We start from the raw sequence: 44,170 nt of genomic DNA on the forward strand, positions 1-44,170 counted from the left end.
TCAGTTGTGAGCGGATCTGTTTTGGGGCATAGGTATCAATAAACGGTCGTGCAGTGGTAATCCTGGAAAATGTTTCCCGGAAAAAAGCGTTGTGAGGATTTTTGAGGGGGTTATACTTTGGGGTATCCATGAAGTTAATATAATTCAGGTAAAAGGGGAGGGTGGGGAAGTCTTGGGGCTGCCGGTTTAGTCGTTAAAAAAGACATGGATACTCCTTTAGGCTGTAAGCGCTAATGTCTGGTACAGGATGACCAATAAAATTCTGCAGATACGATTTTTTTAACCCAATTCATTCTCTGCTTTTAAAAACAAGGAGTAATTTTCAAAAACACCTCTTAGTTTAAAGCCGGTTTTTTCGGCAACTTTTAAAGCTCTGTTATTGCTGTGTTTTATCCTGGCTCTAAATCTTTTTATACCATAATATTCAACCATATGGTTACAAATCAAACTTATGGCTTCAGAGCCGATTCCCAAACTCCAATTATTAGGGTTGGCAATTACAATGTCCACCTCGCACTCAGTTCTGTTTTCATTAAAAGCGAATAATTCCAGTTGTCCTAAATAAGAGTTGTCTTCCCTGCCTGCAATAACAAGACGGATTCTGTTGAGATCAATTTCTAAAGAGCTTTTCAGAAAACCTAAAGTTTCTTCTTCTGTGTGATAGTGTTCAAAGATGTCAGAATCCATTAGATCTTTTGTAACTGCTTTATCATTTACCCATAAACGGATGCAATTAAAATCATTCATATCAAATTGTCTTAACTGAATTGTATCACCCATTATGTTACAATGCATGTTTTTGTTTTTCTGCACGGTTATTCCTCCACCGTTTCGGAAAAGGTTCTTATAAGGGTTGGCAATACGAGTGTGCTAAGAGACGTCGAAGCATGGATGACCATAGAACACTGTCCCGTCTTCGGGGTGGCCTGAAGGGCCAACTCCGATGGGTTTGCATGACCGAACTAGCCAAGTGTCAACTTTCTGTCTTACACTATTTTTCTGACAATAAAAAAGAGATTAGAAAAAACATTCTCACGATTCTGCTATAGATATTTTGGGCCACATAGGATGATAACGAACGGTAACTTCGCCACCTCTTTTGAATTCATCAGCTTGTTTTTGTGCATCTTTTTGTGAGTACCAGATCTGTTCTGAAAAAGAGATTCGTCTTCCTGTATAGGTATCCATTCCCACCTCATATTCATATTTAACAGCGACTTTATATCTTATGGGTGGCGTAGTATCTGCAGGCAAAAACGATGAACATGCCGAACAGAATACACCAGAACGCGTTCGTACCACCTCAACAACTTTGGGCTGGGTTATGATTTTACCCTCCGTGACGGGCCATCTATGGTAGGTACAAGTAAACCAGAGGAAGGTGATCTTATCAAAGAATTCAACTCCAACTACAACAAACAACGTGAGGAAAAATGCCTGGTTTCTAAACCCTTTCATTGCGAAAAACAAACCTATTAAAACAGCTGCCGCAATAATTATGAATTTTATGAGAGCGTTTTTTCTGTCAATGCTCTCTTGAATAGAAAGCCTCTCAAGCTCTTCACCCAAATCTCTTAAATATTTAATCTCCTGGTCCTTTTTCATGGTTTTCACCTGTATGTGATAGGGTTATGGTTTTTTGTTGTTAACAAAAAGAATATAGTATCAAAGCTTTTTGGGAATCAAGCTAACAGAGCGAAAAAAGGTAGAGAAAGGAAAAAGGCCAACAGAGAAAGCCGGCTTTTCAGGCCAGTTGAAGTGACAAATCACATTTCCGAGAAAGACAAACTCTTCACGCTTGCACGTGGCAAGCACGTTTCCTGGCGCCCCCGTGAGGAACATTTCACTTGCCACCAGGCCTTGCTGGGGGGTGGCCACCTTCGCCTCGGGCGACCCGTAATCAGAATTCATAAAGATGAGAACAGGGATATCAAATTAAAAATGGAAGTCATTTCTATTTTCTGCTCAAAGAAGCTGGTTCACAGCTACCAAGAAGTGGCAATGAATGACAACGCTTTATAACGCTGAAAAGGAAAGAAAGAATCCAGAACAGAGCATTATTTGGTATCTTAGTACTGAGTTTTTTCATAAATCACCCCTATACGGATTAACCGGGGAATCGTTGCGGATCCCCGGTTATTATAGCCAAATTAAGGTGGTGTACAAAAGCCTGATCAAGATAGAAAAATCTGATTAGGAGGTCTGTAAAACCCTTCATTTTCCGGAGAAGTGCTATGAGTTTCCCAAGAGTATCGGTGTTCATCTCCCTGGTCGGTATAATAACAGCTGCATTTGCGGATGAATTCAAATGGGGTACAGTGACCATGGGAGGCGGAGGCTTTGTTTCTGCAATAATCACCTGCAAAACAGAACCAAATAACATCTGGGCCCGTACCGATGTGGGAGGTGCATACCGCTGGAACGAAGAGAATCAGCTTTGGGTACCGGTAACAGACTGGATAGGACCCGAAAACATGGGCCTTTTTGGGATCGATGCCTTGGCCATAGATCCACAGAACCCCAACAGAATCTATATGTTTGCAGGAACAGATTACTGGAATGAAGGGCTGACTATGATTTTGCGCTCAGATGATTATGGAGAAACATTTGATACTATAGATGTAACGTCTCAGTTTAAAACTCACGGCAATGGCTATGGTCGCCAGAATGGGGAGCGTTTGGCCGTGGACCCCAATAACTCAGATATCCTTTTTGTCGGAACAAGAGATGATGGGCTTTGGCGAAGTATTGACAGGGGAAATACATGGAGTCAGGTACCGGGGGTGGATGCGCTTTCAAACGGTTTGGGAATAGGAGTTGTGTTGTTTGACCCAAACAGCGAATCAGGTGGAATTACCCAGAGGATTTTTATCGGTAAGTCCACCACAGGGGAGAATTTGTTTGTATCTGAGGATGGAGGCGAGAACTGGGAGCATATAGCTATGCCCGATCTCTCAAGAGATGTTATGCCCCAAAGAGCGGTGCTCACTCCCGGTGGAAGATACCTCTACCTGGCAACCGCAAATGGTGCAGGACCCGGCTTTGGTACCGGGGCAACGATCAACCGGGGTGCAGTGCTCAGGTACGATACGTATGATAAGGAGTGGGAGAATATTTCACCTGAAAACTGGCTCGATGATCCGCCTCACCCGGAGTATCCCGGACAGACAGTGTGGGATGCGCACTTTGGGGGCTTTGGCGGGATAACCATGAACCCGGCGGATTCAAATCACATAATCGTTTCATCGATCAATTCCTGGAATCCTCAGCTGTGGGATAACTCATCAAGTGTGGGGTGGGGGGATAAGATCTTTGTTACTCTTGACGGCGGCGATAACTGGACAAATGTGTTTGGCGATTTCGATGATGAAGAGGTGGGAAGTGTTGGTGACGATGAAGCGATCGCTGTGCTGCAAAAAAATGGCTATAACTGGATTGAGGGGGAAAGTATACACTGGGCCGGAAGTATAGAATTTGATCCATTCAATCCTGAACGGGTGTTTGTAACAAGTGGTAATGGCATTTACATGGCCAGAAATTTTGCCCCGGATGAACGATTTAATTTCTATTTCACCGTAAGGGGGCTTGAAGAAACGGTACCTATGGATATTGTCAGTATCCCCGGAGGACCGGTTATTACGGTGATTTTGGATTACGATGGCTTTGTTCATGATGATATCACGGAGCCGGTATCCGAAAGTCGTCACTATCCACAGGTGGGGTCAACCAGTGGGCTCGATTTCGCTAAACAAAGTCCTAACGTAGTAGTGCGCGTGGGTGGTTATGATACTCCCGAAACCGATGACAACTATGTGTTTCCGCTCTACTATTCCCTTGATACCGCAAGAACCTGGGAACCTTTTGCTACCCACCCTGAACCAGGGCAAAACTATGGCGGTAAGATTGCAGTGTCAAGCGATGGTGAAGTGGTACTGTGGGCACCATCTGGGAGAAACCGGATCTACCGAACCGATGATTGGGGTGAAACGTGGAGTGTTGCAGATGGGATAAGCAGTCAAAACTCCATGCCAAAAGCAGACCCGGTAAACCCGGGGGTGTTTTATGCCTTTGGGGGTGAAGTTTATAGAAGTGAGGACGCGGGGGTTACATTTAACGCGGTCAGTGATCGCAACTTCTCCTGGACCAATGATATGCAGCTTACACCCGGTAAAGAGGGACATGTATGGGTAGTGGGGTATGCCTGGGATGGAATAAACGGAGGCTTTTTGGCACGCTCTACAGATGGAGGAGAGACCTTTATAAATGTTGATCCTCAGCAGGATTCTTCCTACACCCAACGCGTTCAGCATGCTGAAGCCGTTGGGTTTGGAAAAGCCGCTTTGGGGGCAGAGTATCCCGCGATCTATATGTATGGTACCATTGACGGAGTTAAGGGAGTCTGGCAATCGATAGATGAAGCAAGGAGCTGGGAGAGAATCGATGATGAGATGCATCAGTACGGGGCACTTGCAAACGGCAATTTTGTAAGGGGTGATGCCAATACGTTTGGGGTGGTTTACAGAAGTACCGCGGGGCGTGGTGTTGCGGTAAGAATGCCATCTGAGTGGTCAGAGCAGAAGGGTACTTCGGTAGCGTTTACAAAGCGTTCGTCTCATTCAGGTAATGTTGTGGTGAGAGGCAATATGATGCATCTGAACCTGCCTTCAGAGGAGCAGTTTAGGTTGCGGGTGTTTGATTTGCGGGGAAGAACAGTGTACAGCAGGGTGTTTGACCGATCAACAGCTCTGTCGCTTAATTCACTGGTAAATGCACGGGGAACATTTGTGGCTTCCGTTCATAACAGCAGAAACGAACCCCTGTTTTCCAGAATGTTTCGAGTGGTAAGATAGAAAGTATATAGATCGGTTGCGGCCCGGAAGCGATTACAGGTATCTCCGGGCTTTTTACATCGTAATAATACTATTTATAGCTGCCGGGGTACTGACATCGTAACAGCTGATGTAACCGTATCGTTGTTTTAGATAACTAACAACTTTTTTTATTTAATATACTGGTCAGAATACAACTCACCCACTACCATCATACCGTTTTCAGGAAACTATACCTACCTTTTTTGATAACCCTTTTTATTCGGTCTATCCTTAAAAAAAGTTTGACACACTTATATCTGTGTTATACCATATAACATTATCGCTTTGAGTTTTGGCAAGTCCCTTCTGCGGCTCCGGAAGTGACAGGTGCTTACGCGGTACTATCGGGGCCTTTTATCTGTTTAAAAGGAGGGTAGAGTGTTTGGTGTACGATCTTTTTTTATTGCTATCAATGCTGTAAGTTGTTTGGCAGCAGGGGTTTGTGCGGAAACAAAAGAGGAGCACTCTTTTCCGGAGATAAACATTCACGGAAATATTCAGATTCAGGCCAGAAAGGAACTCTACGATAATGGGGCCACCGACAATCTCGACCAGTTCTGGGGGCGGGCCAATCTGGGTGTTACCGTGCGTGGTGAGGCACTGAGTGGGCGGATAAATATCCGGGCATTCCCGGCCGGGTTTGGCTTTGAAGTCCTTACCGGTGCGACCTTTGATACAACCGGTCAGGGCTCAGTAACAGGAGAAAAAACTGGTATTCCAAATTTTCAGATCGAAAATGCCTGGATACAGCACACCAGAGGGAACCTAAGTACAAGGGTGGGGCGGTTTAGCCATACCACTTCCCAAACGCTTCACTTTGGTAATTATCTTTATCAGGATCCCGGCGGAAGATTTATGGCCCGGATCGCTTATTTCAATGCACTGGAGCTATCGGCCCAAACCGGTCCGCTCCTATCAAGTGTGATCTTTGCTGCAGGAGACAGAAATCTTAATACGGGCTCTTTAAGGATTTTTGAGAAACTTACAATAGCCGAAAACCTGAACATCGGTGTGGGATATTTCGCTAACATCTTTGACCTGGTGCATAACAGTGATGCTGAGATAATCAACCGGTTTACGCTAACCGGTGATTACACACTAACTAATGGATTGATGCCCTATTTGGAGGTGGGTATTATTGAAAATGGTGGCGATAATAGTTGGGATGTGCCGCTTACCATTGGGTGCAAAATACCTGCAGGAACAGTTGTGGACTTTTTAGCTCTTGAGATGGAGTATTCACCTGAAACAATAAGGGAAGACAATCCGGTAGGAGTTAATCTCGCTTTGGTGAAACGTTTTAACAACCATGCAAGCTTTAACGTTGGTATCTCTTCAAGCACATATGCGGAGTCATTTGGTGATTTGGCGTTTGGTGTACGTTATACCGGGTCTCTGTAGACGTATAAATTATAGGGTGCACAAGAATGACGCTTCCATAATGCTCAAAATTATTATTTAAGGAGAGGCGTTGAGTGTACAGGAACAGTTTAAAAAATGGTTTCAGGGGTAAAGGAACAGAAAAAAGATCGTAAGTACAGGCAATGATTTCACCTGAATTATGCAAATTGGATTTAGGTTTTACGGTAGTACCAGGATAGAGGGAATTTAAAAAGGGAAGGTCGAAAGTGTTTAAATTTAACGACATGAGTATCGGAAAAAAACTGGTCGCAGGAAATTGTTTTTTAATGTTTGTTTTAGCTTTGGGGGTAGGACTTTTGTCTATTAGGCAAACAACCAGGGCTTTGCAGGGGCAGGTGGAGGAGCTTATTCCGAGAATGGCAGGTGATAATGCATTGATAATTAGAAATGTGCTCGATAAATATCTCCTTACCATGGAAGTTATGGCTTCAAACCCTGATATACGATCCATGAACTGGAGCAGGCAGCGTGAGGTTCTGGAAGAGCAGACCGTTATGGGTGATTTTATGGGTATGGGAATAATTTTTCCTGATGGTACTGCAAGATACCCCGATGGAACAACTGCGCAGTTGGGAGATCGGGATTATTTCAAAAAAGCGATGGATGGGGAAATAAACTTTTCCAACGTGATTATTTCGCGTGTGACAAATTCGGCGGTAATGATGGCTGCCGCACCGGTAAGAGATATGAACCAGGATATTGCTGCAGTGCTTATTGCAAGGCTTGACGCTGGGTGGTTAAGTGAAACAACCGATAATCTTGGATATGGTGAAAATGGGTATGCCTATATAATCGATGGCAGCGGTGCTTTGATCGCTCATGAGGACAGGGACTTTGTCATGGAGCAGAGAAACTTTCTTGAGGAAGGAAAGGCGAACCGTGAATACGAAAACCTTTCAGCTATGTTTCAACGGATGGTGCGGGGTGAAACTGGTTTTGATGAGTATCCGTTCTTAGGCTCGGATAGATTCTTTGGTTATGCACCGATACCGGGAACTGGATGGTCTATTGCTATTGGTGCTCACAGAGCAGACGTTTTTCATCAGTTGTCAGTAGCCCGTAACATGATTATCACTCTTGTTATTATTCTTATGGCAGTAGGCTTTGTGGCAGTATTTGCCATGGCCCGAACCATCGTGCGACCAATACAGCAAACCACCTTGATGCTTAAGGACATTTCCGAAGGTGAAGGTGATCTTACCAAAAGATTAGATGTAGATAGTAAAGATGAAATAGGTGAAATGGCACTCTTTTTTAACCGGTTCGTTGAAAAGCTACAAAGTATCATCTCTACTGTCACAAACAATGCAGATACTGTAGCATCTTCTGCCACTGAGCTTTCAACGGTTTCAACCCAGATCGCCAGTAATGCTGAAGAGATGAGTACGCAGGTATCTTCGGTGGCCTCTTCTACCGAGCAGGCAACAACAAACATAAACTCCATCTCTTCAGCTGCAGAAGAGATGTCGGCATCTGCAAATTCTGTCGCCACTTCCATTGAGGAGATGAGTGCTTCTCTTAATGAAGTGTCAAGCAGCTGCGAAAAAGAGTTGAAAATTGCCGCAGAGGCAAATACACATGCTAAAAACAGCAAAGAGGTAATGGATAAACTTGGTGTAGCAGCTAAGTCAATTGGAAAAGTGGTGGAAGTGATCAATGATATTGCAGATCAAACCAATCTTCTCGCTCTTAATGCAACAATCGAGGCTGCATCAGCCGGAGATGCGGGAAAAGGGTTTGCTGTTGTTGCAAATGAAGTAAAGGAGCTTGCAAAGCAAACTGCCAGTGCGACTAAGGAGATAGAAAAGCAGATCGATGAGATGCAGAGCAATACCGAGTCTGCGGTGAACGCCATTGGTTCTGTATCTGAGGTTATTGAACAGGTAAACACCATCTCTCAGACTATTGTCAGTGCTGTTGAAGAGCAAAGTGCAACGGTTAATGATATTGTGCAAAGTATAACTGGTGTAAGCACAGGGTCACAGGAAGTATCCAAAAACGTTACCGAATCAGCAACCGGGCTTTCTGAGATCTCTTCAACCATTACGGATGTAAATGGCGCGGTAGGTGATACCGCCAAGGGAATTGTTCAGGTGAAATCGAGTTCAGAGGAGCTGGCTAAGCTGTCTGAAAATCTAAAGTCACTTTTAGGACAATTTAAGGTGTAATGGTTTTCTTCTTTCGTGAAGGCTGTTTTTAGCTTTTCAAAGCGGCGGACCTGACCGTAAACAGGTCAAAATTCTTTAGCCCGTGGCAATCACCACGGGCGCTTCTTTGGAAACTGTAAGTAAACTTTTTGAATCAGCTTCTTTCTTTCCACAGGTACATTTTTTATATTCGGTTTTCACATTCAATACATCCTGTTAGCTTTAAGGTGATGTGCTTTGACCGAGCACTGAAACAGTAACGCTTAAAGCCGGTGCGCAGTGTTTTAATTATCATGGAGGAGCTTCAGGAGTGGATGATATGGATGTTACAAAATATCCCACTATGAGCAGGTTACTTTCATTATGAGATTGAAATTGAAAGTGAATGGCCAGTAAACCCCGAAAACAATGCGAAGTAGCCTCATTTTGCTGTGACTGTGGCTTTGCTCGGGAGGAAAACGTTATGTGTTTAGATTCGTCCCACCCCGGGCATTAAAATTGCTACTTTCCCCAGTATATCTGAGTGTTGTGTTACCGAAAAAAAGGGGTGTTAAAAATGATACTTATTACTGATGTAAGCAGCAGAATGGGGTCTCACTTAGCGATGGATTTTCTAAAATCGGGGCAGAAAGTCAGAGGAATCGATGAATCCCGGGGGCAAATGGCCAGACTTATAAGTGAGGGGCTGGATGCTGCAACAGGGCAGATCGATGATCCTGTCTTTCTCTCAAGCACCTTCGAACAGGTAGAATCGGTCTTCTTTATAATCCCTCTGCACGCAAACAGGGAAGACAGTTACCGGCACTATTTTATAAATCTCGCAAACACAATGACTAAGGTGGTACGGGAGTCTGCGGTAAGAAACATCTTCCTTATCTCAAGCATGGGTGCGGATGAAAAAGAGGAGGCTGGTTTTCTAAGTGCGTATGGTGAAGTAGAAGAGATCCTTGATACTCTGGAGCTTGAAACGATCACCCTTATTCGTCCCGGCTACTTTATGGATCATCTGTTGCCTAAAATCTCTATGATCCGTACAAAAGACATGATTGGTGATGTAATCAATGGTGATACTCCGCTCTATTTTACCAGTATAAAAGATGTGGCTTCCACGATTACCACAATGTATCAGGAGAACAGTTTTTTTGGACGTTCGAAGGTGGAACTGTACAGTGATAAAATGTCCCTCAGAAGAGCAGTGAAGATAATCGGGGAATATATCGATATCCCTGAGCTGCCCTTTGTTCAAATGGGGGATCAGGAATACAGAAACCATCTGCTGGAAGAAGGGGCTTCTATATCTTTTGCCAACATGTACACCGAGATGGCTCATGCCATAAGCAGGGGGGCTATGGTTCCGGCTCTTATCGATCCACAAACCCCTAATCTCCCCACACGGGTCGAAGAGTTCATAGAGAATGTGTTTGTTCCTGCGTATAAAAGCGGCTCAGAAGAACTATAATAACCTTTATAAGGAGAAAAAGTATGAAACTCAACGTTCCTGCGATGGCTGCGACCTGCAGTGTTGTTTGTGGATTTGGCATGGGAATATTAACCTGGGTTATGATGTTGTTTGAACGAAAAATGAAGAAAAAAACGGTTCTGAAATACATGTACAAGGGGAACAAAATCACGGCAAAAAAGAGTGCCATTGGGGTTGCAGGGGCTCTTATCGATGGATTTGTGGGTGGCGCGGGGTTCTCTTTTGTGTATAATAAATTTGTGTCCCTTTTTTCTAAAGATGAAGATGCCTGAAAAAGGAATGCTGTTAAGGAAAAATCCAGTCATAATGGAGAGTCTATATGGCACTTGAAAGTGAAAAGATAAAAGAGGATGTTGTAAATCACCTTCTATGGGATAGTCGCTTAAGGTCTGAGAAGATTGATGTTTCTGTTACCGGAAATACTGTAGTGCTTTCAGGAAGTGTGCCTTCGTTCAGGGAAAGAATGGTGGCTGAGGCAGATACATGGGCTGTGCCGGGAATCGCTTCAGTTGAAAACAGAGTTCAGATTGGAGACTTCTCCCGAGTTTCAGACAAGCAGTTGATGGAAAATGCTGTGACTGTTTTACATCTCAATGAGGTAACAGAGGATCAAAAAATTGCCGTAAACGTAGAAGATGGGAAGTTTGTGCTCAGTGGCAGCGTGGATGAATACTGGAAAAAGACCTACACAGTGGATCTTTTAGCTCATGTAAAAGGAGTAATCGACATAATAGATAACATGGCTGTTGTTCCGGGCAATCAGATTGCAGATGAGTCGGTGGCTGAAGATATTTTGGAGGCGCTGAAACGACAGGGAAAAATCGATGTTTCGACTATAACGCTTGAGGTTAGTGGGGGCAAAGCTGTTATAAGGGGCAGAGTCCCTGACTGGCAGAGCTTTTCAGATTCTTACAGCATACTGAAGAATACAAAGGGAGTTGCTGAGATCAGAAACGAACTTACCATTGTACCTGAAGGGGTAGAGTAAAAGGAAAAAGGGCCACTAAGCGTAAGGCCCTTTTTTTAGTTGATTACTAATCCGATTGTTTCATGGGTAATTCGGCAGGGGAATGGGGTTGTGTTGACTCTGTGCGTTCAGCAATCTCTATGCTCGTTTTATACCTGTTTCCCTCTCTTACAAATATCACTTCAACTGTTTCACCTGGTCTAAAAGCGGCAACAATGTTATTCAGATCATTTGCATTTTCAATCTCCTTATCATTTATTCTTGTGATTATGTCATTTGCACGTAAGCCAGCTCTTTGGGCTGGTTGGTTATCCTGGACCTGGCTTATCAGTGCTCCCCTGGTGAGATCAACACCTAACTCCTCTCTCTTTTCGGGAGTTATATCCTTCACTGCCACACCAATAAAGCCCCTGATCACACGCCCTTCATACACCAGATCCTCCATTACCCGTTTTGCCAGATTTATGGGAATCGCTAGACCGATACCCATAAATCCTCCCGTAGTGGAAAAGATAAGAGTGTTGATTCCTATCACCGCTCCATCAAGATTAACCAAAGCCCCGCCTGAATTACCCGGGTTTATGGCTGCATCAGTTTGAATAAAATTCTGATAGGCGAGCTCAAGACCCACTCTTCTTTGCAGCGCCGAGACGATGCCGGAGGTTATGGAAGAGGTGAGGCCAAAAGGGCTTCCTATTGCTGCGACCATATCACCGGACTGAAGCTCATCGGAGTCTCCAAGATATGCCACGGGAAGATCGTTTGGGATATCGTCGGTTATCTGTAAAAGCGCTACATCGGTTAAAGAATCGCTTCCGATAATTTTGGCGCTTAAGACTGTTTTGTCCAGAAGGTGAATAGTCAGCTCCTCGGAATTGGCAACAACATGGTAGTTGGTGAGTATATGGCCTTCTGAGGAGACTATTATTCCCGAACCAAGCCCCTGCTGTTGCTGTTGCTTATTTGACTGGGGTATAGAAGGCGGAAGCTCACCGGCTGGTACAACTGCCACTACTGATGGTGCAACTTCTCTTGCAATGTTTATAAATGAATTTCTGTACTGCTCGTCGTCACGGGGGGGCCATTGTATTGGCGGAGCATCTGCTCCAAACTCAATACTTCCCCTGGGTGGACGCCCTGAAGATGCCTGCCCATTTAAAGCGGCTAAAATTAAAAATAAAGGTATGAGATTCTTAAGCATAGTTATCTCCTCTCTCATTGTATCCCAAACTGATCTCATAACCCAACCACAGTGCAATCACTATACCTGAGAAGATGTGCAGAATTGAAAAAAGTAATGCGGTACAGTATCTGCTATCTGTTAAAGGGAAAAACTGCTGAATAACTCAGGACATTGCTTATGAAAACATCATCACAACCTTTTTGGGAAAAAGTACGGGAGCTATGGCATGTTATAGACGATTCAGAGCGAAACAGAGTAACCCATTTTGTACTGCTTAACTTGAGAAAAAGATTGCCTCACCAGGATGCACGAATGATTTTTGATCTGCTCCCCTCAGAAATCGCCTCCCTTTCTGCTGAGCCTGGTATAGCGGTGCTTGAAGATAAAGGACACAGACCGGTACTTGATGTCGATAAAGATGAATTCATACGCTTGGTAAGCGAACAAGCAACGGTTTCTGAACAAACTGCTCTACAGGCTACTATCGCGGTATTTGGCGCAACCCGGTCTTTGGTGCCGGAGAGGGAATCTGATCATATTAGATTTATTTTGCCTAAAGGACTCAAAGAGGTTTGGGGTGGAAAGGGAAAACCAGAAGAGTAAAAGAGGTAAGGGCATTATGTTAAGCAACAATGTTGGTTGATTCAAAGATTAATAACACGGTAAACACGATAGAAAATGGACTCAATTGCACAGACATCCTTTATTCTCAGTAGGATAATAAATATTGTATCACTGGGTATTATTGCTTTTGTGAGCGGAAAGCTTGTTCAGAAGTATAATATCAAAGTAAACTACACTCGTAAAATCAATCATTTTGCGGTGTTTTTCATCCCTATACTGTTGGAAGACCTGTTTGTTTACCGAAGCACAGTAGCAACAACGGTGGTTTCAAGCGGCGTTTACGCCCTTTTGCTTCTATCCCTGAGCAATCCTGTACGCAGCAGGTCGAAGCTGATCACCACCATGTTTACTTCATTTGACCGTCCGGAGGATCGCCCCCATACACTTCTGTGGTTAAGTACTCAGGTCATAGCCGGATTTGCGATTCTGGTTCCTCTTGCCTATTTATTCATGAGCATGAATATTTTTGAATTAACCTACATACCTGTTCTGATAAACGGAATAGGGGATGGACTTGCTGAGCCGGTCGGGGTGCGGTTTGGAAAACGGGAGTATAAAGTCAATGCGATTTTTTCAACGCGTACCTATTCAAGGACGATTGCAGGAAGTGCGTGTGTTTTGATCACCGCAATAGTTGTGGTGTACTTTTTTAGGGATTCTTTTACTTTTCAACAGTTTATAGCTGCTTTAGTTCTGGTCCCGGTGACAATGACATTAGCCGAGTCCTTTGCACCTCACACCTGGGATACCCCGTTTCTGTTCTTTGTAGGTGGCGTGGTATTGGTTGCAATTGTCACTATTTTCTGATGTTTATGGCCAGTTGTGGGAAGAGCAAAGTCGCTACACTGCTGTTGATGTTTGGTTTTTGCCCATTTAAAGGTATAATTGGTTTCATTTCAGCTTCAGCTATTTGGCAAAGGAGGGGACCTACTGTTCGGGAAATCGAGTCACTGTTAAAAATTCGCTTCAATGGAAGTATCCTCAACTGGTTAAATCATGGAATAAATCAAAAAACGACACGCTTTCCTCTCCAGAGGTTGCCCCGGGATTGCATAAAGCTGTGTGGTGGAGGTGTGAAAAGGGGTAAAAGTGGCGGGCCGCAGTGGGGTCAAGAAACAGAGCCACCAGATGTCCCTGTCGCGCAAATCACCTCCCTTTGGCGCAGAACAACCTTTAAAAGTAAGCTCGAAGCAGGCACGACGGTGGTATCGTGCGAAAAACTCCCTTTTCCCCAAAAGTCTCTGACTGTCACTCATCCCTATCTTTCCAAACAGTGGTACTCCAGGAAAAATGGCTTCCCTGGCACCAGAGGATGTTACCGAACTTTCCACCTACGTGGTCTGGTGGAAAAGGGTATGGAGAGAGGTGAAAAACATCGAGCAAGACGGAACCATCGTTAGTCCAGGATATGTGGAAAAAAACAAAAAAAACGTTTACCTGATTAAGACGGATTATATATATTGAATAAGCTTGTACTTGACCATAATCAATAAATGGGTTTTTCCAATGATGAATAGCTCTCAGGGATCAAACACAAAAGGAGTATGCCCTTATGATGGCCGCACGTGTAACTGATATGACCGCCCACGCGGGGACTATTACCGGGCCAGGTTGCCCTACTGTACTTATCGGAAAAATGCCGGCAGCTCGCATGGGTGATATGCATATGTGCCCCATGGTCACTCCGGGTGTGCCTCCTGTTCCCCACGTCGGGGGACCTATCGTTGGGGGATGCCCCACAGTCCTCATCGGCAAGCTACCGGCGGCTAGACAAGGGGATATGTGTGTATGTGTGGGACCACCATCATCGATCGTTTTAGGGTGCCCAACAGTGCTTATCGGTTCCGGTGGTGGAGGCGGCGGTGGTGGAGGCGGCGCATCCGCAGCTTCTGCCGACACTGCAAAAGCTCTTAAAGAGGGCAAAATAAAGCCGGTTGAGGGGACAGAAACGTTCCCTGTTGAGATTCAGGCAGCACTTTCTGAGATGAATAAGTACTGCGCCCCCGAAGAGGTGCAGCAGAAAGTTAAAGAGATTGGTGAAGCTCTGGCTGCTGCAGGGGAGCAGCAAAAAAAGGAGCCGCTCACTATAAAAGACATTGTTGAGGTTTTAAAAGAGGTTGAAAAAGAAGAGGGATACGAAGCAGCCCGCCACTTTGCCTCCCATCTCGATTACGGCAAGCTCACCGATATTGCAAAAGCGTTTGTTTCGGGGAAAAACAGTGATCCTGACAACGACCCTAACCGCATGCCTACCCGCTTTATGCTGCTTTATGGCATGGATGATTCCCAGATAAAGGAGATCGATGATCATCCCGACTGCTTTGATGGCGAAGAGCATAAGATAAATGTGAAAAATCTGAGAAGGGGACTCAAGTTTCTAGGGTATGATGTAAAAAATGATGGGCCTTTTGATGATGAGGTATGGATCGGGTTTGTGCAGCATCTGGCATCTCTTCCGGTTCAGAAGAAGTTTGAAGAGACCCATATTGTCGAAATGGGTGAAGATCTGGGATCGATAGCAACAGATTATGGAATAACTTCCTGGAAATATCTATATGAGGTGAATAAAGGGGCAATCGGCGACAACCCTGACCTTTTAAAACCGGGCACAGAGCTTACGATTCCTCAGTGGGATGACACGCAGGGGGATGAAAAGATACAGGCTAAGGGAGGGGGTTTAAATGTGTATGTGAACGGATTACAGTATTTGTATGTATGGGTACCACTCAGTATCAGCTTCTTTGATTCAGATGCGGCAAAAGGGTATTGCCGGGATTCGGAGAACGACAACGAGAATGAATCTCAGATCATGCATGTTGAGCTATATGATCTGCGTCAAGATAAAATCATACTGGAAAAAGAGATAGAGGGTTATGATAAACTGGCTACCCTGATCCCTGAAATTGCAGATGCAGAGATTCGTGTTGATGGCCGCAAGGTTGTTCGGAAAGGCAGAGTATGACAGCAGCAAACAATTTGATCAGAAAACCGATACACGCAAACGGTGCCTATAAGCTCTGTATTGATGTTTGTAATCAAACTGCTATAAAAGCAGTATACAAAGATCAGTTTACAGAGTTAAGTGACAACTTACAAACTACACCCTGTTACAATCGTTTTTTTGTGGTATGGCGGCGTAAGGCAGAAAAAGAGTATGAAAACAAAGGGCTGGTTGTTGGGGATGAAAAAGGGTTTCTTAGATCTGTACCCTCTTTTGATGTAATTGTTAAAAAATACTCTACACCTTACAAACTGTGGCATTGCACCCTGGCACATGAATTTAAGCTTTTTGAATTCGATTATGATCAATACTACTATATTCTTCCTTTTCCTGCAGAACTGTTTCTGTCTGATTCATTTGGAAAACCAGAATATCTCACAGATCCACAAAGGTACTATGACCTTTTAATTGGCAGGAGGTATCCTCCTGAATCTTGTTTTGAGAGGAGGTTATGGGATGGTGATGAATCTGCTTTTGTGTATGGAACCTTCTTTAAGGTAACCGATAGTATATCTGGAAATCGTGGGTTACCGATTAATACAACATTTCTGGATATGATGGCCCTCCTTCACTATTATGTGTATATTGCAAATATTGAAAAAAAGATATTTGATTGCTACAGTAATCATCATACTGAATCCTATGGCCATCTAAAATATATAGAGACCACAATCTATACCATGATGCAACATCCCCACGAGGATGCCTTGATGAGCCAGACAGATAAAATTAATCTGTATAATACAGCTAAGGTTACCGGAAATCTTGCCGAGCATATCCTGAAGAACTTTATTGAGTGTGACGAAATGGAGCGTAGGCTGAAAAGATATGTAGACAGGTTTTCAATCTGTGCTGATAATTGTATGTCTATTTTACAAAGTGAAGTTTTTCTGAGAAGCTGTAGGGAAGTCAACGAGCATGAGCCCTTTAATGATTGGTTAAAAAGTACCTGGTTTGGAGACCTTCTTACAGAAGTGCTTACATTGATTGCAAATCACCCTGATGATAACCGTAGTTTTCTTTTTTATCTCCTGGAAATACTTCCTGTAGAATTAAGGCTTGCGTACAAACTGAATAATGCGCAGCTTAATATGATAAAGACCGTTCTTTCTCCGAGTGTACTGAAAAAAATGCTTCCTCACCGTAGTGATACTGAAATAAAAAGATTGTTTCAGGAGGTTTGCAACAATCTGTATCCGGATATTGTTGGAGAAAAGGAGCTCGAAGAGATCGTAACGACATACCTTTCGGTACCGGAAAAAATGAATGTTACCAGTGGTAGCGCTGCGATGCATCATATTTTTACAGGAAATGTGAATTCGGTTTGGGATAACCATCGTGATCCTGCTCAGTATGCCGGTCAGGTAATAAATGTATTTAGCTCCTGTTTCGAACGTTTTGCAAACCATTATACAGAACCAGAGGAAGCAACAATGGTTCTGGTGCACAGGATTCGCACTGCTGTAGCAGTATCGGAAAGTGATCTGAGAGACTGGAGAAGAGCGATTAGAATAGACACAAACAATAATCGGAATAAAACAAGCGTAGATATTACAGGGCCTTTTGTTTACAATTACACCAAACTTAAAGAAGAATTAGAAGTAACAAACTTTGGGAAATTTGTTAGCGAACATATGTTTGATAACCAAAAGGGATGGTGTCCTTCTCAGAGGAGGTTTTTAACAAAAGCACCGCCTTCAGAAGGCCTTTTCTGTTCTGCAGTTGCCTTTTATGTAGCGGTGAGGGATACGATGTGTACCCTTGAAGATATAGAGAAGAACAATGGTACCATGACTGCAGTACATAAACTTCAATTATTTCAGGCATTTTCTAACGGTGGTTCAGCATTGACAGGCATGCTTCCTGAAGTATGGCTTCAGACAACCGCTATTGGTCAGAGGCTGGATACCTATCTCATTAAAGGCGTTTTCACCCCAATTAGTTTTGCTCTTAAGCTGTTCGACTATGCCGATCGTTGTAAGAGTGCTCTTTTTCGCAGAGAATATGAACTTGCTGTTCTGAGCGCCTTGCAGGCATCATTTTACGCCTATGGCTTATATACTTATGCAAAAGCAGCGGTATTTAAACTGACTAGAGGAACTCTTATAAGTACTAGTATTCAGGGACTTACTATACTCAAAATAATTTCTCTTTTAAAAGTGTTTACAATACCTTATGCGGCGATTACTTTGGGTATGCATATCAGTGATAATATCAGAAAAACACGGTATAAGCCTATGGGGCTTGTAAGGGAGCTTGCTAAAAATCTGGATGAAAAATTTGGTCGTAGGGTTACAAAAAATTATGATGGGTACAGGCTCAGGATTGAACCCTATGGTTATGATATAGGAGTTCCTTTGCATGCCTCATCCAGTAGTGAAAATGAGCAAGAGGGGCAAAGAAGGTTTAACTGGGAGGATATTCATGTGTGCCTTAAAACATCAGGGCGGGGCCTAACTACAAGTACGCTGAACTACTGTAATATCGATCCGGAAAAAGGAAAAGAGATGCTCTTAAAAGAGGGTATGCCTGTAGCATATATCGCTTTTCTGTGTGAAATGGAGTGGGAAGATCTTGAAAGAGAGGAGAATAGGAAAATAGAAGAGAGTAATGATAGTCTTTATGAAGCTCTTATTGAAAGTGATTTCAAAGAGAACCGTGCAGAAAATTGGCTTAAAATCAATGTGAAAGATTAAAAGCAAAGGATTAATCAGAGCACACCTGGCTATCTCTGAGCATTTCATCTGTATAGCCTTGCAGTTTTAACCAATTGATCATTTTATTATCTAAATTGCACAATTTATTATGACCAGCAGAAAACACAACAAAACTTCCACTTGTAATTTCTGGTGGAAGATCGGTTACTTTGTTGGAATGAAAGCTGAATACTTCAAGGTTCATATTAACGATTGTACCAGGAATAGACTGTAGATTATTATTAGAGACATCCAAAGTCTGTACTTTTTTCCAATTTTTAATACCCTCTGGTAATCCTGTCAGTTTATTAAAGGTTAATGTTATACTTTCCAAATCTCTCCATTCTCCTACAGATTCAGGCAATCTTTTCAGCTCGTTTTCACGTAGAAGTACTGTTTTCAGTTTTTTAAGGTTTCCAATGTTTTCTGGTAATTCTTTCAGGTTATTGTACGAAAGATTTAGAAAATCAACATCTACAAGATTGCAAAAAGATTCGGGTAATTTTTCCAGATAATTACTTGGGCCCGAAAAATGAACAAGGTTTTTTAATTCACCGATTTCATTTGGAAGAGTCTTCAACTCATTGTTATCAAGATGAAGAATTCTTAAATCTTTGAGTACTCCTATTTCAGGAGCAAGTGTTCCGAGCCGTAACCCTTCCAGTCTCAATGATGTCACTTTTCCATCACGCACTATAATTACCTTATCAACATAATCTGCAGAATACCCCCCTTTTTCAAGTATTGCTGCAACCGCCTCTTTTTGGTTTTTCAGATCATTGCAGCCCGTTAGAAAAAGTACCGGGAGAACTAAAAAAGTGAGAAATAATCTATTCATGATTCATCATCCTGTGTACTATTTTTTTGAGGGATATTTTCAATAATTTCAAACTCATCCGGGAGAGCATCGATTTTCGCCTGTTTCTCTATCTCATACTTTCGGTCAAAAGCATCAATTTGTGCTTTCCCAATATCTTCCTCCAACTCATCAAGTAATATAGTGCTGAAAAATATTATAATGAGCGGCAATCCCATAGCAATAAAATTCAGCACAGTAAGTACCGTATCATTTTGTATAAACAACGATATTAAATATACCAAACCAAACGCTGCAATAGGGACAATCCCTGCAATTTTTTTTAAACCACGTCCAAAAATCAGACATAGTGGAATGGGAAGAAAGATATAGATGTAAATAATTAGATTGAGCAATATGATATTCCGTTCTGTTTACATTTCCATTAATATAAATTAATGACTCGTTTAATGTAATCTTTTTGCAGAGATTAGCGAATGATTGGAATTGTACGGCGAGGTCGGTTTGAGCACAAAACCAATCTGCTCGCCTAAAAATAGATGTGATTGTATGGAGTTTGCGAAAAATCTGGATAAAAAATTTGGAAAACTGGGGGGGGATATTCATGAATGTTTTAAAAAACCAGGCCATGGACTAACTACAAAGTACTCTGAACTACTGTAATATCGATTTAGAAAAAGGAATAGAGATGCTTCTAAGAGAGGGAATGCCTGTGGCATAAACGCCCATCTGTATGATATGAAGTGGGAAGAGCTTGAATTTGAGGAGAATAGGAAAAATCCTTCCTTATTTCATCAATGGCCCCATTTAGAGTTTTTGTAACTGATACTTTAGTATATCATTATATTCCTCCGGGAATCATAAGTTCAGACCAAAACTTACATTAAAATAATAAAACAGTGTCCCCAAAGGGAATGTTTTCTGTAGATACCACACTTAATGTTGATGAAGTAGTGGGTCGTATGGAGGTTCACGGTGATTCAGGGATCACCAGGGCCTGGACGCTTTTAAGTCTGGCGCCTCTCACACACTATCCAGCACAAAACCCATCTGCTCTCGTAAGTCATTAATCTCCTTCTGCCAAAAGGAATCGTTACCCCAGTCGGGGAAATTTTTGCGAAACTGAAAATCATCCACCTGACGGCTGCACCAGGAGAGAAAGTAGATCATGCGCATGGCACGAAGCGGTTCTATACATTTTACTGTTGCACGATCAAACGACCGAAAACGCTCATAGCCGTTTAGGAAACGTTGCAATTCATACTCGCAATGTTCTGCACGGTCGGGCAGTAGAAGCCATATGTCCTGTACCGGAGGGCCCATCGCCATATCATCAAAATCAATCAACAAAAATCCCTCATCAAGCCTGTCAAGAATATTACCCCTATGACAGTCACCATGAATTCTTGTCACCTCTGTGTTCTCAAAGAGTGGGGCACTGAGCTCAACTATCCGCATGGCTGTGTCATAATACTGGGTTTTAAATCGCTGAGGAATAATTACGGAACGGAGATGCTCTATGTCGTCAGTGGCTGATTGCCGCGGGCCGATAGTAATCCTGGACTCACCTTTGCGCTTTTCACCTGCTATATGCATTCGTGCGATCAGGGAACCAAGCCTACCCCACATACTCTCTTCAGTAATCTCAAGCTGGCGCCCCGAACGTTTGGGAAACAACGCAAAAAACACACTCCCATGCTTACCAAGTGTTCCACCATTATTAAGGTTTAAAGGGGCCACCACAGGAATCTCCTCCTCTGCACAGTCGAGAATAAATTGATGTTCGTTTATAAGTGCTTCTTTGCTCCATCGGCCAGGACGGTAGAATTTCACTACAAGTTTGGTATTATCTGTAGCCAGCAGTTCATAAACACGGTTAATATAACTTGGAAGTGGTCTTATGAGGGAAGTTAGTTTATAATCGTAATTTTGCTCTACAACAGTTAGTACTGTTTCGGGTAAAAGGTTCTCAAACATATAGCGGGCTCTTGTGGTTAGATTAGCAAATAGTTATAATTGAAGGCGATTCTCACAGGTAATAAGATCAGATTCGGTTCCCGTATCTGAGATGATTGCTTTAAAGAGATTTTCCTCTTCAGCGGATACAAATGTATAGGCAACACCTTTTTTCTCTGCTCTTCCTGTTCTGCCGATACGGTGAATATAATCATCGCTGCCAGTAGGTGTGTCGAAATTAATTACATGGGAAACGCCTGAAATGTCAAGCCCCCTTGATGCGACATCTGTAGCGATAAGAACCGTAACCACACCTCTTCTAAAACCACTGAGTGCTTGTTCCCTCTGGTTTTGAGAACGCTCTCCATGCAATACTTCTGCTGCAATCCCTTTGCGTTCAAGATGGCTTTTAAGCCTCTCGGCTGCAGTTCTTTTCCTTAAAAAAACCAGCATGCTTTCTATATCTTCGGTGTTTATAATATTAAAAAGCAGCGTTGTTTTATCAGCCTGGGTGACGGAATAAAAATACTGCCTGATGCTCTCCTTTGGAGCTTTGGTCTTTCCAACCTGAATATAAACAGGGTTACGCTGCAGTGTTGCTGCTATTTTCCGTACCTCTTGAGGCAGTGTTGCAGAAAAGAGCAGCGTTTGGCGCCGATGAGGAAGAACTGATGCAATCCGGGTGGTATCATGAATAAAACCCATATCATACATCCGGTCAGCTTCATCGATAACAAATGTCTGGATAGTACTAAGGTCCACACTTCTTCGCTTTATATGATCCTGAAGTCTTCCTGCAGTGGCAATGAGTACATCAGCACCGTTTTTAAGGTCTCTGACCTGGTTGTTGAAACCAACACCACCAACAATTGAAAGGAACCGCAGCGAGGTATAGGATCCGTAGACTCTAAAACACGCTTCAAGCTGCTGAGCAAGTTCCCGTGTAGGAGCGAGTACCAACACCCTTGGCCGAAAAGTAGGCCGATTGGTCGAAGCGAGAAGCTGAGTGAGAATGGGAAGAATGAATGCTGCAGTTTTGCCTGTTCCGGTGGGTGCACACCCGGAAACATCACGGCCCCTTAGAATAAGCGGTATCACCTTATGTTGAATCTCTGTTGGAGTACCCTGTCCTGCACCGTATACCCCCTGCAAAACAGATTTATTAAGACCAAACTGTGCAAAACTCATGGCTGTGACCTTTGTTGAAATGAGCCCATCACTACAAAAATTACTTTCTGCATGAATAAACAGGGGCACTGAAAACCTTTTTTGGGGCAAAAAGATCCTAAAAAGGCTCATCTTTTGCGCCAATTACGAAGAGTCAGGGGTAAAAATTGCTCAATACTACATTAATAGGATGAATTATTGGTAAAGAGGCAGTGTTACATGAATAGTGGTGCCTTCACCTGGTGTGGAATGTGCCCAAATAGTCCCCCCATGGTGCTCTATTATCGATTTGGCTACTGATAGCCCTATGCCCTCTTTCTTTTTCTGAGACTGCGTTTCGACGCTGTAGAAGATATCGAAGACCTTATGGAGTTGATCGGGCATGATACCTGGTCCGGAGTCACGGATGGAAAGATGTGCACTGGAGTCCTCTGAAACTTCAAGAGTCGCTACTACCCTGCCGGTGGGAGAGGTGTGGCGAACCGCATGGTCCAGGATCGTATCAAGCGCCACCTTCATGAGATTCTTATCAGCGTTAATGTTAGCTGTTTCTGTAGATTCAATCTCTAGTACCACTCCCTTAGGAGCAACTGTTTCGTTCACCGATTCGGACAGAACTTCACTAAGCTCAATTGGTTTGGTTTTAATATTTAATGTACCCTGTTGCATTTTGGCGATTGTTTGAAGCCGGTTCACAATCCTTGAAAGTCGATGTGATTCCTTTGAAATTATTTGTAAAAACTCCTTGTTCTCTTCTGAGGTAATTGGTATATCCTCTGAAAGAAGTGTGTCGGTAAATCCCCTTATAGCTGTTATAGGGGTACGCATCTCATGGGTTACCCTGTAGATAAACTCATTTTTCAGAGAATCAACGTTTTTAAGCTCTCTGTTTTTCTCGGCTATCTCTTCCCTGCAATCGTTTATCCTGCCCCCTGCTCGCTTCTCTTCACCAAACAGCTTTTCTACTGTATTGCTGAGTCGACTCAGGTTTTCTTTAAGTACAAAGTCGTAAGCACCGGCTTTTATACACTCTATTGCCCGTTCCTCTCCGATTGGATCGGAGAGGATAACTACAGGTACTCCAGGCAATCTCTCTTTGATTACCTCTATCTCGTTTGTGGCACTAATTTGAGGATGCTGGAAGTCGATAATGATTAGATCGTGTAATCCTTTTGCTGATTTTTCTACAAAATCAGCTTTATTTGAAATTGCCAATAATTCAAAACCAGGGCTAACCTTACTTAAAAGATCTTCTATGCGAATTGTATCTGAGCTGTTAGCTTGAAGGTAGAGGATTTTAATCGGTGTTTGCATAAGAAACGCTCTCTCTAAAGTTGTTAACCTTGTACTACTATACTATAAATGCCCCTGCGAAAAGCGTGCCGGAAAATTGCAGAAAACACCCTGAGTATGGATTTGTTAGCTCCTTTTATGGGGTAAAAATTTATATTATTCTGCTTAACACCTAACTTCAACTTTCAGGGGAACTCTGTTATGAAAAAACAAATTACCATCACCACCTCTTTGCTAATCGCTCTTAGTGCTCTATCTGCTTACTCTTATGTACTTGAACCCCTATGGGCTATAAACATGGGATACGCAGGATTCCCCACTGTAGCAGGTATTGTAGTCGATTCAGATGGAAATAGTTTTATCACAGGGCAAATTGACAATTATATCGATTTTGATCCGGGGGAGGGAAGTGCTGTTTCCTCGAATATAGGCAACAGACCCGATATATACTTAGCTAAATACTGCCAGGATGGAACGTATATCACCCACCAGGTCTTTGGAAACAGAGAAGAAATCCGTAGTGAACACCTTTTTTTGGATAAAGATGAATCTATCTTTGTCATAGGAAGTTTCTATGAGTCAATTTCTTTTGGCACAGACAGATTAATTGCAGAAAATGGCTCAGACATATTTGTCTCGCAATTTGATAAAAACGTAAACTCTGAGCGGTCTTTTTCCATCGGTGGTCCAAACGGCAATGACTATGGGAAAACAATTGCGGTAAACGATAATGGAGATTTTGCAATATCTGGTATCTCTCACTCAACCAGTATAGATGTTTCTCCTGGTTATGATAGTTTGTTTGTTGAAACGTTATGTAACGGGTGTAGTTTTTTGGTTAAATACAATAGTGACCGGGAAGTGTTGTGGGCAAATGCTATTGATGCTAAAATTATGAGTTTGGAAATGGATAACCATGGAAATGTTTATATCGCTGGAATATACAACGGAACAATTACACTCGAAACCGATACTTCATCTGTCACACTTCAAAGCAATGGGCTTGATGATCTGTTTTTTGCAAAATATACACCCGGAGGAGAGGTTATGTGGGCTCAGTCCTTAGGAGCACACGGTGTTGATCATGGACTCAAAATTTACCTTCTGGATGACTCTATAATTATTGGTGGCAGGTTTTCGGGAACAGTGAATTTTGATCTCAAAGGGAACGTAGCCCCCCTCAGTACAAGTGAGAGAAATGGAGAGGGGTTTGTCGCATGCTATTCTAAGGACCTGAACCTTAAATGGGTGCACCCAATCGGCGCTCCATCTGTGATGAGTTCTTCTCGGTTTCATGTAACTCATGATCGTAAGGGAAATTTATACCTTTCAGGTAACAACAGTAGACTCTTTGTAATAAATGGAGATGGGGATATCCAGGCTGATACAGATCTTGGTTTTGTACCATCGGGCCTGGCTGTGGATAATGATCAAAACCTTCTTATTGCAGGCAGTTTCAGCGGAACTGTGGATTTTAATCCCGGCTCAAATCCATTGACACTTACATCCAACGGTCCACATGATATTTACATTGTAAAGTATGATGTGGTTGCTGAGAAAAACAGTATAGGAAAGAGCATAAACAGTGCTAAAGAGAAGCCACTGAGTGTAAAAGTTGCTAACAGAAATATTTCGGTTAACTTTATGTTAAACCGACCGTCGCAGGTAAAAATAGAGATGATCGATCCAATGGGAAAGCTAGTGTACCGGTCAGATGACATGTTTCTTAGGGCCGGTGCCCACTCGGTTGCACTGTCTGCTACTGCTTCGGGTAGAAAGCAGGGTGGGGGATTATATATCCTAAGATACACAATTGATGGAGTAAGGGGGAGTGCGATTCCATTGGTATTACGGTAACGGAGTCGCGGAGAGGAGCGGGGGAAAGGGAGAGGCTACACGCGGAGACGCTGAGTCGCGGAGAGGAGCGGGGGAAAGGGAGAGGCTACACGCGGAGACGCTGAGTCGCGGAGAGGAGCGGGGGAAAGGGAGAGGCTACACGCGGAGACGCTGAGTCGCGGAGAGGAAAGGAGAGAGGAAGAGGTTACGCGCGGAGGCGCGGAGACGCGGAGAGAGAGGGAGAAAGGAGAGGCTACACACGGAGGCACGGAGACGCAGAGAGAGAGGGGAGAGGAAAGAGAATTGTTCAGGAGATGGACGCTACTCTTTACTCTCTTTTCTTCATAAAAGCACTCATTCAGTTCCCCAAAAAATCTGTAGAGATTTTTTTGAGTTACAAATAAAAAGTATTCCACTGATTCATTGTCCCTTCTGAGTTCAAACACTTAATGCATCATTTAAACAAATCAACCACTAAATATTGTTTGTAAAAATAAAGGCTGCGTTTATCTCCTGAACGTGGTGCAAAAAATTTCGGTTATTTAATACAGGTGATACCCACTGCGAATTTTTCGCCTGAATACCTCTATTTTCTTTTCGTATGAGACGGATATGAACGTCGTAAGTACTTGTGTGGCATGCAGTTTGTATTTCTTAACCATAGGATCATAAATTTCACTCAAAAAAGAAAAGTTTGCTTGGAGGTAGTTATTATGTTTAAGAAAACAATGTATACTGTATCTATCGCACTTTTAGTGTTAGTTAGTGCTTCTGTGGCACATGAACCTGATCCCTTTCTCGATAGAGTACATTCCAGTGGACGTACAGAATTTGAACTGGAGAAACTATGGACTGGTGTACAGTTTGGAAGTGGTGGTGGAAATGTGAGTACAGTTTTGGAATCTGTAGAATACATGTCTATGGTAACCGGAGCGGGGCAGCAAAATATCGAATTTGGATCAGGCGATGGTTCGATTTGGAATTCCATCCCAGCCAGAGCATCTGCTAATGTATTTAATTATTCTGTAAGTGATCAGTTCATCTCCACCACCAATGCAATACCGTCATCCCTGTCACCTGGGGCCTATTCTGGTCTGAGTGTGGGAAGTTTCGTTTACACTATCGAGGCTGAGAATATCACAACTATTGATCTTAAAATGGGCGGTGGCCAAATTGCAAGCACCACTATCAGGGGGCGCGCACAAGGTGAGGCACAGGTTATGAGTTCATTTGCGCTGTATGATGAGCAGGATCCTCTTTTCCCCGTTCTTCTTGATTCAGATACCAGATCACTTTCTGCTCAATTGAACAGACCTGGAACTATTATAAGGCGATGGTATGGGGACTTTAATGTGGGGTACGAATTTGCCCAACCCTTTTCAGGCACCTTGGTTCTTACCGGTGGTTTTTCAAATTTCTCCACAGGTACTGTTCCATATGCTGCCGCACCTGAGCCCACTCTGATTATTTCCCTTGGTGCTTCATTAATTGGACTATTTGCTTTAAGGAAAAAAAGAGAAGAATGTTAAGTAGGTGCATAGGTACTGTGGGTTTGGGGGAACGCAGAGTTTTGACGGCACCCACTGTAACTCAACAGTACCTTGAAACCGCAGAGACGCAGAGAGGAAAGGAGAGAGGGAGAGGTTACGCGCAGAGACGTGGAGACGCAGAGAGGAAAGGAGAGAGGGAGAGGTTACGCGCAGAGACGCAGAGACGCAGAGAGGAAAGGAGAGAGGGAGAGGTTACGCGCGGAGACGCAGAGGCGCAGAGAGGAAAGGAGAGAGGGAGAGGTTACGCGCGGAGACGCAGAGGCGCAGAGAGGAATGGAGAAAGAGGGAGAGGTTACGCGCGGAGACGCGGAGGCGCAGAGAGGAATGGAGAAAGAGGGAGAGGTTACGCGCGGAGACGCAGAGGCGCAGAGAGGAAAGGAGAGAGGGAGAGGTTACGCGCAGAGACGTGGAGACGCAGAGAGGAAAGGAGAGAGGGAGAGGTTACGCGCGGAGACGCAGAGAGGCGGAGAGAGTAGGAGGAGAGGAAAAGGAAATAGTTACACTCAGCGGCGCGGACTAAAGCTGCGCACTGATTCAGTTTCACTGAGCGGAAAAAAAAAGGATAGGTTTACACACAGAGGCGCAACGATCAGAGAAAGAAAAAAGATAGTAAAGCAAGCAACTGTATAGTAAGTATCTGCTGTCGGAATTCTATAAAAAAAGATTTTTGCTTATAAAAAAGTATACCCCCTCTGCGGGTAACCCAGTAACAGAGAGGGATACGGGTAATTAAAAGGACACTTCCGGTACTTCACTTGCCTCGGGGGCAGCTTCAAAGTAAGCGGCTTGCGGAAAATTGGCGGCAAAAAAACTGTAAGGGATTTTCCTACGGGTGCCATTAAATTTCCCCACTGCTTCATTGTAGCGTCTGCGTTCAACAGCAAGTCTGTTCTCTGTTCCGGCCAACTCATCCTGTAGTGCAATGAAGTTCTGGTTAGCTTTAAGGTCCGGATAATTTTCCACTACAACCATAAGGCGCGAGAGTGCTGAAGTCAACTCCTGATTAGCATCAATCATCTCCTGTGGCGAACCGGCACCAGCAACACTTGCCCGTGCTTCAGTCACTCTGGTGAGAACATCACTTTCGTGATCTGCATATCCTCGCACAGTCTCAACCAGGTTTGGTACCAGATCCATTCTTCGCTGCATCTGGTTTTCCACATTAGCCCAGGATCTTCTCACCGATTCCTCAAGCTCTACAAGGCGGTTGCGCCACCCTATAGCACTTCCACCTAATATCATAACAAAGATCATAAGTGCGGCAACGGCAGCACCTATACCAATAAGGATTTTCTTTTTTCCGTTCATCTATTTCCTCCATGATTATCTGACTTTTCAATGGCATTAATTATCGTTTTAACTGCTCTTGCATAGTTTACAAACTGTGTCTCTAACCGAGACGTATCTTTGTCTGAACAAGCTTTGGCAACCTCCTGAAAAGGCGTGCCTGAAATTTCATATGCAGATTCTATAGCTTTAAACAGCTCATTTCTGTTAAATGGAACTTTTTCCCCTTTAAGCATCAGCAGTCCACGGAAAATCGGTGCATAGGCTTTAAGAGACAGTGATGTTAATTGTAGAAGGCTTTTCCCGTTTTTTCTGGCATACGGGAACTCCTGTAACAGATGAAGCCACTTACCTTTAAGCTCTCGTTCCACCTGAATGCGCAAATGTTCCTTTTGAGGTGAAACCGTCTCCAGAACATCTTCACCGTAAATCACACGGTAACAACCCTTCATATCGAGAAATTCAATGGGGTAGGAGTCAAGTGAATTAGTGATATACTCTTTATCCATGATAAAGGGAGTACTAAATCTTTGACGCAGCAATTTGGCCTGCAGATCAGATGATTTCGCCACAAGTTCCACATCCATTGAACTGAGAACGATTAATAGGTTTATATCGGACTTTTTAGGGTCAAAATCGCCCCCTGCAGCACTTCCATACAGAATAACAGAGATAAGGTCTTCACCGTAGAGCGACTTGTAGGGCTCTACAGCGGTTTTTGAGTATTCAACAGGATCTACTATGTTTTTCATGTTTTACTCCCAGGTTAAAATGAACGGGACGAACCGCCTCCACCGCTTAAGCCGCCACCGAAACCTCCACCAAAACCGCCGCCGAAACCGCCCCGGCTTCCATAGCCTCCTCTTCTGCCACCAAGCATCCCGCTCATAATCATAAAGAACAGAAGCGAACGACCAAATGGAGTACTCACCATAATGATAAGAAGAATAAGAAACAGTATGATTGAAAATGGAGATAGTTCAACGTCTTCTTGTGAGTGACTGCTGCGAATATGTCCCCGGGTTGGAAGGGATAGGTTTATCTGTTTTTCTTCTTCAACAACCTTCGCGATCTCAATTGCTAAGGCTAAAAACCCTGCTCCATAGTTACTTTCTGAAAACTGTGGGACTCCATAATGGTCGAGCATCCTACCCGTTCTGGCATCATTGAGGTACCCTTCAGCACCATACCCAACTTCGATTCGCACTCTTCTGGGATCGAGTGACAGCAGGATTAAAACCCCCTCATCGCTGCCTTTTGAGCCGATTCCCCATCTTTCATACAAAGCAGGTGCATACTCATCAATGTTGTTATCTCCAATTGATGGGACCGTGGCAACCACCAGTGCAAAATCGGCCTGTTCCCATAGAGCCTGGCTGATTCTGGAGATAGCAGTAGTCGTGGAATGATCAAGAACCCGTGCGTAATCTCCCACTGCTCCGGATGGGCGTGAAGGGTATTGGGAGGCAAACAAAAGTGTTACTGAAAAAAGAAGCAGGAGAATTGTTTTGGTGAAAAGTAGTTTCATTTGGATTTCGGGACCCATATTGTTTAGATGTGATATGTTCAGATTTGAGCAAGAGGTATAAAAATAGCATTTGGCGGCTGAAAATACTAATGGGGGGGGAAACGGGGCAGGCAGTTAAAGCCAAATCAGTGAACAAACAGCCGCCTTTAGTATGATTTTTGCAAACTCATACTATCTATTCTCTTTTTTTTCACCAAACAACTAAAGTCCCTTAAATCATTTAATTACCTGGTCCCATTCAAACCCCACCCTTTTATAAAAGAAGGAGCAGTTATGTTAAAGGTGTCATTTTTAAAACTGGTTGCCCTGGCTATGGTATCTTTATCTTTAGGTGCTGGCAAAGAACCTCAGTGTGTACACGTTGAGAATTCCTATCTTCGTATTCAGGCCTATGAGGTTTATGCAGGTGATTGGATTGCCGATTATCAGCAAACCTTCTCCTATGATGAACAGTGGCGAGTTTCAGGAATTCAGTTAAGCGGTATGATGTATCCATATGATGACCAAAGGATTGTGTATTCCTACAGTGATAGATTCAATCAGCACATTTCGCTTTTCTATGATAAGTCTTTTGATGAGTGGAATCTTAGTACTTCAAGGAGCATTACTATTGAAGATAATCTTAAGGATACTATTATAACTCAGGAATGGGTTGATACAGGATGGGTTAAAACCGGTCATGAGATATATCACTATTCCAAAACAGGTAATCGCATTTTTGAGGAGCGGATGAGAAAAGTTAACGACACACTCGCGCTTAGATTAAGAGCTAATAGTGAATACGATTCAAACGATAGCCTTATTTACAGGCATGCGTATACATTTAATCATTCAAGGTTTCAACTGGAAGAGATCGAACAGTTTAGATGGTACAGTGATGGCTTAGTCGATTCTGTAAAAATGATAAACCATACAACTGGGTTTTATCATGTTGTATGGTACAAATATACTTTAGATGAAAAGAACAGGGTAATTGAGCAAATAGCGAGTATTAGAGATACTGCAAACGCTAAATTTAAGAAAAGGTCAAAAGAGGTAACAGAGTACATTGAATCAAAACCTTATCCGGTAACACTACGTACAGTATACACCAAAACCGATTCGGTATGGCAGCCTGATTACAGGTCAAAAGATTTATCCTTTCATCATGGACATACAAAAACTTTTTGGAGTTATACCGATACTGCATGGAATTATTCGGAGAGAAGAACGTCACTCTTTGATTGTCTGGGTAATATTTTGAGCGAAACAACAAGCTACTATGATCCTGCAATTGGATGGGTATATTTAGAGAGGCAAAGATATGACTACTATTATATACCAAAGCCTGAACCGCTCAGATCAGTAGCCAGAGTAAATGCACGGGGAGATAATTTAAAGGTAACAGCAGCTTCGGGGGTGATACATGTAACTAACTTGCCTTCAGAGCATATCAGTGCTGAAATATTTGATCTAAGGGGTAGAGCACTGAATATGGCCAAACAAAGTAGTTCCGGGCTTAAGCATACGTATGCTTTGAAAAACCAGACGTTGCCTTCCGGAATTGTCGTTTTACGGCTCAGGGATGATAGTGGGCGAGTGATTTATAACCAGCAAATAAGGGTACTGCATTAACAAACTGCATGGAATTCGCGCTATACTCTGTTTCAAAACAAGAGTATAGTTGCGAATCTGTTTTCGTAGACTACAAAACTGAAATGATCCTGCGACTCTAATATTTGGCTATAAACATCACTGCCCTTGCTTTGAAATAAATGTTTCGAAACGCTTTTGACATTTATTTAGATCATCAAGCATGCCTTCTAAAGAGGGGTGATCAGTAATCAAGTTATAGTAATAGGACATACCATCACGCATCGCTGCTACGTAATCAGAAAAATAAGTCGCTTTGCTTTCAGTCATAGAGGGAAGTGATTTGGTAAAGTCATCAATGAAATTGTTGATATAAAGTATCAGTTCAGTAATAAACATAGAGGGGCGAGGGGTATCGTTTTTCAGATTAACACGTCCATAGATATGATCAACCATTTGTGAGAATGTAGTGCGCTTAGAGAAGTAAGCTAAGTTGGGCCCCGGGCACACCGCTGTTGCTGGTGTATTTTTAACAATGTTGTATTTAAGAAGAATGGATCCACCCAATTGATGGCACAAACAGGTTTTTTCGGTAATTTCCTCTATTTGCCTGGATTCGGTTTCAGGTGCTTGGTTTCGGGCTTTCACTTCTTTAATTTTTTGGTTTTGGTATTTTGCTGATGCAACGCAAAGTGGTTGATCACTGAATTCTGAGTTGAGTGTCAGGTGGCCTTTAAAGCACACAAAACCCTGCTTACCTTCTTTAATCCTCTGTGCTTTATCGATTTCTGATGGTGATGTGCGCATGTTATTAATCATTACACCCATGGGAGAAACTTTACTTACATACAAATCATCATTAGTGGTCTTTTCCAGCTGTTCGACCAATGAATCATCTGTTGCCACTACTTCTGGTACCAAAAGAAAGGGTGTTCCCCAGCCGACACTGTCTGCTTTGTAATAATCTGTCAGGAACTGGTGCTCCTGGGAAGTGCCAACTCCTCCCTGAACAGTGAGTTTAATAGTTTCGGGGTTATTATGTAATGTTATGTTTTTGGATTTTAAGGCTTTGATGTACATGCTTTGCAGCGTGTCATTTAGCTCATTTCGTTTTCTCTTAAATTCTTCAAGAACAGGTCCAAGCATGTGTCCTTTGGTGGGGAAAACATGTCCACCACAATTTAGACCTGACTCAACCCGAAACTCCGAAACCCATAACCCTTTCTGAGCTAACGCTCTGCTTTGTGAAAAAGCTGAGCGAAAGTCACTTACTTTGATGGTAATCTTTTTTTTCAAATTACCGGATGGATCGGGATAGAAATCATCAAACGTTGCCAGATAGGAAAATAATCTGCGGTTGATCCCAGCAGAGAAAACGATAGAAGAGTTGAGGGTGCTGTTGGCGAAGCCGCGAAGTGCTGCAAGGGCATCCGAAAATTCAGGAGGAAGTTTGACATTGTTTTTATAGGATGTTTTATCCAGCTTTGTCATAATGTTAACGTCAATGGATCCGGGAATCATCTTTTCACGGAGTTTTACTTGTAATCGTTCCTTTTCCTCTCCCTGGGGGAGAGATTTCATTTTTGTAAAATCTTTCCTTACTGGGGAGGAGTCGGGTAACAGTTCAAAGTACTTCGTAGCTTCACTATTGGAATGAAAGTCAGAGTTTTTTACCTCCTGAAATTGCTTTTTGACAACCCTATCCATCAGGTTTAGATATGCAGTGATACGATTGGCCCGTGGATCCGGGTTATCGTTTGTGATTGGTTCATACCGTTCACCAAAAAGCTGGCAGTAATAGCTGCGCACCTGCTCTATCAGTTTGTCATCTACAAGGGATACAACGGATGAAACTCCATATTGTGCAACTTTAAAGGGGGTATCGAGAGTAAATCCTGTTCCCATAACCGGGATATGGAACGTATGGAGCATATCGGGCATTAATTGTTATCCTTTTTTCAGGTGAATCCTTAAAATATAACCAGTTCAGATTAAATCAACCCAAATCTTGAAAAGAGTACGGTGGGTTGAGTAAATAATTTTATGTATTCCTTACTGATTCTGCATGAAAAATAAATTATTTGTCCTAGCTATTAAAGATACCTGCTTTAAAAACAGGTAAACAAGCAGCTTAGTTTTATGCATCTAATGAACTGTATTCTGCTTTTGCCTCACCAATAAGCACATTGTATCTTTTTTTACAACCTTGCCTAAACAACTCATTTATCGGGGTACTTGCTCTATCATGCTGCTCTATTCTTTACTCCTTTTTAGCTCGCTTGCCGGTTTTATGGTCGAACTGGTTTGGATAAGGAGGCTTTCTGCTGTATTTGGAAATCGATATGATTCGGTTCCGGTTATATTCGCTGCGCTTTTTATAGGATTTGCTGCGGGTTCCTATTTTTCTCTTAAACGCAGAAAGAGTGTTTTCCAAGCGCTAAAAACCTTTGCAGGCCTTAATATAGTAGCACTTTTAGGTCTGATAGCAGCCTATCTGCTCTTTAACTGGCAGCTCCCTTTTGCCTTTTTTTACAATCTTTCGCTTACTTACCATCCGTTCCTTTTCAGGTTATTTCAGTTTCTGTCGATACTTGTGCTGCTTCTGCCCTGGTCTTTTTGTTATGGCTGTTCTATGCCGTTATTATCATTTGTTATATGCTCAGGGAAGAGAAAAAAAAGTGCGGTATTCAACTACTTTTTATATTCATTAAGTGGGGTTGGGGGGCTGCTGTGGGGTGGATTCGTTTTGATACCTGCGCTGGGGATACGGATAACACTTGCGATATCCTGTATCCTTCACGCCGTGATTGCCATAACCTGTTATGTTTATCTTAAAAGTAGCAGGGGTACTTCTCATAAGACCTCTAAGCAGCTATCCTCGCTTAAAAAAACTGCACCGGTGTATCTGATTCTTGCTTTTATATCCGGCTTTTGCAGTATTGGGTTTGAGCTGATGCTTATGCGGTCATTTGCACTGATCGATAATAACTCTTTTTATTCTTTTACGATTCTTCTAAGCTTTATTGTGTTTTCCTTTTCTGTTGGTGCGCTTTTGATCTCTGTTGCTCCTGGCAAGGTTACAGAGAAAAGGTTTGTAGTGCCTGTGCTGCTTTCTGTGATTGCTCTGCTGTTACTAATCGTGCCTGCACTTTTTGTCCGGAGCACCGATGGTATTCTTCCGCTCAGAAACAGCAGCTCCTGGTTTGAATACTTTTCTAACATCCTTGGGGTATCATTATTTACGGTGATTGTGCCATCTTGTTTTATCGGAATGCTTTTGCCGATACTTATAAAAAAAGCATCAGGTGACAGAGGTGAAAATGTCGGGACACTTATCACCGCGAATATTGTGGGTGTAATAGTCGCTTCGGTTTTCTTTGGGCTGTTTCATGGTACAGTACTTTCTTTGTGGCAAAGTATCCGGGTTATTGGGTTAATGTATAGTATTGGTGCAATTATTTATGCTGTGATACACAAGCAAAAACAGTGTATGATAGTTACTTCGGGTATAGCTGTGGTGGTGATAGTTGTTACAGCAAGTGGAAATGTACCGCTGGTGTGGAAAAATGTGGCACTTCGTGGCATGGATGTAATAGAGGTAAAGGAGGTGGGCGGTGAAACGGTTTCACTGGTAGCGGGTGGGAATGTTAATCATATTCTGGTAAATAATCAGTACTCCATTGGAAGTAACCATAACATAGACTACAAAAAACGTCAGGCTGTATTGCCCATGAGTATTCACCCCAACCCTCAAAGTGTTTGCTTCATTGGTATGGGTACAGGGATAACAGCGGGTGCATCACTGCTGTTTAATCCTCAAAGAGTCGTGGTGTGTGAAATTTCACCGGGAGTTATATCTTTTGCAAAGAAGTATTATAGTACTCTGGTAAATGGTCTTTTTGATGATAAGCGGGTTAATATAATTTTTGATGATGGCAGAACCTATCTGTCTTATACCGTGGAACAGTTTGATCTGATCATTAGTGAACTGTTTATTCCCTGGCAAAGTGGTACTTCTTTACTTTACACAACCGATTTTTATTCCAGGGTTGCTAATAAGCTCAATGATGGGGGAGTGTTTGTTCAGTGGTTGCCTCTGTACCAAATGACAGAGCATGACTTTGGAATCATTGCCAGGACTTTAAGCTCACAATTTAAACAGGTGACCGTTTGGCGGCTCAATCATAGCGTTCAGGAACCGGCAATAGCTCTTATATGTTCTGAAAAGAAGATCGCCGTTACAGAAGGTCAGGTGATTGCTCCAGATATCGCTTCTATTTTAGGGTTACCACCTAACCGAAAGAACGTTACGGGAGAACTGCAAAGGTTTTATTTGGGTTCCATTGAAGAAGAGGACTGGAAAGAGTATCCGTTAAATACTGATGATAAGCTGCCAATAGAGTACGTTTCTCCTAAAACTCACATAATGGACCAGGATAAAATACTGGTTGGTGAACGGTATAGGGAGCTTTTGGGGATAGTGGATAGTAGATAGTGCTTGGGAAATGGCGTGTATGGGGCTGAAGATTTCGCGCCACTGCTTCTAAAGCGTGCAACGTTTTGGGGAGGTTCTGGCTAGTTACTCTTTTTCTTTGCCCTTAATTCCTTGATCTTCTCAATACCCAACGCTGTTATCTTTTCAATCTGCTCATCACTCATTCCCATTGCAATCATTTTTTCTGCTGTTTCAATCTTTGTTTTAATTTGTCCTTCAATTACCCCTTCACGTTTCCCCTCAAGCTTCCCTTCAGCCTTACCATCCAGAAACCATTTTTCAGCTATTGTAGGCATTGTCACTCCTCCAATCTGTGCAATTTCATTGAATTCCCGATTTAAGTGTTCGGTGTCCTCGGCATCTACCACCGCAGAGAGATAGCGAAAAAGAATCTCAAAGTACTCAGTCTTTGTTTTTATGTCCCTGAGTTTTAACAGTAATAAAAGTATGCCATTAAGTTTATCGTACAGCTCAGGGGACCTGGAATACTTCAGTATCAGAAAGTTCACCCTAAGCAGTATCTCGCCCCTGATCTCTTCATCGGGAATATGTGATATATCATACACTTCATTTTTAAATTCGGGGATATAATCCCTCGTATTTTCGATATCTTCAAAAAGATGTGTCATGGAGGTAGTAACCTCCCATTCCTTAGCACCATGGTAGATCACCATCGGCACTATTATTGGCAGCTTTTTTTTCTTTTTGTGCTGATTTCTGTACTGCTCCCAGATTTTTACCATATTGCGCAGAAGCTGAAAGCCGGTCCAGGGATCACTGTAGCTCTTATGCTCAAACAGCATATAGATAAATGCCGACTTTCCTTTGAGTTTAACGCTATAAAGGATGTCGGAATAATGCGCCTTGAACTCTTTATCGACAAAAGAGTCTTTTTGTATGGCCAAAGTGCTAAGGTCCAGTTGTGAGCGGATCTGTTTTGGGGCATAGGTATCAATAAACGGTCGTGCGGTGGTAATCCTGGAAAATGTTTCCCGGAAAAAAGCGTTGTGAGGATTTTTGAGGGGATTATTCTTTGGGGTATCCATGAAGTTAATATAATTCAGGTAAAAGGGGAGAGTGGGGAAGTATCGCGATTCATAGTTCCCTTTCTGAGTTTCTAGATATATTATTTTACTGGAACCATTTACACAAAAAAATATACACTCCCAAGCTGGTTACACTCCCCCGTGCAATGATACTCCCTTTCTCTTAGCGCCTCAGCGTCTCCGCGCGCAACCTCTCCCTTTGTCCTCCCTCTCTCTCTGCGCCTCAGCGTCTCCGCGCGCAACCTCTCCCTTTGTCCTCCCTCTCTCTCTTAGCGCCTCAGCGCCTCCGTGCGCAACTTCTCCCTTTCTCCTCCCTCTCTCTCAGCGCCTCAGCGCCTCCGTGCGTCACCTGTCCCTTTCTCCTCCCTCTCTCTCTTAGCGCCTCAGCGTCTCCGCGCGCACAACCTCTCCCTTTCTCCTCCCTCTCTCTCTTAGCGCCTCAGCGTCTCCGCGCGCAACCTCTCCCTTTCTCCTCCCTCTCTCTCTTAGCGCCTCAGCGTCTCCGTGCGCAACCTCTCCCTTTCTCCTCCCTCTCTCTCTTAGCGCCTCAGCGTCTCCGCGCGTCACCTCTCCCTTTCCCCTCTCCTTCCCTCGCCGCGCCTCTGCGTCCCAGGGAAAACCCCAAACTTCACTACCATAGGGAAATGGTCCGAAGATTGTATATGGTCAAGACAACGCGCTGAACCCTCCAGGGGCGCAAGTGAAGCACCGGAATAAAAAATATGATCGATAGCCTTACCCGATATGGGAAACCTCCCAAAACGCATATTTTCAAACTCAACCCGGCTCATCCCTGCATCCCTTGCCAGGCCCAGAAGAGAATCGGTGCGCTTTCGGCTCCAGGAGTTAAAGTCACCGCTTACGATGATCGGTCCACCATGCTGGGCAACGATGGTAAATACCTGTTTAAGTTGTTTCTTATAATCCTCTAACCCAAGTTTAAAGTTAAGTGCGTGAACATTCACCACCAGCAAAACCGGTCCTGATGGCCACAGTTTATAGGTTGAAAACAGCATCGACTTAGGGGTGTTTAAAAAGGGTTCAGTTGATGCTGAGATGAGGGCACGTTCACTGTGGGGCTTATACTTAGAAGCGGTAAGAACGCCCGAGTGGGTCTTGTGGTTTCGGGCATAGATATTTGGGGATGAGGCCCAGCTTAAAAAAAGCTCCTTTTCAAGCATCGCTATTAATGGCGGCGTAAGCAGTGCTTCCTGAAACACCATGAAGTCGGGGTTGAGGCATTGGACAAGGGTGCGCATATCACCTAAAAAGGAGGTGCGGTTTTGTTTGAAAATATTCCAGTTAAGAACAGAAAAAGTGTCATTTCGATCACCTTTTTCTGGTACTGGAACTCCGCATATAAGCGCTGCTTTATTGATAGCCGAAAATTTTATCCATCTTTTTAAGATTGAAGACACCATAGTTACAGGTTCTCTCCCCGTGAATTTCTGTTAATCTCTCAATCTGCTATTCCGATCTTTAGGTGGTAATATTTACCCTGAAGCTAAACATTTGGCCACTCTTTTATGGCGCTGTTCAGGTATCTCTTTTGCCTTAATTATAAGTATACTTTATAACACTTTTTTTGGGGAAAGGGGGAGAGGTGTGGGTAAAAAAAAAATTAGAAAAGGGGAGCATGTTGAATGGGATACACCGCGGGGAAAAACCGAAGGTGATGTGCAGGAGAAGGTGACCTCCCGAACACGCATAAAAAAGCATACGGTTGCTGCTTCAGAGCAAGATCCTCAATATAAGGTTAAAAGCAGCAAAACAGGAAAAGAGGCAATCCACCACCCAGAAGAACTTCGAAGGAAAAATCAGGGGGGAGGAGGTGGAAAAAAGCGCAAGTGATGGCCATTTTGGTCGCATCCGCCCTTTTATCATTCTGCGGGTATACGCCCTTTTGATGGCGTATACCTGCTGTTAGCAGCATTTACCGGCTGGGCTGTGTTGGTAACACTCTTTACTCCGTTCAATCGAGTAATTGGTTCAACTGTTCCCTTTGTATGGACATTGTTGCAAGCTCTTCATCGCTCATCTCTGAAAGTTCAGAGTGAACTCTGCTGGCTTGTCGTCTTCTGCCACCATCTCTGTGTACTTTTCCAAGCCTTAGAAGCAAAAGAGGGTTGCGGGAGTTTTGAAGATGGCTCCGGAGTACTCTGACTGCATCCCTGTATCTGTCGTTTAGTGAGAGCAGGGAAGCGTAGGTGTCGATTACGCTAACATCCGCAGCATTGATTAGGTAGGCCCGGTGCGCGGATTGCAGTGCCGCTTTGGAACTGACATTCTCCGAACTTCTCTGTGCTTTGGCCAATTGATTAAACACCGATGCCAGAACGGGTGATTCGGGCAGATGGTTTTCGATCTCTGATGCAGCACGTTTGTAGATTTCAATAGCCCGGTCGTACTCGTGGGCATTTCTCAGTTGATCGGCACACTCCAAAAGTATGTAGGGGTTTTTGGTTTCCTGAGCTATTTGTGTGTAGGTGTTAAGTGCCTGTGTTGTTTTCCCAAGGTGTAGTTTTGCCCGTGCCTTGAAAACCGTTAACTCTGCATCCTCTATACCCTGCTTTTCTATTGTGTGTATTACCCGCTGATACTCCTCGTTCATGAAGTAGGCATGAAAACGCGCTCTCAGTATGGCTGGGTTTTCCGGCTCATCCCGGGATAATTCATTCACAATTGCAAGTGCCGAATCTGCATTGTTTGTTCTTAAATAGAGCAGTGCTCTTTTGAAACGGATACCCCTGTCCTGAGGATAAGCTTCTTCCAGGATATCCTGGAGAATAAAACTTTCCTCATCTCTGCCAAGTCTGAAAGTGAGATCCTGTTGCAACTCAAGTGAAGCCCTGCTGGCAGCTCCCAAATTGTGCATTGAATAGAGCAGCTCCAGTGCATCTTCCGGTCGCTGTGAGGAAGATAGTATCTGTGCCTGTAACATTATAACAGAAGGGAATCTTTGGATGTTAACCGGAAGCAGCTCAAATGACTCAAGCGCATTTTCGGGGGTATCGTGCATGAGAAATTCATTAATTGATGCATATTCTATAACAGGGTTTCTTGGTAGCTGTTTACGGGCAGAGTCAAGCTTATCAAGGGCTTCTTCACTCTTTGAGCCGCTGGCGGCAAGAAGCATGGACTGTAAGAAGTGGCAGGTCCCTTCACGGGGGGAATCATCGCACAGTTTGCCTTTTAATTTCGTTAATTCTTTGGTGTTTTGATTGTAACGGTGAAGCACTGCAGATAAAAGGTTGATATTTTGTTCCAGAAGGCTGTTTGGATGTACGTAGTAGCGTCTTGCGAAATCGAGATGTTGCAAGGCTTTATCGGGACGTGATGTAAGCAGGTAAAGCCATGCACTGTTAAAATGTAATCTGGGTTTATTAAAATCTAAGGAGAGTGCTTCTTCAAAAAGCTCCACAGCTTCACTAATCCGCGCAGAGTGGCACAGAGAAAAGGCATAAAGAGAGTAGCCGTTTTCATCCAGTAATTGAGATTCCCGTGCGTTTTCAAGGAAGTGGTGAAGCGTATCGTATTGTCCTCTTATCATATAAACGCGGCCGATTGCATTAACCAGGGCTGGTTGAGGATTGCTCTGAAGAGCCCGGTTCCAGACTGTAACAGCAGAATCGCTGTGGCCTTTGTTTAAATAGATTTCGCCCCGTATAATATCCTGCTTACCCGGATCCTCTATCTCTTCAAGGAGTTTTAAACCGTATTCAATCTTCTCTCTCTGGTCCTGGTGTCTGGAAAGGGATGTAAGAAACAGAAGCAGTTCTCTGTTTTTCATTCCGCCGCTCCATGCTTCCCAGGCATAAAGCAGAGCTGATGTTCTGCTTCTGGTTGTGCGTGCCGCAGCCCAGTTATAGGCAGCTTTGTTCTCTTTTTCTGCTGCTGTTTGAAAATGTTTGTGTGCCCGTTCCAACTCTCCCTGTTGCAGGTAGTTCATTCCGGCTTCATACAGCTCCTCTGCGCTCATAGAGGAGAGATTGTTGCAGCTGTTTAACATGATGACAAACAATATTTGCAAAAGCAGAAGAAAAAACAGTTTCATACCAAAGCCCTCTTTATTATAGGTAATAACAAACGCATTGTCCAAAATGGCTACACCTTTTACCTTTTGCAAATATTGTACCTTTGGGTTCGTTTGTGTAGCACAAATAAATCGGTACAGATTATGCTCTTTTCATTTTTATTACTCATACAACAGAAAACCCGTTGGAAGAAACCGATGAAAAGCAGTAGAAAAGGAATTGGCATAGCACACCTGGGCCGCACCGAGTTATACAGTGCACTGGCATTACTATTCCTTGCGGCATATCAGGAGCATTTCCGGGTAATCGTTTCTACCTGGAATGAAGGGGGGAAGTGGCAGTATCTGGTTATCCCTTTTGTGGTGGTGATGGCTTTTTCTGCCATAAAGAGGGCCAGGGGTACCGTTAGGGCAGGGTCAAAAAAGGTGGCGCTGATAGTCACCGCTGCAGGACTTTTCCTTACGCTGCTTTCACGTCTTACTCTCATTACCCTGTTAATAGAGCTTGCACCCTTTTTTATGCTCGCTGCGCTACTCTTTCTCCTTGAAGGGAAAAGGAGGATGAAGTTTTTGCTCTGGCCCATTGGCTATTGTGTTCTTATTATAGTCATCGCGCCTGCGGTTTTGCCCTACCTTCAAGCACCGCTTCAGAGAATAGGGGCAGTTACTGCCCAAGCAGCTTTAATGATTTCAGGTTTGCAGGTACAACGGTTTGGCAATGAACTCCATCTGCCTTTAATTATTCTTGATGTAAACCCATGGTGTTCGGGGATCAATCAATTACTTTCTATCCTCGCCTTTTCATTACCATTTGCATTTCTGAAACTACAAAAGTTAAACACACGGTTACTACTTATAGCGGTATCGGTGGTTATATCGGTTGTGTTAAACACTATTCGCATAATCATCCTTGGATTCTGGAACTACGGTGCTGTAAGGGAGCATGTACATGGCCCGGGAGATCTGTTTCTTGCTCCCATTATCTATCCGGCAGCTATTGTCCTGTTATTCCTTTCGGCAAAGCTGATACAAAAGTTTGATAAAAATGAAAACGAAAGTTTCAATGATGTTATACCTGCAAATAATTACGGTGGTACCAAAAGGATCACTGTTGCCGCGTTTATTCTTTGTGTCGCACTGGTACTCTCATTCATTGGGGCTTCAGATGATTTCCAAAAGCCAAGCCATTTGATTTTAAAGGATGATATGCTTTACTGGAATGAATTGCCGTTAACATTATCGCACCGAGATGATACGAGTGGTTATGGTTATGTGCAGTTTGATTACGGAGATTCATCAGGTTTGGCACTGATTTATCAGTTTTTCCCTTCCCAAACTTTTTTTAACAGGATAGAAACCGATCTTTCAACTTCCATTCATATTGTGCCTTCATCACATACTATCGGTTTGTCTGATGGTCGGGAGGTGACGGTGAGTATGGTAGAGTACACTGAAGGGGATTCAAGTGTGCTAATAATGTATTGGTTTAAAAGCGGTGAGATGATAAGTGGAAAACCAGCGGCATTCAGGAACAGTATTTTTACAAGAATGGTTACTGAGAGAAAAAACAGTGCTTCACTTATACAGGTTAGGGCCAAAACATCCTCATCACTGGAGCAGAAACTGCTGCTAAAGAATCGAATGAGTGAATTTATACGAGAGAATTTGGGTGGGTAGTGGATGTTCACTTAAGAGGTTGATAAGACAGTGGGGGGGTGTGGCTCGGGATCATATATACATTTTTCAGTACAAATTCAGCTTTTCTATTCGTAGTATTGTATTTTACCACGTACATCAAATGATCACAAGGTGGGAAGGAATTCTTTGAAACGAAGGCGTTTTTTAGTCCTAAAGGTAGTAGTGCTTCTTCTTTTCTTGGCTGGAATCTACTCTTTAATTGAGCCCTATTGGTACCAGGAGAAGACGGTAGTGGTGCAAAACCAATCTATTCCTCAGGCTTTTGATGGTTTCAGGATCGTTTTTCTGGCAGATATACATTTTAACCGCTTTTTCACTCAGGAACGACTTCAGGGCATTGTAAATCGGGTTAACGCCCTGGACCCCGACTTGATTTTGCTGGGAGGTGATTATGCCGAAGGGGATCCCAAATATATTGACCTTTGTTTTGAGGTGCTTGCAGATTTAGAGGCTCCCTACGGGGTGTATGGGGTACTGGGTAATCACGAGCACTGGCTGGGGGCTGAGAAGAGCATACAAGCTATGGACGAAGCCGGTATACTATCCATCGACAACAACTCTTTTTGGATAGAGAAGGATGGTGAGAGGATAAAGGTAGGTGGAGTGGGTGATCTTTGTGAAGATGTACAAAAGCTTGAAAAAACTACCGGTGATGTAACAGAGGAGGATTTTGTGATTCTCGTTTCGCACAGCCCCGATTATGCCGAAATTATGGATAGGAGTAAAGTTGATCTGATGTTTGCAGGTCATACTCACGGAGGACAGATTACACTCTTTGGGCTTTATGCACCGAAGATACCATCCGATTATGGCCAAAAGTACAGAACCGGTGTGGTTACCCACGACGATCTGAAAGTGATCGTGTCAAACGGTATCGGTACAAACACCCTGCCAGTGCGCTTCTTTGCACGTCCGCAGATTAATGTGGCGATTTTAGACGCAATGCAGAGATAGAGAAAAGAAACGCAGATTGAGCGGATTGGGTGATTGCGCAGATTGGGAGAAATTTCTATCTGCGAAATCTTATAATCAGCGTACAACAAACTCCTCTATACATTTAATTATTGATTGTTACAAGGCACTCCCACTACATAAAAAAACAAATAGAGCAAATAAACGCTCCACATTTACCACCAACTACAAATACCAGCCAAACTCCTGATGACCCCATGCGGTTAACCACTCTTCAGCGGCATTTTCTGCTTTCCTCTTTGACTCGGTTGCGCTACCGGTCTCCCTGATTTATACTTTTAATATCATCAGTATTTACACATTTGCGTATGGTTTGATGCTGGTGAAAAAAGGTAGAGTCGCAGATTAGGAAAAGGGTCAGAATCGCAGATTGGGCAGATTAGGAAAAAGGTCAGAATCGCAGATTGGCGCAGATTAGGAAAAAGGTCAGAATCGCAGATTGGCGCAGATTAATTGATTTCGCTGATTCAGGATTTCAGAATCTGCGCCATCCCTAAATCAGTTAAATCTGCGATCCTGACTTGGGTTT

Annotated in this window: 35 protein-coding genes; 19 read left to right on the top strand and 16 right to left on the bottom strand. The window is 43.3% G+C overall.

The annotated features are described in order from the left end of the window. Positions 1-279 precede the first annotated feature (279 nt). The gene (locus QA601_14735; GenBank protein MDG5816349.1) at positions 280-813 is read right to left on the bottom strand and encodes a GNAT family N-acetyltransferase; all 534 of its coding nucleotides are present in this window, start codon (positions 811-813) and stop codon (positions 280-282) included. Between the two features lie 219 nt (positions 814-1,032). After that, a complete protein-coding gene (locus QA601_14740) occupies positions 1,033-1,605 on the bottom strand; it encodes a hypothetical protein (protein MDG5816350.1) in 573 nt (190 codons plus the stop codon). Between the two features lie 629 nt (positions 1,606-2,234). Between QA601_14740 and QA601_14745 the strand changes: the two genes are divergently transcribed. From QA601_14745 to QA601_14770, 6 genes are all read left to right on the top strand, one after another. Then, the gene (locus tag QA601_14745; protein MDG5816351.1) at positions 2,235-4,850 is read left to right on the top strand and encodes a hypothetical protein; all 2,616 of its coding nucleotides are present in this window, start codon (positions 2,235-2,237) and stop codon (positions 4,848-4,850) included. Between the two features lie 399 nt (positions 4,851-5,249). Continuing rightward, the gene (locus QA601_14750) at positions 5,250-6,272 is read left to right on the top strand and encodes a hypothetical protein (GenBank protein MDG5816352.1); all 1,023 of its coding nucleotides are present in this window, start codon (positions 5,250-5,252) and stop codon (positions 6,270-6,272) included. Positions 6,273-6,499: 227 nt separating this feature from the next. Further along, positions 6,500-8,461: a methyl-accepting chemotaxis protein gene (locus QA601_14755; GenBank protein ID MDG5816353.1), complete on the top strand. Its 1,962-nt coding sequence runs from the start codon at positions 6,500-6,502 to the stop codon at positions 8,459-8,461. Positions 8,462-8,996: 535 nt separating this feature from the next. Continuing rightward, positions 8,997-9,899, top strand: a complete 903-nt coding sequence (locus QA601_14760; GenBank protein ID MDG5816354.1) for an NAD(P)H-binding protein — start codon at positions 8,997-8,999, stop codon at positions 9,897-9,899. A 23-nt stretch (positions 9,900-9,922) separates the two neighbouring features. Beyond that, the gene (locus QA601_14765; GenBank protein ID MDG5816355.1) at positions 9,923-10,192 is read left to right on the top strand and encodes a hypothetical protein; all 270 of its coding nucleotides are present in this window, start codon (positions 9,923-9,925) and stop codon (positions 10,190-10,192) included. A gap of 47 nt (positions 10,193-10,239) precedes the next feature. Beyond that, positions 10,240-10,908, top strand: a complete 669-nt coding sequence (locus QA601_14770) for a BON domain-containing protein (GenBank protein MDG5816356.1) — start codon at positions 10,240-10,242, stop codon at positions 10,906-10,908. Between the two features lie 46 nt (positions 10,909-10,954). Here the strand turns inward: QA601_14770 and QA601_14775 are convergent, their stop codons facing one another. After that, entirely contained in the window at positions 10,955-12,088 is a 1,134-nt protein-coding gene (locus tag QA601_14775) for a trypsin-like peptidase domain-containing protein (GenBank protein MDG5816357.1), read from the bottom strand. A 159-nt stretch (positions 12,089-12,247) separates the two neighbouring features. Between QA601_14775 and QA601_14780 the strand changes: the two genes are divergently transcribed. From QA601_14780 to QA601_14800, 5 genes are all read left to right on the top strand, one after another. After that, positions 12,248-12,673: a DUF2267 domain-containing protein gene (locus QA601_14780; GenBank protein ID MDG5816358.1), complete on the top strand. Its 426-nt coding sequence runs from the start codon at positions 12,248-12,250 to the stop codon at positions 12,671-12,673. Positions 12,674-12,748: 75 nt separating this feature from the next. After that, positions 12,749-13,501 carry a hypothetical protein gene (locus tag QA601_14785; protein ID MDG5816359.1) on the top strand — a complete coding sequence of 251 codons (753 nt, stop codon included), beginning with the start codon at positions 12,749-12,751 and terminating at the stop codon, positions 13,499-13,501. Between the two features lie 266 nt (positions 13,502-13,767). Then, complete coding sequence (locus QA601_14790; GenBank protein ID MDG5816360.1) at positions 13,768-14,094, top strand: hypothetical protein; 327 nt, start codon at positions 13,768-13,770, stop codon at positions 14,092-14,094. A 152-nt stretch (positions 14,095-14,246) separates the two neighbouring features. Continuing rightward, positions 14,247-15,656, top strand: coding sequence for a PAAR domain-containing protein (locus QA601_14795; protein ID MDG5816361.1), 1,410 nt, complete (start codon positions 14,247-14,249; stop codon positions 15,654-15,656). After that, positions 15,653-18,391, top strand: a complete 2,739-nt coding sequence (locus QA601_14800; protein ID MDG5816362.1) for a hypothetical protein — start codon at positions 15,653-15,655, stop codon at positions 18,389-18,391. Before QA601_14795 ends, QA601_14800 begins: the two co-directional genes overlap by 4 nt. Positions 18,392-18,401: 10 nt before the next feature. Here QA601_14800 and QA601_14805 read toward each other — a convergent pair whose 3' ends face one another. From QA601_14805 to QA601_14825, 5 genes are all read right to left on the bottom strand, one after another. Continuing rightward, positions 18,402-19,229 (bottom strand): hypothetical protein, encoded by an 828-nt coding sequence (locus tag QA601_14805; protein MDG5816363.1) that lies wholly within the window; start codon positions 19,227-19,229, stop codon positions 18,402-18,404. Further along, on the bottom strand, positions 19,226-19,603 hold the full coding sequence (locus tag QA601_14810) for a hypothetical protein (GenBank protein MDG5816364.1): 378 nt from the start codon (positions 19,601-19,603) through the stop codon (positions 19,226-19,228). The genes QA601_14805 and QA601_14810 overlap by 4 nt, the downstream gene beginning before the upstream one ends. 628 nt (positions 19,604-20,231) lie before the next feature. After that, positions 20,232-21,185, bottom strand: coding sequence for a serine/threonine protein kinase (locus QA601_14815; GenBank protein ID MDG5816365.1), 954 nt, complete (start codon positions 21,183-21,185; stop codon positions 20,232-20,234). Between the two features lie 33 nt (positions 21,186-21,218). Next, complete coding sequence (locus QA601_14820; protein MDG5816366.1) at positions 21,219-22,352, bottom strand: DEAD/DEAH box helicase; 1,134 nt, start codon at positions 22,350-22,352, stop codon at positions 21,219-21,221. A gap of 174 nt (positions 22,353-22,526) precedes the next feature. Continuing rightward, the gene (locus QA601_14825; protein ID MDG5816367.1) at positions 22,527-23,645 is read right to left on the bottom strand and encodes a hybrid sensor histidine kinase/response regulator; all 1,119 of its coding nucleotides are present in this window, start codon (positions 23,643-23,645) and stop codon (positions 22,527-22,529) included. Positions 23,646-23,825: 180 nt separating this feature from the next. Here QA601_14825 and QA601_14830 point away from each other — a divergent pair, with 180 nt between their 5' ends. The 3 genes from QA601_14830 to QA601_14840 all read left to right on the top strand — a co-directional run bounded on the left by QA601_14830 (position 23,826) and on the right by QA601_14840 (position 27,640). Further along, the gene (locus QA601_14830) at positions 23,826-25,481 is read left to right on the top strand and encodes a hypothetical protein (GenBank protein ID MDG5816368.1); all 1,656 of its coding nucleotides are present in this window, start codon (positions 23,826-23,828) and stop codon (positions 25,479-25,481) included. 692 nt (positions 25,482-26,173) lie between these two features. After that, positions 26,174-26,989: a PEP-CTERM sorting domain-containing protein gene (locus QA601_14835; GenBank protein MDG5816369.1), complete on the top strand. Its 816-nt coding sequence runs from the start codon at positions 26,174-26,176 to the stop codon at positions 26,987-26,989. A 72-nt stretch (positions 26,990-27,061) separates the two neighbouring features. Next, positions 27,062-27,640 (top strand): hypothetical protein, encoded by a 579-nt coding sequence (locus tag QA601_14840; protein MDG5816370.1) that lies wholly within the window; start codon positions 27,062-27,064, stop codon positions 27,638-27,640. A 99-nt stretch (positions 27,641-27,739) separates the two neighbouring features. Here QA601_14840 and QA601_14845 read toward each other — a convergent pair whose 3' ends face one another. From QA601_14845 to QA601_14855, 3 genes are read right to left on the bottom strand one after another with little or no spacing between them, the layout of a single operon-like run. Beyond that, positions 27,740-28,318 carry a LemA family protein gene (locus tag QA601_14845; GenBank protein MDG5816371.1) on the bottom strand — a complete coding sequence of 193 codons (579 nt, stop codon included), beginning with the start codon at positions 28,316-28,318 and terminating at the stop codon, positions 27,740-27,742. Further along, positions 28,315-29,049 carry a nucleotidyltransferase domain-containing protein gene (locus QA601_14850; GenBank protein MDG5816372.1) on the bottom strand — a complete coding sequence of 245 codons (735 nt, stop codon included), beginning with the start codon at positions 29,047-29,049 and terminating at the stop codon, positions 28,315-28,317. Before QA601_14850 ends, QA601_14845 begins: the two co-directional genes overlap by 4 nt. Before the next feature lie 14 nt (positions 29,050-29,063). Continuing rightward, positions 29,064-29,825 (bottom strand): TPM domain-containing protein, encoded by a 762-nt coding sequence (locus QA601_14855; GenBank protein MDG5816373.1) that lies wholly within the window; start codon positions 29,823-29,825, stop codon positions 29,064-29,066. 273 nt (positions 29,826-30,098) lie between these two features. Here QA601_14855 and QA601_14860 point away from each other — a divergent pair, with 273 nt between their 5' ends. Continuing rightward, entirely contained in the window at positions 30,099-31,439 is a 1,341-nt protein-coding gene (locus tag QA601_14860; GenBank protein MDG5816374.1) for a hypothetical protein, read from the top strand. Positions 31,440-31,556: 117 nt separating this feature from the next. On the opposite strand, the gene QA601_14865 is transcribed toward QA601_14860, so the two are convergent. After that, positions 31,557-33,338, bottom strand: a complete 1,782-nt coding sequence (locus QA601_14865) for a hypothetical protein (GenBank protein MDG5816375.1) — start codon at positions 33,336-33,338, stop codon at positions 31,557-31,559. Positions 33,339-33,642: 304 nt separating this feature from the next. On the opposite strand from QA601_14865, the gene QA601_14870 reads away from it, so the two are divergent. Continuing rightward, positions 33,643-35,892, top strand: coding sequence for a fused MFS/spermidine synthase (locus QA601_14870; protein MDG5816376.1), 2,250 nt, complete (start codon positions 33,643-33,645; stop codon positions 35,890-35,892). A gap of 80 nt (positions 35,893-35,972) precedes the next feature. Here QA601_14870 and QA601_14875 read toward each other — a convergent pair whose 3' ends face one another. The 3 genes from QA601_14875 to QA601_14885 form a co-directional block, all read right to left on the bottom strand. Beyond that, complete coding sequence (locus QA601_14875) at positions 35,973-36,938, bottom strand: Rpn family recombination-promoting nuclease/putative transposase (protein MDG5816377.1); 966 nt, start codon at positions 36,936-36,938, stop codon at positions 35,973-35,975. A 375-nt stretch (positions 36,939-37,313) separates the two neighbouring features. Next, the gene (locus QA601_14880) at positions 37,314-37,505 is read right to left on the bottom strand and encodes a hypothetical protein (protein ID MDG5816378.1); all 192 of its coding nucleotides are present in this window, start codon (positions 37,503-37,505) and stop codon (positions 37,314-37,316) included. Beyond that, entirely contained in the window at positions 37,502-38,359 is an 858-nt protein-coding gene (locus QA601_14885) for an endonuclease/exonuclease/phosphatase family protein (protein MDG5816379.1), read from the bottom strand. The genes QA601_14880 and QA601_14885 overlap by 4 nt, the downstream gene beginning before the upstream one ends. A gap of 184 nt (positions 38,360-38,543) precedes the next feature. Between QA601_14885 and QA601_14890 the strand changes: the two genes are divergently transcribed. Then, positions 38,544-38,789 (top strand): DUF2945 domain-containing protein, encoded by a 246-nt coding sequence (locus QA601_14890; GenBank protein MDG5816380.1) that lies wholly within the window; start codon positions 38,544-38,546, stop codon positions 38,787-38,789. A gap of 121 nt (positions 38,790-38,910) precedes the next feature. On the opposite strand, the gene QA601_14895 is transcribed toward QA601_14890, so the two are convergent. Further along, on the bottom strand, positions 38,911-41,064 hold the full coding sequence (locus tag QA601_14895; GenBank protein MDG5816381.1) for a hypothetical protein: 2,154 nt from the start codon (positions 41,062-41,064) through the stop codon (positions 38,911-38,913). A 105-nt stretch (positions 41,065-41,169) separates the two neighbouring features. Here QA601_14895 and QA601_14900 point away from each other — a divergent pair, with 105 nt between their 5' ends. Continuing rightward, positions 41,170-42,648 carry an exosortase/archaeosortase family protein gene (locus QA601_14900; protein MDG5816382.1) on the top strand — a complete coding sequence of 493 codons (1,479 nt, stop codon included), beginning with the start codon at positions 41,170-41,172 and terminating at the stop codon, positions 42,646-42,648. A gap of 147 nt (positions 42,649-42,795) precedes the next feature. Continuing rightward, entirely contained in the window at positions 42,796-43,623 is an 828-nt protein-coding gene (locus tag QA601_14905) for a metallophosphoesterase (protein ID MDG5816383.1), read from the top strand. Positions 43,624-44,170: the final 547 nt, after the last annotated feature.

Source organism: Chitinispirillales bacterium ANBcel5, assembly GCA_029688955.1.
In the GTDB taxonomy this organism is placed as follows: Bacteria; Fibrobacterota; Chitinivibrionia; order Chitinivibrionales; family Chitinispirillaceae; genus Cellulosispirillum; species Cellulosispirillum alkaliphilum.

Coding starts and splice junctions, on each gene's coding strand:
- QA601_14740 (MDG5816350.1), bottom strand. CDS start 1,605: ATGAAAAAGGACCAGGAGATTAAATATTTAAGAGATTTGGGTGAAGAG.
- QA601_14745 (MDG5816351.1), top strand. CDS start 2,235: ATGAGTTTCCCAAGAGTATCGGTGTTCATCTCCCTGGTCGGTATAATA.
- QA601_14760 (MDG5816354.1), top strand. CDS start 8,997: ATGATACTTATTACTGATGTAAGCAGCAGAATGGGGTCTCACTTAGCG.
- QA601_14765 (MDG5816355.1), top strand. CDS start 9,923: ATGAAACTCAACGTTCCTGCGATGGCTGCGACCTGCAGTGTTGTTTGT.
- QA601_14770 (MDG5816356.1), top strand. CDS start 10,240: ATGGCACTTGAAAGTGAAAAGATAAAAGAGGATGTTGTAAATCACCTT.
- QA601_14775 (MDG5816357.1), bottom strand. CDS start 12,088: ATGCTTAAGAATCTCATACCTTTATTTTTAATTTTAGCCGCTTTAAAT.
- QA601_14780 (MDG5816358.1), top strand. CDS start 12,248: ATGAAAACATCATCACAACCTTTTTGGGAAAAAGTACGGGAGCTATGG.
- QA601_14785 (MDG5816359.1), top strand. CDS start 12,749: ATGGACTCAATTGCACAGACATCCTTTATTCTCAGTAGGATAATAAAT.
- QA601_14795 (MDG5816361.1), top strand. CDS start 14,247: ATGATGGCCGCACGTGTAACTGATATGACCGCCCACGCGGGGACTATT.
- QA601_14800 (MDG5816362.1), top strand. CDS start 15,653: ATGACAGCAGCAAACAATTTGATCAGAAAACCGATACACGCAAACGGT.
- QA601_14805 (MDG5816363.1), bottom strand. CDS start 19,229: ATGAATAGATTATTTCTCACTTTTTTAGTTCTCCCGGTACTTTTTCTA.
- QA601_14815 (MDG5816365.1), bottom strand. CDS start 21,185: ATGTTTGAGAACCTTTTACCCGAAACAGTACTAACTGTTGTAGAGCAA.
- QA601_14820 (MDG5816366.1), bottom strand. CDS start 22,352: ATGAGTTTTGCACAGTTTGGTCTTAATAAATCTGTTTTGCAGGGGGTA.
- QA601_14825 (MDG5816367.1), bottom strand. CDS start 23,645: ATGCAAACACCGATTAAAATCCTCTACCTTCAAGCTAACAGCTCAGAT.
- QA601_14830 (MDG5816368.1), top strand. CDS start 23,826: ATGAAAAAACAAATTACCATCACCACCTCTTTGCTAATCGCTCTTAGT.
- QA601_14835 (MDG5816369.1), top strand. CDS start 26,174: ATGTTTAAGAAAACAATGTATACTGTATCTATCGCACTTTTAGTGTTA.
- QA601_14845 (MDG5816371.1), bottom strand. CDS start 28,318: ATGAACGGAAAAAAGAAAATCCTTATTGGTATAGGTGCTGCCGTTGCC.
- QA601_14850 (MDG5816372.1), bottom strand. CDS start 29,049: ATGAAAAACATAGTAGATCCTGTTGAATACTCAAAAACCGCTGTAGAG.
- QA601_14855 (MDG5816373.1), bottom strand. CDS start 29,825: ATGAAACTACTTTTCACCAAAACAATTCTCCTGCTTCTTTTTTCAGTA.
- QA601_14860 (MDG5816374.1), top strand. CDS start 30,099: ATGTTAAAGGTGTCATTTTTAAAACTGGTTGCCCTGGCTATGGTATCT.
- QA601_14865 (MDG5816375.1), bottom strand. CDS start 33,338: ATGCCCGATATGCTCCATACGTTCCATATCCCGGTTATGGGAACAGGA.
- QA601_14870 (MDG5816376.1), top strand. CDS start 33,643: ATGCTGCTCTATTCTTTACTCCTTTTTAGCTCGCTTGCCGGTTTTATG.
- QA601_14875 (MDG5816377.1), bottom strand. CDS start 36,938: ATGGATACCCCAAAGAATAATCCCCTCAAAAATCCTCACAACGCTTTT.
- QA601_14885 (MDG5816379.1), bottom strand. CDS start 38,359: ATGGTGTCTTCAATCTTAAAAAGATGGATAAAATTTTCGGCTATCAAT.
- QA601_14900 (MDG5816382.1), top strand. CDS start 41,170: ATGAAAAGCAGTAGAAAAGGAATTGGCATAGCACACCTGGGCCGCACC.